The organism is Erythrobacter crassostreae (assembly GCF_019204045.1).
GTDB classification, from domain to species: Bacteria; Pseudomonadota; Alphaproteobacteria; order Sphingomonadales; family Sphingomonadaceae; genus Erythrobacter; species Erythrobacter crassostreae.
On record NZ_JAGSPC010000001.1, the window covers coordinates 789,157 to 845,738 of the forward strand.

Consider the following 56,582-nt stretch of genomic DNA (forward strand, 5'->3'; position numbering starts at 1 on the left):
GGCCATGTCGATGAAGACGGCTTCCTGTTCCTGACAGACCGAAAAAGCCACATGATCATTTCAGGCGGAGTGAATATCTATCCGCAGGAGATCGAGAACCTGCTCGTAACGCATGACAAGGTGATGGACGCTGCTGTGATTGGTGCGCCCTGCCCCGATCTGGGCGAGAAGGTCGTCGCTGTAGTGCAGCCGCTCGATATGGGTGATGCGGGCGAGGCTCTCGAAGCGGAACTGCGTGAATTCCTTGCTCCGCAACTGGCGCGGATCAAGATGCCTAAGCTGTTCGATTTTCGGCCTGATTTGCCGCGTGAAGCCAACGGCAAACTGTATAAGCGTGAACTGCGCGACGAATACGAAGCCGAGGGCGCAAGCTGATGGCAAGCGTCCCGACACTTAATGCCGAAGATGGCCGCGCAGTCATTGATCCTGCCAGCTACGCGGATTGGGATAATTTGCTCGACCGGTTCGATACCATCAGGTCTCAGTCTCCCGTCGTCCGAGTGGCGGGCGTAGACGACGTCCATCGCCCGTTCTGGCTGGTGACCGGATATGACGAAGTGATGCAGGTCTCAAAAGACAATGCGACGTACCTCAACAATCCGCAGACGGTGGTCTTCTCGCTGAACGAGGGCATTGCTTTTGCCAAAGCGATGACCGGCGGCAGCGAACACATGGTTGCCAGCCTCGTCACATTCGATGCGCCGATCCACATGAAATATCGCAAGCTGACCCAGGAATGGTTCATGCCCAAGAACCTCAGGACGATTGAAGGCGAAATTCGCGCCATTGCGGAGCGCACTGTTGACCGGATGCTCGCCGCTGGACCAGACATTGACTTCGTAAAGCAGGTTTCCGGGCCTTATCCTCTGCATGTAGTGATGCAGATTCTGGGCGTGCCGGAGGAAGACGAACCGCGCATGCTGATGCTGACCCAGCAGATGTTTGGCGGACAGGACGAGGATCTCAACCAGTCTGGCATGGCGGCGATGACGCCGGAACAGATCACGCAACTTGTCGCGGGCGCTGTGAAGGATTTTGAGGCCTATTTCGCAGGTATTACCGCCGAAAAGCGCGTCAATCCGACGTCAGATGTCGCCAGCACTATTGCCAATTCTGTCGTGGACGGTTCCCCGCTGAATGATCGCGATATGATGGGCTATTACATCATTTTGGCCGCTGCGGGGCATGACACTACTTCCGCGTCTACCGCAGGTGCGATGATGGCACTGGCGCATGATCCGGAGCAATTCGCGCGGGTTAAAGCGGACCGTTCTTTGCTGGCAGGTATCGTTGAAGAGGCGATCCGTTGGACCTCTCCCGTGCAGCATTTCATGCGCACCGTCGCAAAGGATACGCAGCTCGGCGGGCAAGAGCTGAAGCAGGGCGACTGGCTAATGATCAACTATGTTGCGGCCAATCACGATCCGTCGCAGTTTGAGGATCCACGGCGGTTCGATGCGGCGCGTTCGCCCAATCGACATCTCGCGTTTGGAGCGGGCGCGCATCAGTGCCTGGGCCTGCATCTCGCGCGTTTGGAAATGCGGATATTGTTCGAAGCACTGCTGGACCGTATCGAGAGGGTTGAACCTGCCGGAGAGGCGCATCGTTCAAAGAGCACTTTCGTCGGCGGACTTAAATCGCTTCCCCTGCGAATAACGTCAGCATAAGCTTTGCATTTGGGGACGATTCGCAACAATACAAGTAGTATCGTGCAACAATTGTTCGTCATACGTATTTATCGAACGCAAAGTTCGATTTTTGTATCATTTTTGCGAAACATGTGTTAATGCTCTGTTCATGGGAAAAATCAGGAAACAGTTCGTTGCAGTCTTTGCGGCTCCTTGGTTTTGGGCGGGTGCTTTGCGGGTGAAATCCAATGATCCTGCTTGAACCGCACAACTTGCCATTTGCGGCTTCGTTAATCGCGTTGTTCATCATCGCGGCGTTGCAGATTATCGGCGTGGGCGACCTTTTCGAGGGTGCTGACGATATCGAAATTGAAATCGACGCCGATGTGGCTGACGGATTGGAGGCAAGCGGCTTTCTCGATGGAGTGTCGAGCGTGCTCGGCCTCGGCCGGGTGCCATTCCTGATCTGGCTATCCAGCCTGTTGTTCGTATTCACGACAACTGGCGTTTTCGGGCAATGGATTATTTCGAGCCTTACGGGCTCGCCATTGTCCGCAGGCTTCGCTGGGCTTCTGGCTGCAGGAGCGGCGCTACCGCTCAACGGTCTGGCCGTGAGGCCGATCGAGAAAGCGCTGCCGAAGGACGAGACAACAGCTGTGGGGCTGCAAAGCCTCGTCCGGCGCGATGCGGTGATCCAGACGGGTACTGCCCGATCAGATTCACCGGCACGCGCGCAAGTCAAAGATGCTTTCGGGCATCCCCATTTTGTCATGGTCGAACCGCATGATCCACAAGCGGAATTGATCGAGGGCGAGACGGTGCTTCTGGTGCGCCGCGAAGGAGAACTCTTCTTCGGCGTGCGCTACGAAAGCCCGCTTCTACAGCCCTGAATTGTTTGAACTATTGGAGGGAATATGGATCTTTTAACACTCGCAATGATTGTCGGCGGCGGAATCGCGCTGCTCATCATCATCTTTATCATGCTGACGACGCTGTATCGCCGCGCCTCGAAGGAGATCGCGTTTGTGCGGACCGGTGTGGGCGGTGAAAAAGTCGTGATGAATGGCGGCGCATTGGTGCTGCCGGTCTTTCATGAGACGATGCCGGTCAACATGAACACGCTGGTCCTGCCAGTGGTCCGCCGCGATACAGAAGCGTTGATTACGCTCGACCGCCTTCGGATCGACGTGAAGGCAGAATTCTACGTTCGCGTTCGTCCCGATGCAGGTGCCATCGCCATGGCCGCGCAGACGCTGGGTCAGCGCACAATGCAGCCGGAAATGCTGAAAGACCTCGTCGAGGGTAAATTTGTCGACGCGCTGCGGTCTGTTGCAGCGGGCATGAGCATGAACGAGCTGCACGAACAGCGCGCAGACTTCGTGCAAAAGGTGCAGCAAGTGTCCTCAAACGACCTTGCGATGAACGGTCTTGAACTTGAGTCGGTATCGCTGACCGGCCTTGACCAAACCAGCATCGAGCACTTCAACGCCAACAACGCGTTTGACGCCGAAGGCCTTACAATTCTGACCGAGCAGATCGAAGCGCGTAAAAAACTGCGTAACGATATCGAGCAAGACACGCGTGTTCAGATGGAGACGAAGAACCTCGAGGCTGATCAGCGATCCTTCGAGATCGGGCGTGACACTGAATACGCTCGCCTCGGCCAAGAGCGCGAAGTGGAAATCCGCCGCGCATCACAAACCTCGGAAATTGCACGCGAACAGGCCGAGCGTCAGCGCGAAGCCGATGCGGCGCGAATTGAAGCAAAGAAGCAAGTTGATGCACAGCAGATTGAGGCAGACCGCCTTGTTGAAGAAGCCCGGATTGATCAGGTCCGCGCGCTCGAAATTGCGCGGCAGGAACAGCAGATTGCGGTTCAGAACAAGTCTCGCGAGGAAAGCCAAGCCAAGGCTGAGGCCGATGCGGCCCGTGCCAAAGCCGTTACTGCTGAAGAGCAAGTTGTGACTTCGCGGGAAAGCGAGATCGCTGAACGTCAGAAGAAGATCGAACTGATCGAAGCTGCGAAACAGGCGGAGCGTGATGCGATCGGCATCAAAGTCGAGGCTGAAGCGGAGAAAGACGCCGCAACCAACCGCGCGGAAGCTGCTCGAATGGAAGCCAAAGGTGATGCAGACGCAGAAATTCTGCGCGCCGAGGCAGATCGTGTCCGTTTCGAAGTCGAAGCGGCCGGTCAGGAAGCCATCAACGAGGCTGCGAATATCCTTTCGATGGATCAGATCAGCCTGCAGACGAAGCTTGCCCTGCTGAAAGTGCTGCCTGAGGTTATCCGTGAAAGCGCCAAGCCGATGGAAGCAATCGACTCGATCAAGATCGTGCAGGTCGACGGCCTTACCAATGGCGGCGGCTCATCGGGTGGCGGTTCAACCGGAGGTGCCGGCGGCGGCTCGGGAAACCTAGCCACTGACGCCGTGTCAGCGGCCCTGGCTTACCGCGCTCAGGCGCCAGTGTTGGACGGGCTTATGAAAGAGCTTGGCCTCAACGGGTCCTCGCTCAGCACGTTGGTTGAAGCGGCTGCCGAAGATCCGGAATCGGATGCAGCGAAAGCGTTGTCGGGACTAAGCCCGGACATCAGCTTTGAAGACGATGGTGCAGGCGAAGAGCCTGAGTCAGACGAACCCGCCGAATAAGCGGCCTAGCCAAAACAAAGCCCCGGGGATGCACGCTGCATCCTCGGGGCTTTGTTTGCATCGCGCGAGGCCTTATTTCAGCAAACGCTCCGCCATTGCGCGAACCTCTGCGCCCATATCGTCGCGCTGCAGCGCCAGCGCGAGCGTGGCCTCGACAAAGCCCAGCTTGCTTCCGCAATCATACCGGTTGCCGTCAAACGTCACGGCGTGGAATGCCTGATCGCCTATCATCTTGGCCATCGCATCGGTCAGCTGAATCTCGCCGCCTGCGCCCTTGCCTTGTGTTTCGAGAGTGCGCATGACTTCGGGTTGGAGGATGTAGCGACCCGACACGATCTTGTTTGACGGTGCCTCCGCCACAGGCGGTTTCTCGACGAGACCTGTTACTTCGGTCAGAGCTCCGTTTTCCGCCCCCGGCTTGATCACACCGTAGCTGGAGACTTCCTCCATCGGCACCTCCAACACGCTGATCAAATTGCCGCCGACCTGATTATAGGCGTCGACCATCTGCTTCATGCAGCCGGTGCCGCCTTGTTTTCCGATCATCAATTCATCGGGAAGGAAGATCGCGAATGGTTCGTCGCCAACGATTGCCCTTGCGCACCAGATTGCGTGGCCGAGGCCCATCGGAACCTGCTGCCGCACCGTGATGATATCACCCGGCGTCGCGCGGGTCGCATCCAGCACGGTCATGTCTTTGCCGCGCTCGCTCATCGTGTCTTCAAGCTCGTATGCGACATCGAAGTGCTCAACGATGGCGGTTTTGCCGCGCCCCGTGACGAAGATCATCTGCTCGATCCCCGCTTCGCGCGCTTCGTCCACCGCATATTGGATCAGCGGGCGGTCGACGATGGGCAGCAGTTCTTTCGGGATCGCCTTGGTCGCGGGAAGGAAACGCGTGCCGAGGCCCGCGACAGGGAATACAGCTTTTCTGATAGGTTTTGGATTGGTCATACTGGTCCGATTACGGTCTAGGTTAAGCCCTAGTCAACTGGTGGGCGGGCATTGCAAGGATATGACGCGCTTCATGCATTTGCGTGAACGGGCAAAAACATTAAAGGGGTTCGCCATGGACAAACTCATTATTCGTGGCGGCAACCGCCTTTCGGGCACTATTCCGATTTCCGGCGCAAAAAATGCGGCGCTGACATTGATCCCATGCGCGATCCTGACGGAGGAGCCGCTAACGCTGCGCAATCTGCCACGTCTGGCGGATATTGACGGGTTTCAGCATCTGATGAACCAGTTCGGGATCACAACGGCGGTTCAGGGGACAAGGCCGGAAGATTTCGGCCGCGTTATGACGCTAGAGGGCACGCGGATAACGTCCAGCGTCGCGCCGTATGATTTGGTGCGAAAAATGCGCGCGTCGATCCTTGTGCTTGGCCCGATGCTGGCGCGGATGGGCGAGGCGACCGTTTCGATGCCGGGCGGCTGCGCAATCGGCAACCGTCCGATTGATCTTCACCTTAAAGCGCTGGAAGCCTTCGGAGCCGAGATTGAACTGACCCAAGGTTATGTCAAAGCGATGGCACCCGATGGCGGTTTGCCGGGCGGTGATTTTGATTTTCCTGTTGTCTCTGTCGGCGCCACCGAAAACGCGTTGATGGCGGCGGTGCTTGCCAATGGCACGAGCCGTTTGACCGGTGCAGCGCGGGAGCCGGAAATTGTCGATCTTTGCAATCTGCTGGCCGCGATGGGTGCGGAGATCGAAGGGATCGGATCATCCGACCTCACGATCCACGGGGTAAAGCGTTTGAACGGCGCGACCTATAAGGTCATGCCCGACCGGATCGAAGCGGGTTCCTATGCCTGTGCGGCGGCGATCACGGGCGGCGATGTCCGTCTCGAAGGGGCGAGCGCGCATGATATGAGCTCAACGCTCACCGCGATGCGAGAGATCGGCCTTGAGATTGAGGAAGACGCGAAAGGCGTGCGCGTTGCAGCGAACAAGCCGCTTCAGCCCACCAATCTGACCACAGCGCCATTCCCCGGCCTCGCCACCGATATGCAGGCGCAATTGATGAGCCTGCTGTGCAAGGCAGAGGGCACCAGCGTGCTCAAGGAAACGATCTTTGAAAACCGTTTCATGCACGTGCCGGAATTGACCCGGATGGGCGCGGATATCGAAACCGAAGGCCGCACCGCAATCGTTAAAGGCCCCGTCGATCTGACCGGCGCCGAAGTCATGGCGACCGACCTGCGCGCTTCGATGAGCCTGATTATAGCGGCGCTCGCGTCAGAAGGTGAAACGCAGGTGCGCCGCATCTATCACCTTGATCGCGGATACGAGCGGCTGGAGGAAAAACTGCAGTTGGTGGGGGCAGACATCGAACGCGTGGGCGACGATTAAGGTTTTTCCCTACTAACCAACCACACCCGAATAGCGCTTGCTAAGCCTGGCGGGGTTTCCGCCTGAATGCGCTCCGCGTCGATCCGGGCCACGATGGCGTTAATCGGGACGTCTTGTTCCTCGGCCACCGCACGCAGCATGTCCCAGAATAGAGGTTCAAGTGAGATGCTGGTCTTGTGACCGGCAATCTCGACCGATCGTTTTACGGGTGGGTGATAGAGCGGTGTCGTCATTTCGGTTGCTGTTAGCAGCTGTAGGACACACATGACATATCAGGCCGGGTGTCATGTGTGCCCTACACAGCAGACCCATGATTTTCTTGGGGAAAGCTGTGTAGGACACAGGTGACAACTGTCCAACTCAAACGCGGATCGACGATTTCAAAGAACAGACAGTGCCATAGCCGGTTGCGCCGAAGTAGGAAAACGAGGGCGGGCAGCGCGGGACTTGCCCGCAAATACAAATTATTCGGGGTGGCGGCGAAAGCCTGTGAAGCTACCGTGGAAAGATGGATCCCGAGCCAGAAATCCTATCCGACAAGGAAAAGCAGACGCTGCGGCTAATCGTGCGCGGTCACGATGCAAAATCGGCAGCGCGTGCGCTCGAATTGTCGGTGCATACGATCAATGAACGCTTGAGGGCTGCACGCCGAAAGCTGGGCGTTACGAGCAGCCGTGAAGCCGCGAGAGTCTTGTTTGAAAGCGAGACGGAGACATACGAAAAATCTGGATACAAGCCTTTTGGGGATGCCGATTTGCAGGCACCAACCGATGATCCTTCCACCTTAGAAAAGGCCCGAAGACCGGCCTATTGGATTGGAGCAACGATCATCATGTCTATTCTCGCTATCGCTATCGCAATTGCAGTCACCATCGCCGGAACCGCGCCTCAAGACCGGCCGACTGGCGAACGAGCCTCGGCAATCGAACAGGCCCAGCTTGAACTGATAGAGGAAGCGGCGCGGGATTGGCTGCGACTAGTCGATGCAAGCGATTGGCAGGGTAGCTTTGATGCGGCCGGTCAGTCGTTCCAGGAACCCAACACTGTCGCGACATGGCGCAGCGCATCCGAGCAAGCCCGCGTGCCGTTAGGCGCGATGGTAAAGCGGGATGCGACTATAACCGAATTCGTCAACGCGCCGCCGCATGGCTATTACATCGCGAAATTCCGCACGACGTTTGAAAAACGCGAGGACGCTGTCGAAGCGGTTACGCTTGAGCTTGAAAATGGCGGATGGAAAGTTGTCGGCTACGTTATCGATTGATCGCAATGCCTGACCTAACGTGGGGCCTGACCCGGCGCGGGCTTACTTGTAATGCTCGCGCCGGTCTGAAAAATCGCGCACACGTTTGCGCCATGTCCGGTAGCTGCCTGGTTTGATGTTTTCACGCATCAACACTTTGACCTGCTTTTCAGCGAGGCCAAACTGCGCTTCTATCTCGGCAAAGGCGATATGGTCGCTAAGCGCCATCTCTATGACCGCGCTGATTTCGGCTTCGCTGAGTTCTTGTGTCGACATAACTGGAGAAACTCGAATGCGCCGGTTTTGTTCCAGCCGGTTTACGCGGCGCGGGCCTTGCCAAAGCTCGAAGTGTTCGGCGTTTGGAACGGAGCATCAAGCGGCTGTAGCGCAAGCGCAGCGCCTGCCAATTCCTCGATGGAAAGCGGATGCTGGAATTTCATTCCGAACCGGTTGTCTTTTTCCCAAAGGATCGAGCCGAGCGCTTGCGGGAAGTCACCAAAGGAAAAACCAACCAGACGGTGCATCTGGTGATTGGCGCTGCTTTCAAACTGCGCGCCGCCGCGTGACAGATTGATAAGCTGCACATCTTTGCTCTCGCTGCCGTCAACAATCACCGCGCGTGCGGCAATTTTCAATCGAATCGGTCGGGCGTCGAATGTTCCGGTGCCAGCGGCAAAATCGTCAAGCTGCACTTCGCCGGCGAAGCGGTATCCGGCGCGGCGTTTACCGGTCCAGACCCGCTCAATCGGGAATGTCAGTAGGTTTTCCAGCTGGAGGAGCAGGCGCGGTTCAGGCGGGGGTGCGTGCAAAAACCCCAATCCTATATCCATGGCCGAACAATCGTCCATCAGACACAGATATTCGCCGCTTTGGCCCACAATCTTCGCAGGGCGATCGCCAAGGTTGACGCGTTCCGGTTGGACGCGGGCTCTCGTGCGCCGCCCCATTTCGGACGGTGATAGACTTTGCTTTGTGGCCATCGAAACTTCCCCCACCAAAATTATGGATAAGGCAAGTTAACCAATTGTGCTTAACGAATGACTAAAATGCGGGACCGAATGGCCTCAATACATGTGTTGGCCGCCGTTGATGCTCATAGTTGAGCCGGTCACGAAGCCCGCCTCTTCCGAACAAAGGAAGCTTACGCCGCGCGCGATCTCGCCCGCTTGCCCCAAACGGCCGACCGGGATTCCGGCGACAATCTTGTCCAGCACACCTTGGGGAACGGCTGCAACCATATCGGTGTCGATATAGCCCGGCGCGATAGCGTTGACGGTAATGTTAGCCCGCGCGCCTTCCTGCGCGAGCGCTTTGGTAAAACCGTGGATGCCCGATTTCGCAGCGGCATAGTTTACCTGACCGTACTGCCCCGCTTGCCCGTTGATCGAACCGATATTGACGATCCGGCCCCATCCGCGCTCTCGCATACCGGGGAAGCAGGCTTTCGACATGTTGAAACACCCGCCCAGATTGATGCGCATCACCTCGTGCCAGTCATCATAGCTCATCTTATGCAGGGTACCGTCGCGTGTGATACCGGCATTGTTGACCACTGCCTCAACCGGGCCGACTTCGGCCGCGATTTGCTCGCATCCCGCAAGTGTTGCTTCGTGATCGCCAACATCGAATTTGTAAGTCGGCACGCCTGTTTCATCGGTGAACTGTTTCGCGGCATCATCGTTGCCGCCATAGTTGGCGACGACGTTGAACCCGTCGTCTTTCAACTGCTCGCAAATCGCACGGCCAATCCCGCGCGTTCCTCCGGTGACTATGGCTACACGATTCATGGCAAGTCCTTTCGATGGAATAGATCGATGAAGAGCCTAGCCTTGACGTTACGTAAGGCAAAGAAAAACCCCGCCGAAGCGGGGTCTTGAATACGAATGTTCGGGTTATGCCGTCAGATCAGAACTTGATCTGCGTTCCGACATAGACGGCCTGACTGTCTTGAACCGAGTTGGTCAGCGGGTCGAGGCGCTCGCGTTCTTGCGAATAGCGGACACCGGCGGTTACATCGAGATTAGGCGAAAGGCTGAAGCTGCCGCCAACATCAACTTGCGCTTCGCGTGCGTCGAGCGTGTTGGTTGAACGACCGGCAATCGCTTTGTCTTCCAATTCGATCCGTGGTTGCAAACGGCTAGGCTTCTTGACCGCACGTGGGCCCGCAGGTTCAAATTCGGTCAGATCAGGAACGCTGAGGTTTTGAACATTCTTGGGCAGTTCGATCTGGCGGGCAAAGCTTTGATAGCCGCGCGCCGTTCCCAGATTGAATTTGCTCGATTGCAGCGAGGCGATGGATTTGCCTGCACCCGGTGCGGCTTCGATAGCCGAGCGGACGGAAACCGCATTGGCGGTCTCTTCGTCGATGCGCACTGCAACGGTCACGGTGTTATTGCGCAGAACCGGATTGGATCCTGCAGGTGTAAAGCGGATGCCTTTGGCGCGGGCTTTATCCGCGACCCGGGCCGCAAGATCGGGATCGATCGACGCCGGCGTGAAAATTCCGAAACTGCTGTCAGCACCTGCGACACCCGCCGGGCTGAAGCCGACAACCGCGAGGCCAGCAGATGGCAGTGCAAGCATCAGCGCGCCGGCCACACCAAGCAATGGCAGCTTGCGCTGCTTTCCTGCCTTGATGTTTATACCGCGTGCCATGGCTTAAATTCTGCCCCTGTTTCCGTGTTGGCTTCCGCAAAATGGAAGCCGGATGATTCTCTTACCACTCTAATATACGCATCAGTTGCCTGAACGGTTACTGAGTCGACTCGGAGAAATCCTTACAACACTGCCAAGACTGAATTATGGCGGGCAGCGGCGCAATCTTTTCCACATCATGTCATGCAATTCTGGGCCAAGTGTTGCGCTGTGCACACAGAATCGCAGGGCACCCGGCGCAATTCAGCGCTCCTTAAGGCCGCAAGTGGCTTTGCAGATGACAGACTTGAAGACGGTTTGTGCAGTATTCTTAGCTGCACAAAGCTTGCCGCACGCGGTGCGCTGGTTATAGAGCCGTAGAGATTAGACATAGGGATTTGCCTTCAGTGACACGCGCCAAACTCGCATTCTCGAAAACGACCCGTATCGCATTGGTTTGCGGTGCGCTTGCCACTCTAGCTGCTTGCGGCGGGCGTGATCGCCCTACGACCGAGCTGCAGTCGTCTCAGATCAACACAATCGGTGTGAACGCATTTCTGTGGCGCGCAGCGATTGAAACTGTCGGCTTTGCGCCTTTGGCTGCGGCGGACAGTTCAGGCGGCGTGATCGCAACCGATTGGTATGCCAATCCGAGCAACCCGAATGAGCGGGTTAAATTGACCGTGACTATCCTTGATCAGGATTTGCGTGCGGACGCTCTTCGCGTCTCGGCCAGCCGTCAGGTTTCACAAGGCGGATCCTGGGTCGAAGCACCCGTTCAGGCTGCGACTGTGCAAAAGCTGGAAGACATTATCCTGACCAAAGCGCGCGATCTTCGCCGTAAGGCTCTCGCTTCCTGATCCAATTCGCGTTAGCGGGTTTCGCATGACTGATAATCGTTTCGATCCGTCCTCTGCCGACGGGCGCTGGCAGCGCGCGTGGGATGACGCGGGCACTTTCAACGCTGATTCCAATAGCGAAAAGCCAAAGAGCTACATCCTAGAGATGTTTCCCTATCCATCGGGGCGCATCCATATGGGGCACGTACGCAATTACACGATGGGCGATGTGCTGGCGCGCTACAAAAAGATGCGCGGCTGCGAAGTGCTCCACCCGATGGGGTGGGACGCGTTCGGCATGCCAGCGGAAAACGCGGCAATGGAAAAGAAAGTCCATCCCGGCGCCTGGACCCGCTCCAATATCGAAGGGATGAAAGCGCAGCTTAAACGGATCGGCTTTGCGCTCGATTGGACCCGTGAATTTGCAACCTGCGATCCGGAATATTACGGCCACGAACAATCGCTGTTCATCGACATGTACGCCGCCGGTCTGGTGTACCGGAAATCGTCCGAAGTGAATTGGGATCCGGTCGATATGACCGTGCTCGCCAATGAACAGGTGATCGATGGCAAGGGCTGGCGCAGCGGCGCCGAGGTAGAAAAACGCAAGCTGGACCAGTGGTTCCTCAAGATCACCGATTTTGCCGAAGACCTGCTGTCGGGTTTGGGTGAGCTGAAGGACTGGCCCGAAAAGGTCCGCTTGATGCAGGAAAACTGGATCGGCAAATCGTCCGGTCTGGAATTCTCGTTCGACCTGTCGAATGGCGAGAAACTGCCTGTTTACACGACGCGTCCCGACACCATTTTCGGTGCGAGTTTTTGCGCGATTGCGGCGGATCATCCGATTGCTCAGGCAGTTGCCGCTGACAATGCCGAAGTGGTAGCCTTCATTGAGGAATGCAAGCGCGGCGGGACGACTGCGGCGGAGCTGGAGACGGCTGAAAAGCTTGGCTTTGATACCGGCATTACGGCGAAGCACCCGTTCACGGGTGAGGCGATGCCTGTCTTCATCGCGAACTTTGTGTTGATGGATTACGGCACAGGCGCGGTTATGGGCGTGCCGGGCCATGACCAACGCGATTTTGAGTTCGCGACCAAATACAAACAGCCGATCGCGCGCGTTGTTGCCAGCGATGTGTCGCAGGCTGGCGCTCCTATGGGGGATGAAGCCGAAGGCGGTGATGGCGTCATCGTTAATTCGGACTTCCTCAACGGGATGAGCGTTGAGGACGCCAAGGCTGAAGTTATCACTCGCGCCGAGACGGGCGGCTGGGGCGAAGGAACCACCGTATGGCGGTTGCGCGATTGGGGCATTTCGCGCCAGCGTTACTGGGGCACCCCGATCCCGTTCATCCACTGTGATGCTTGCGGCGTGGTTCCGGTGCCCAAGGATCAACTTCCGGTGACTTTGCCGGATGATGTTGACTTCGAAACGCCGGGCAACCCGCTGGAACGGCACGCGACGTGGAAGCATGTCGATTGCCCCGAGTGCGGCCGAAGCGCTTGCCGTGAGACGGACACGCTCGACACGTTCACGAACTCATCGTGGTATTTCCTGCGCTTTGCCAGCCAGCCCGCGGACAAGCCATTCGACGCGGAAGAGATCGCCAAATGGTTGCCCGTTCAGCATTATATCGGCGGGGTCGAGCATGCGATCCTGCACTTGCTCTACGCCCGTTTCTGGACGCGCGCGCTCAGCTCTATCGGAAAGCTTGATGTGAAAGAGCCATTCGCTGCGCTGTTTACGCAAGGCATGGTGACGCACGAGACATACAGCCTGGGTGATGGCAGTTGGCTCTCTCCCGATGAAGTCCGCAAGGACGGTCAGGATTGGGTCGCTATCGAGAACGGCGCTCCGGTTGAGGCAGGCCGCGTCGTCAAAATGTCGAAGTCGAAAAAGAACGTCGTCGATCCCGATAATATCATCGACGAATACGGCGCAGATGCGGTGCGCTGGTTTATGCTGTCCGACAGCCCGCCAGAACGCGATCTGCCATGGTCGGCGAGCGGTATCGAAGGCTGTGCCCGCTTCGTTCAACGCCTCTGGCGTTTGTTCGACAGCTATGATGCAAATGCGACCGGCGAAGACAAAGCCCTCGCTCGCAAGGCGCACCAAGCCATCGTAGCCGTGGCAGACGACATCGAGGCGCTCGGTTTCAACAAGGCCGTGGCGCGTATCTACGAACTGACCGGAGCGGCGGAGAAAGCGCAGCCCAGCGAAAGTAAGAATTTCGCGATCCGCGCTGTGCTGCACCTCGTTAGCCCGATGATGCCGCACTTGGCCGAAGAGGCCTATGCAAAGCTGGGCCATGACACTCTGATCGCGGATGCCGCGTGGCCGGATCATGACCCCGCCATGCTGGTCGAGGACGAAGTGACCATCGCGATCCAGCACATGGGCAAGCTGCGCGATACAATCACCGCTCCTAAGGGCGCGGCGAAAGACGACCTCGAAGCGCTTGCGCTCGCCAGCGAGAAGGTCCAGCGTTCAATCGATGGCGCGGATATTCGCAAGGTGATCGTGGTGCCCGATAGATTGGTGAACATCGTTACATGATGCGCGGCGCGCTTCTTTTGCTGGCGACACTGGCGCTTTCTGCGTGCGGGCTGCAACCGCTTTACAGCGGCGGCGGTAATGCGGGTGTGGCTCAGGGGCTTGCGGCGGTTGATGTGCCGGCCATTCCCGGACGCGGCGGCTGGCTGGTTCGCAACGCTTTGAACGAACGGCTCGGTGCGGCGGGTAACGCCTCTCCCGCTTACCGCCTCGATGTACGGCTTGATGATGCTCTCGAAGCGCTTGGCGTACTCAACGATGACACGATCAGCCGGGAACGGCGTATTCTGCGTGCGCGGTACCAATTGGTTGATCTGGCGACCGGCGAAATCCTGCTGGATGCGACTGCTGGGTCGGATGCGGGGATCGATGTGGTTTCCAGCGAATACGCCACCATCGCCGCCGAACAGCGCGCTTTGGAAAATCTCGCCAAAGAGGTTGCCGATCGCATGACGACAGAGATCGCGCTCACTCTGAGAGAGCGGGCACGGACGGCCGACGCGCAGTGAGCCTGCGATGAAGGCCACACAAAAGGATTTTGCCCGCGGCCTCCCGCGAGGCGCCGATACGGCGAGCATCTTTTTCTTCTGCGGCCCTGACGAAGCGGGAGCATCGGCGGCTGCAAGCAAGATCATCGAAACCCTTCCCGACGCCGGAGAGCGCGTGGATATTGCGGGCGCGGATTTGCGCCGTGATCCTGCGATGCTTGGCGATGAGGCCCGCACGGAATCCCTGTTTGGCGACAAGCGGCATCTTCTGGTTCGGGCGACCGGCGATGAAGCGCATGACGCCCTCAAGGCTTTGATCGAGACGAGCGAGGCCGGGGCAGGAGATGCCGCGCCGATCTTTATCGTTGCAACCTCTGCGACCGATAAATCTCGCACGGCAAAGCTGCTTGAAAAGCGGGCCGATGCGCTGGTCGCGATGTTCTATCCACCTGACTTGATGACTGTGGCGGTATCGGTGCGCGGAATGGCTGACGCTGCCGGTCTGCGCCTGGGCGGCGATCTTGCAGAGCGAATTGCACGCGCGGCGGGTCTGGATGTGCGGCTCGCACAATCCGAGGTGACCAAGCTGGCGCTGTACTGCGATGCCGATCCGCAGTCGCCCAAATCCGCTTCGGTCGAGGACTATGGAGAAATTGGTGCAGCGACCGAAGAGGACGGATTTCAACCTGTCGTCAATGCAGTGATGGGCGGAGAATTGAACAAGTTATCCGATGAAGTGCGGCGAATGCGCGAACTTGGCCTAAACCCGGTTGGTCTGCTCCTTGCGCTGGAGCGGCGGGCTGCGCAGCTCGCCCAGATTACCGCCAAACTCGGACCGCGCGGGTCGTTTGACAATTTGGGCAAGGGCGAGAAGGCTCAGCTCGGGATATTCTGGAAAGAAGAGCGCGATATCCGGCACCAGCTTTCACGCTGGCACCGTAAAAAGCTCGACCGGCTTATCCCGCGGCTTGTAAATCTGCACCGCGCGCTGCTTTCAAACAGTCAATCGGCTGAGCTTTTACTGTCTCAAGATCTGGCAGAGATCGCTCGCTTCGCGACGAAGCGATAGAATCCCCCGCCAATACGTTCTCTATATTCGTAAAACACGACTAAATTCATGTAAGGCGTGCATAAGGGAAAACACGTAAATGCGTGGCCCCGCAGGAAACGTGTCGCATGAACAGAATTTCAGGCCCTCTGCTAAAGTCTGGTCAACCGGATAAGGTCGATCGTGTTGTGGCCCCTTCGCTCGAGCGGAGACGGCTGCGTGCCTATGCGTTGATCCTGCTTGTTGATGCAGTTCTTATCAATCTCAGCTTCGCAATCGCCGCTCTCGCCTATGAAGGAATTTGGTGGGAGCCGCGCAGCATGCTTGCAGCGCAAACTTTGCTGCCGCTCTATTTTACCATTGCGATGTACAATTCGACCTATGGGCAGAAAGCGCTGGACGATTGGGTTTTTGCGGTTCGGCAGGCGCTCACGGCATTGTTGGTTTCAGCTGCGCTGCTCAACTTTGTCGGCTTTTATACCAAGTCTAATGCAGAGTTTTCGCGCGTTGCAGTGACGCTTGGTTTGATCGGTGCAGCCTTTGCGATTGCCGCGTCACGGCGCGTTGTGCCGCGATTGATCGAGCGGTTTTGGGGCGGAAGGGTCCGCAACCGGCTCGTGATCAACGATGGCGGTCCGGAATTTGCCCTGCCTCTTTCCCTGACTGTGGACGCAAAGGATTATGATCTCGATCCAGCGGGCGATGATCCGTTCATGCGTGAACGGCTTGGAAAGCTGCTGCGCAATCAGGACAGGGTTGTTGTCAGCTGCCCGCCCGAACGCAGGATGGAATGGGCCGTGCTGCTCAAATCATCAGGTGTCTACGGCGAAATTGTTAGCGAGACTGCCCATGAATTGGGCGCTTTGGGTGTCAACCGGTTCAAAGATCAGGATGCGACTTCGCTGATTGTTTCAACCGGTCCGCTTGGCCTTCGTGGACGCATCGCGAAACGCGTTTTTGATATTTTCGCGGCGATATTCGGCCTGATCATCCTTTCGCCGCTGCTGTTGTATGTCGCGCTTCGGATTAAACTCGAAGATGCCGGATCGATCCTGTTTGTGCAGGAGCGAGTGGGCCGCGGAAACCAACCTTTTCACATGCTTAAATTCCGCTCCATGCGCATGGGCCAACTTGATCCCGATGGCGAAGTATCGACTGCGCGCGAGGATGACCGGATAACACGGGTCGGGGCTTTTATTCGCCGCACCAGTATTGATGAGCTGCCGCAGTTGATCAATGTCCTGCGCGGAGAAATGTCGATTGTCGGTCCGCGTCCGCATGCGCTTGGCAGCCGTGCGAACAACAAATTTTTCTGGGAGGTGGACGGTCAGTATTGGCAGCGCCACTCGCTCAAACCCGGCCTTACCGGCCTGGCGCAGGTTCGCGGTCATCGCGGCGCAACCGAGCAGGAAAAGGATCTGACGGACCGGCTTCAGTCTGATCTTGAATATATCGCACGGTGGTCAATCCAGCGTGATCTGCAGATTGTCTATCGGACTCTGTGGGTCCTGCGTCACAAGAACGCTTACTAGACTTTACTCTTCGTCGGAGCTTTGCGGGACGGAGAACGATCCAGTTACCCTGCCGCCGCTGTTTCCGCTTTCGTCGCTGCTCGATCCTCCAGATGGGTTGCCGTCCACGCTGGAGATTCCAGTACGCAAGTCAATCACCAGCCGACCGCCTCTCAATGTGTCGGTTCCGCGGTTCAGCCTGACATCGCCCGCCATCGTAATGATCCTGCGGTTGAAATCGTAGATCGCTACGCCGCCGCTTGCGCGTTCATTCCCGCGTGTCACTGTGACACCGCCGGTTGCCGTGATCCGCTGGATATCAAGCGAACCAGTGTCCGTGAAATTGACCAGCATGCGGTTGGACCTGACAGTCAAACCAGCCTGCGTAACGGTTACACCGCCCGAAAGCGCGACGCGGTTCTGCCGGTCCTGCAATTCGATACTGCCAGCATTGTAGTTCACCGGCGCATTGGTGTTATGCGAAGCGATGCCCTGAGCCTGCAGGCCGATCCCGCCAGCCACCGCCAGTGTCAGAGCAAAGCTGCCCGCCATCCAGCCAAAGGCAACCTTGCCCAAATGCGGCTTTGCGTGAGATTTTGCTGAAGTGTTCGTCATGTCTGCGTGTCCGTTCATGGCATTCTCAACTTGCCGGGGATCATAGTGAGGCGGGCGTTGCCCTCAAGCGAGACCGTGCGTGCTTCCAGATCTGCGCGCATCGAATTGGCCGAAAAGCTGCCCGCAGGCACTTGGCCTTCGACCCCGTCATCACCGCCGATGGTCTGGTCTTTCAGGTTGATTGAAACGCCGCGCGCGCTCATCGAATATCCATCCGCCGCGTTCAGTTCGACTGCTCCGTCTACGGCGACAATTTCGGTGTTCAGATCATAGGTGCCGCCCGGTGCGGTCAACCGCGCCGGGCCATCGCTGAGCAGCAATTGCGCCACCAGATCATCCATTCGCACCAATCCTTCAGCGCTGGACCGCTGAACGGCATCACCTGCCGTAACTGAAAACGGGCGGCCATCATCATCGCGCCCGCGATACATCGCATTGTCCACGCTAAGCCGTTCATCGATAACGGAAACTTCGTTCCGGTCGAGCAGAAAGCTAACCTCGCCGCGCGGCGATAGCGGTGTGATAATCATCAGCGCGGCCATGATCCCCACACCGACCGGCAATGCTCGTGCCAGAAACCCGACCAGCTTGTCATGCGAACCGCCAGGCGCGGCGAAGTGCTGCCGCTTGTTGCGCAGTTCCTTGGCTTCGCTGGTTTCGATGCGGCGCTTCATGACCATGATGGCTGTGTAGACTGACCTAAATTACGCGTGGCTGAAAATGTCGTGCTCGGCCCATCCCGCCATATCGAGGCGGGCGCGGGTCGGCAGGAAATCGAAACATGCCTGCGCCATCTCCATCCGGCCTTCGCGTTCGAGGCGGATGATGAGCTCGTCACGCATGCGGTGAAGGAAACGCACATCGGAGGCCGCATAGTCGCGCTGCGCCTCGCTGAGCACGGGGCCGCCCCAGTCAGAACTTTGCTGTTGCTTGGAAATACTCTCGCCCAGCAATTCATCGACCAAGTTCTTTAGCCCGTGGCGGTCAGTGTACGTGCGCACCAGTTTGCTGGCGATCTTGGTGCAAAATACCGGCCCCGCTTCGACGCCCAGATAATACTCGATCGCAGCCAGATCGAACCGGCCAAAGTGATAGAGTTTTGTCCGCTTCTGATCGGCCAGAATGCGCGACAAATTGGGCGCTTCGTAATCGCTGCCGGGTGAAAAGCGCACAAGGTGCTCGTCGCCCGATCCGTCGCTGATCTGGACAACGCACAGACGGTCACGGTGCGTGATCAGCCCCATCGTCTCTGTATCAACGGCAAGGTCCGATGTGCCTTCGAGCACGCCATCGGGAAGGTCTTCTTCGTGGAAATGAACAGTCATAGGGCGATGCCCTACGCCACAAGGAGGATGAGGGAAAGAGGCGAGTGGCGAGCGAGGGTTGCATGGCGGCTGTGCGGGTGTAGCCTCCTGTGTGAAATGACGAGCGATGCAATCCCCGAAAGCTGGCGCGATGCGCTGGAACCGGCCTTGGCCACGCCAGAGGCGCGCAAGCTGGGCGGTTGGCTGCGCGCCGAGGAAGAGGCGGGTAAGGTGATCTATCCGCCGCGCGGGGAAAGGCTGACCGCGCTGGCCCTGACACCGTTGGATCAGGTGCGCGTCGTGATCCTGGGTCAAGACCCATATCATGGACTGGGGCAAGCGCATGGGTTGGCATTTTCGGTGCAGCACGGCGTGAAAGTGCCGCCGTCGCTGGTGAATATGTACAAAGAGCTTGAGAGCGATCTTGGTGTTGCTCCGCCTGCACATGGCAATCTGACACGCTGGGCCGAGCAAGGCGTGCTGTTGCTCAACAACACGTTGACGGTCGAGGCCGCGCAGGCTGGCAGTCATGCGGGGCGTGGTTGGGATGCGATCACTGACGCAGCAGTGGCTGCTGTAGCGGAGCGGGGCGAGCCGACCGTGTTTATTCTGTGGGGCAGCCACGCGGCCAAGAAAGCGGGCCGGATCAGCGCGCTGGGCCGCGGCGACCATCACCTTCTGCTTAAGGCTCCGCATCCCAGCCCGCTATCGTCTTATCGTGGGTTCTTCGGATCAAAGCCTTACAGTCAGGCCAATGCTTTTCTGGAGGAGCGCGGAAGGTCGGCGATCGACTGGCGCATTGAATGACCGAAGAGGAAGCCAAAGCGGCGTTGATTGCCCGACAAACCGAGCTGACCGAGGAAGACCGGATCAGTGACGAGGCCCGCGCGCCTGTTACTTTGCAACAGGATAGTGTCGGGCGGCTTTCACGTATGGACGCGATGCAGCAGCAGGCAATGGCGCAAGCACAAGAGCGCCGCCGCGCTCAGGAACGCGTGCGGATCAAAGCGGCGCTGGAGCGCATTGACGAAGGTGAATGGGGATATTGTCTGATATGCGGCGAGGAGATTGCCGAAAAGCGGCTGCAGTATGACCCGAGCATCGCGACCTGTGTGGGGTGTGCGATCGGCGGTTAAGGCTCTTCTGTTTGCTCTGAAGGCGCCGGCATTTTCCGGAGCTCAAGCGGCCATTCGCCGCCCGATAGCTTGATCACGCCATCTTCCAGATACCCGGTCACACCCGAGAAATCGGCTACGCCCAGATCGTTGCTTTCAAATTCAAACACCGCAGTCTCGCCCGGCTTCCAGCCGAGTTCGCGCAACGAGTGGGTTTCTGATTTGATGTTGTAACTGCTCAGGCGGAAGGTGATAGTTTCCGGTTCATCACACTTGGCAAATGGCAGTTCCTCTCCCTCATGGAGCTCTTCGTTGGCATAGCGCTCTTTGGAAGGCCAACCATCTCTGTAAACCTGGCCAAAAACCTGTTCCCCGTTTTTGCATTCGGCGCTGAGCGAAGCGTATTGGAACGGCTTTCCATTCGATGCCCGGACAACTTTAACCCACGGCCCGTCTTCATTCTTTTCGGTGCCCTTCCAGCGGAACTCCGCCGGAACCGGTTTGGGATCGCTGGTCAGGAAAATACGGTCCCCGTCTTGCATCCAGGTGCCTTGCGCGCGCAAGTCCAATCCGCCAACGGAGAGGCCCCAACGGAACGTACCGTCGGCCGCGATTTCCATGCCCATGGCTGTCTCGAAAGAATTGCCATTATAGCGGCCCACGAATTCGGAATCGCTGGCTACATCGGCCGTGTCAGGCTCTACCTGGTCGGAATTCGGCTGACCGTTGGCTGCTAATGCCAACGCAGCAAGGATCAAGGCGCCGTAACGCATCAAAACTGTGTCGTCAGCCGAGCGCCAACCGTCACGCCGGTATCGCGAAACGCGATCGCGCTGTCGACGACCTGCACATTCGCGGTGAGGCCAAAGCCCTTGGCGAATTCATAGGTGTAGAACGCCTCGACGCCCTTTTCGTCTTCGATGCCGAGCCGGAACGCGATGTCATCGACCAACTCGTCGGTCAGCGAATACTGGAAATAGGCAAGGCCGAAACGGTCTTGAGGTCGGAATCGCGGGTTGCCCGAAATGCCGAAATAGCCCGAATAATCGAGGAAGGTCGGATCGCCGGTCGATGCCTGAAAGCGTGCAAGCACACCCCAGCCTTTGCCGCGAGCCTCGGGATACATTTTGAGGAACTGATACGCCGAAAGCTGGATCGCCAGCTCTCCGCTTTCATTGCCGAATGTGCCGAATGGTTGCGGTGGCGGAGTCAGCGCGCGAGGGAGAATATCAACGGCGAAACTATCCCGTGTCGAGCCAACGACCGCGAAGTTCACGACACCCGGTAATTTGTTGATTGTCGTGCGAACCGCCGCCGAGGCGAGGAAACCTACGCCGCTTTCAAACTTGGTCTCAAATCCGGTACGCTGATACTGGCTGTCCGGATCAAACACCCAAAGGCGGTAGATCATTTTGCCTTTGGGCACTTGCAGCGCAACGCCGGTCAGCGTGTTGGGCACAACTGCGGTCGGAGGAAGAGCGAGGCCGAGGTTCTGGAACCCGAAATGCCCGTCACTCGCCACAATCGGCAGCTTACCGGATATGTCGAGCACATTGATCTTACCCGCCTCCAGAGTCGTGCCATCTTTCCATTTGTATTCAATGCTGGCCGACAGATCGAAATCGCCTGCGCCTTCGGGACGGAACAGTGCCGTGTTGCCCGGGATCAGGCCGATTTCACCGTTGGAGGTCTCACCCCATGTGTATTCGGGACGGATCTTGATCTTGAGATTGTCGCTGCCGCCGTAATAGCTGCCGCGCACTTCGAGATAGCCGTCGATACGACCAGCATAGCGTGCGAGGTTTCGCGCGTCGCCTGCGACCGGCACATCGACAAATTGCGAGGCCACTATGCGCAGATCAACCGGTTTTGGAGGCGGCGGTGCGGGCAGCGCCTGCGGAGGAGGAGCCGGAGTGCCAGCGTCTTGCGAGAGAACGGGGCCCTCAACAATGCTGTCGGCTTCTTCCGCAGCGCCGCTGGAAGCCAGTTCGAATGTTTCGGCTGAAAATTCTGTGCCGGCGGGCGTTTCGGCCAACGCCGGAGGGGCAAGCGTCAGCGCCAATGCGCTCGTTACGCCACCGGCGAATCCATGCACATTTGTGCGCACGCTCTTTGAAAGCTTCACGACTCCGAACCCTCTCTAAGTGGCGGCATTTCTTGATTTGCCGAAGCCGCCTTTTCTACGTTTAACTTGAACCATTCGCGCGGGCCGCGGTCAAGCAAAGACAAATTGGGCGTTTAACTTCGGTGAATCATGCAGTTAGTACCCACCTCAATCGGGTTCGCAGCCTTAAGATGGTGTAAAGATGCCGCAGAAATCGGGCGTAATGCGATGGTTTGTGGGATCAGCGCGGTAGTTCGCTTACGCCCATCAGCGCTTCATCGACGCTGCGAGCACATTGGCGGCCTTCGCGGATGGCCCATACGACGAGGCTTTGCCCGCGCCGCATATCGCCGCACGCAAAGACGCCGGGAACGCTGGTGATATAGTCATCTTCGTTCGCGTCAACATTGCCGCGTCCGGTCAGCTCAACGCCAGCCTGTTCAAGCAAGCCGGCCTTTTTCGGACCGACAAAGCCCATGGCGAGCAGGATCAAATCGGCTTCGATGGTGAAGGCGCTGCCTTCCACTTCCTGCATCTGCCCGTCTTTCCACTCGACCCGTGCGCATTCGAGGCCGGTGACTTTCTCGCCGTCTCCGACAACACGTTTCGTCAGAACAGCCCAGTCGCGGTCTACGCCTTCTTCATGGCTGGAGGAGGTGCGCAGTTTCAGCGGCCAATCGGGCCATGTCAGCGCCTTGTCTTCTTTCTCAGGTGGCTTTGGCATGATCTCAAGCTGCGTGACGCTTTTTGCGCCTTGGCGATTGGATGTGCCGACACAGTCGCTGCCGGTGTCGCCCCCGCCGATCACAACGACGTTCTTGCCGGTGGCGAGCAAGCTACCGCGAGGCGCAGCGCGCACTTCATCATCGCCTGCATTGCGCTTGTTTTGCTGGGTCAGGAATTCCATCGCAAGCCGCACGCCATCCATTTCTGCTCCGGGAATGGCGAGTGGGCGAGCATCTTCGCTGCCGCCCGACAGCACGACCGCGTCGAAGTTTTCTTGCAAGCTCTTAAACGACACATCGACGCCGACTTCTTTCGATGTTTTGAAGGTCACGCCTTCGGCTTCCATCTGGATGCAGCGGCGGCTGATCAGATGCTTTTCCATTTTGAAATCGGGAATACCGTAACGCAGTAATCCGCCTACGCGGTCGCTCTTTTCAAACAAAGTGACGCTGTGACCGGCGCGCGCGAGTTGCTGCGCGCAGGCCATGCCTGCGGGACCGGAACCGACGACGGCGACGGATTTGCCGGTCTTTTGGGCGGGCACCTGCGGTGTAACCCAGCCTTCGTCCCATCCGCGGTCAATAATCGCTGCTTCGATGCTTTTGATCGTGACGGGTTGATCGACGATGTTGAGCGTGCAGCTTGCCTCGCACGGGGCCGGGCAAATGCGGCCTGTAAACTCCGGGAAATTGTTGGTCGAATGGAGAACGTCGAGCGCATTCTTCCAATCGTTCTCATAGACCAGATGGTTCCAGTCCGGGATCATATTGTTCACCGGGCAGCCGTTGTGACAATACGGAATGCCGCAATCCATGCAGCGCGAAGCCTGCGAAGAAAGCGTTGCATCGTCCGGCTGGACGACGAATTCGCGATAATTGTTCAGGCGCTCTTCCGGATCGAGATAATCCCGTTCGCGCCGATCCAGTTCGAGAAATCCGGTGTCTTTGCCCATTACTCTAACCCTTATTCCGCCGCGACCGAGGCGGCTTCGGCGCGTTCGGCTTCGAGAGCCAGAAGCGCATTTTTGTAATCTCGCGGCATCACTTTGACGAAGCGCCTGATTGAGTTGTCCCAATCGGACAACAGATCGCCAGCGATTGCGCTGCCGGTGTGCAATTGATGACGCTCGATTAAGATACGCAGCCGCTCTGCATCGTGACGCAGCATGTCGCCCATTCCGTAATCATGCACGGAACTTGGTCGCTGTGCCGGGCGGCCTGTGCCATCCTCTGCATCCGTTTCACCGGAGATCGTCTCGAGATCGACCTGCGCGTGGTTTGCCAGCTCGCTGAACTTGCCATCGGGGTCGTAGACATAGGCAACGCCGCCGCTCATGCCGGCTGCAAAGTTGCGGCCTGTCTCGCCCAGCACGACAACAACGCCGCCTGTCATGTATTCGCAGGCGTGATCGCCCGCGCCTTCGACGACAGCGATCGCGCCGGAATTGCGTACAGCAAAACGTTCGCCGGCGACGCCGCTAAAATAGGCCTCGCCCGCAATCGCGCCGTAAAGCACGGTGTTGCCGACGATGATGTTCTCACCCGCATTGCGCGGTGCGCTTTCCGGTTGACGAACGATCAGGCGGCCTCCGGAGAGACCTTTGCCGACATAGTCATTGGCATCGCCGACCAGATCGAGCGTGACACCGTGCGCAACCCACGCGCCAAAGCTCTGTCCGGCAACGCCTGTCAGATTGATGCGGATCGTGTCGACCGGCAGACCTTCGTGGCCATGCGCCTTGGCAATTTCGCCAGAGAGCATCGCGCCCGCTGTGCGGTTCACATTGCGGATTTCGTAATCGAGCTGCACCGGCGTTTTGCCGGTGATGGCGTCCTGCGCATCGGCGATGAAGGTGTTGTCGAGCGCCGCGCCGAGACCGTGATCCTGCGTTTCGGTGTTGTGCAGCGGCGCGCCTTCGGGAAGGTCGACGGTGTGGAGCAGACGCGACAAATTGATGCCGCGCGCTTTCCAATGGCGGTGCATGCGCGTCATGTCGAGCCGGTCAACCCGGCCAACCATTTCTTCAAGAGTGCGGAAGCCCAATTCGGCCATGATCCCGCGCAATTCTTCCGCGACAAAGAACATGTAATTGACCACGTGCTCCGGCTGACCGGTGAAACGTTTGCGCAATTCGGGGTCTTGCGTCGCGACGCCGACAGGGCAGGTGTTGAGGTGGCACTTGCGCATCATAATACAGCCCGCTGCGATCAAAGGCGCGGTGGCAAAGCCAAATTCGTCCGCGCCTAGCAAGGCGCCAATCGCAACGTCGCGGCCCGTGCGCAGCCCGCCATCAACTTGGACCGCGATGCGACTGCGCAGATCGTTGAGCAGCAATGTCTGCTGCGTTTCGGCAAGGCCGATTTCCCACGGGCTGCCAGCATGCGTCAGAGAGGTAAGCGGCGATGCACCGGTGCCTCCATCATAGCCGGAGATGGTAACGTGATCGGCGCGCGCTTTGGAAACACCTGCGGCCACGGTTCCAACGCCCACTTCGGACACGAGTTTGACTGAGATACGCGCATCGGTGTTCACGTTTTTGAGGTCGTGAATCAGCTGCGCGAGGTCTTCAATCGAGTAAATATCATGGTGCGGCGGCGGCGAAATCAGGCCCACGCCCGGTGTCGAATGGCGCACCGCGCCGATCCGCTTGTCGACCTTATGACCGGGCAGCTGGCCACCTTCGCCGGGCTTTGCGCCCTGCGCCATTTTGATCTGGATATCGTCGGCATTGACGAGATATTCGGTCGTCACGCCAAACCGGCCCGATGCGACCTGTTTGATCCGGCTGCGCATCGAATCGCCGTTTTCCAGCGGAGTGAAACGGAACGGTTCTTCGCCGCCCTCACCTGTGTTGGAACGCCCTCCAATGCGGTTCATGGCAAGAGCCATGGTCGAGTGCGCTTCGTGGCTGATCGAACCGAGGCTCATCGCGCCGGTGCTAAACCGTTTGACGATTTCGCTGGCCGGTTCGACTTCATCGATCGGGATGGCCTCGTCAGCGTTCTTGAATTCGAGCAGTCCGCGAATGGTCAGCAATCGTTCGGACTGCTCGTTCACGCTCTTGGCGAACTCTTCGTAATTCTTTGCATCGTTGCCGCGCACAGCATGCTGCAGTTGTGCGACGTTTTGCGGCGTCCAGGCGTGCTCTTCGCCGCGCAGGCGGTATTGATAGATACCGCCGACATCGAGCATGCCTTTATAGAGCGGGTTGTCGCCATATGCCTGTGCATGGCGGCGCACGCTTTCCTCGGCCACTTCGTCCAGACCGACGCCTTCGATGGTGGTCGATGTGCCGGTGAAGTAGCTTTCGACGAACGCGCTGGAGAGGCCAACCGCGTCGAAAATCTGCGCACCGCAATAGGATTGATAGGTCGAAATGCCCATCTTGGACATCACCTTGCGGATGCCCTTGCCGATGGCTTTGATGTAATTCTGCTCGACCTCTTCGCGGCTGACATCTTCATGTTTGCGTGCGCGGATATCCTCGAGCGTTTCAAACGCGACATACGGGTTGATCGCTTCCGCGCCGTACCCTGCGAGTACGCAGAAATGGTGCACTTCGCGCGCTTCGCCGGTTTCCACGACGAGGCCGGTCTGCATCCGTAAACCCTGCCGCACAAGGTGGTGATGCACCGCTGCCGTCGCCAGCAAAGCGGGCATCGGAATGCGGCCTTCGTCCTGTGCGCGGTCTGACAGGACAAGGATGTTCTGGTCTTGCAGCACAGCCTCGGTCGCGGCCCAGCACATTTCGCGGATCGCCAGCTCAATGCCTTCGACGCCTTGTCCGGCGTCGAACGTCATATCGATGGTGGAGCAACGGAACGCGCCATCGACGACCGATTCAACCGAGCGAATTTTCGCTAAATCTTCATTCGTCAGGATCGGCTGCTTCACTTCAAGCCGCTTGTGCGTACCCGCATCATGGCCGAGCAGGTTCGGGCGCGGGCCGATCATCGACAGCAGGCTCATCACCAGCTCCTCACGGATCGGATCAATCGGTGGGTTGGTGACCTGCGCAAAGTTCTGTTTGAAATAGTCGTAAAGCAGCCGCGCTTTGTCAGACAAAACCGCGATGGGCGTGTCTGTGCCCATCGACCCGATCGGATCGTCGCCTTTGATCGCCATCGGCTCAAGGAAACGCGAGATGTCTTCCTGCGTGTAGCCGAACGCTTGCTGGCGTTGCAGCAGGGTGGTCGAATGCTCGGGGACTTCGGACAGTTCCGGCTCGATATCGGTGATATCTTCCAGCCGCACCTGCGCCTGTTCCAGCCACTCAGCAAAAGGCGCGCGGTTGGATAGATCGGCTTTCAGCTCGGCATCTTCGATGATGCGGCCTTGCTCAAGATCGATCAGCAGCATCTTGCCCGGTTGCAGGCGCCATTTGCGCACAATGTCTTCTTCGGCGAATGGCAAAACACCGCTTTCCGAAGCGAGGCAGACAATGTCGTCCTTGGTCACGCAGAAGCGCGCCGGGCGCAGGCCGTTGCGATCAAGCGTCGCGCCGATTTGGCGGCCATCGGTAAAGCAAACGGCGGCAGGGCCGTCCCACGGCTCCATCAAGGCGGCGTGATATTCGTAAAACGCGCGGCGTTCCGGTTCCATCAGATCATTGCCGTTCCACGCTTCGGGGATCAGCATCATCATTGCATGGGCAAGGCTATACCCGCCTGCGATCAGCAGTTCGAGTGCGTTGTCGAGGCACGCCGTGTCGGATTGGCCATGCGGGATGATTGGCCACATCTTATCGAGATCCGGCCCAAGCAGGTCGCTTTCCATCGTGCGGCGGCGGGCGTTCATCCAGTTCACATTGCCACGAACCGTGTTGATTTCACCGTTATGCGCGATGAAGCGGAATGGGTGGGCCAGCCGCCAGCTTGGGAACGTGTTGGTCGAGAAGCGCTGATGCACGAGGCCAAATGCGGAAACACACTCGGAATCGTTCAGATCATCATAAAAACTGCCAACCTGCGTTGCGAGCAGCAGACCTTTGTAAACGATGGTGCGCGTTGAAAAGCTCGGCATATACGCATCAGTCAGGCCCGGCAGGCCGTGCTTGTCAGCAAGCTTTGCGAGCGGATTGAGCGTTTGTTTGCGCAGCGCGAGCAGCTTACGCTCGAACGCGTCTTGGTCGGCGCAGCTTTCGCCGCGCGCGATCACGGCCATCTGGATCACCGGCATCGATGCGATAACAGCATCGCCCAAGCCTGCCTGATTGGTCGGGACATCGCGCCAACCGATAAAGTGCTGACCTTCTTTGACGGCGAGATTCTCGAATCGCTCAGCGACAAATTCACGTGCCGCATCGTCCTGCGGCATGAAACACATCGCAACCGCATAATCGCCCGGCTGCGGCAGACTGTGGCCGTTTTCCGTAGCCCAGCGCCGGATCAGCGCGTCCGGAATCTGCATCAACAGACCAGCGCCATCGCCCAAAAGCGGATCAGCGCCCACGGCGCCGCGGTGGTCGAGTTTCTCAAGAATTTCAAGAGATTGCTCGACAATGGAATGGCTGCGCTCACCCTTGATATGGGCGACCATGCCTACTCCACAGGCGTCATGTTCATTGGCGGGGTCATAGAGACCCTGGGAGGTGGGCTGTCCCATGGAAAGGTTCCGTTCTGTCAGATGCCACGGTCAAAGACCCTCAAGTGGTCGATGCAGCGGCAGAATGTCGAGCGCGCACGATCAAGGACCAAAGCGAGCTTCGTTTCACATCCCTATTGCAGACGGAATCGGATTTTTGCAACCGCGAAGAGCGAAGTTTTGTTACGCATACCTAAGCATGAGCTTGTCGTTTCATGCGCAACTAAATCGTATTTACGCGAGTTTGATGCTGGATACGCTACCGCCAGCAGCCATTTATGCTGCGCCGCGCAAATCCTGAAGCTTGGCCAGGGCATCCCGCAAATCGCGCGTCGTATCGCGCAGCGCATCGGCGTTTGCATCGGTCAGCTCAAGATCGGCATCAAAACCGTCTTCGGTGAACAGTGTCAGCGCTTTTAGAGCCGAGGCGAGAGATGCATCTTTGTCCGGCGAACGAAGGGATCCGGGGCGTTTGCGCTCTGCATCCTGATGATCGTGCAACGCGGCTGCAAAGCGCTCGACCATGTGGACAAGGCTCAGCTCCTCAACGGGTGCCTGACGGAGTTTTTCCAACGCGGTTTTGGCCGATGGCGCGATTTGCGCAGCCAGAGGAGCTTCAATCGAAGGTTCGACCGTTCGTTCGACATCGGGATCGACCCAAGCGCTCCAATCATCGACTTCAGGAAGGTTGTCGTTGTCTTCAATCTCGTCAGAGACTTCTTCAACCCAGACACCGTCTCGACCCGAAATTTCGCCGAATTCTGCCAGAGCCAGTTCGCGGGGTTTTTCGAGTTCTTCTTTGAATTCTGCTTCAGAAATTTGGTCAGAATCGAGGTCGAGAGCCTCTTCCATCAGCTCAAGCGGCTCGGCTCCTGTTTCGAAGTCGTGATCGATTTCAGCAGCAGAGAATGGCTCCACATCAATCGGCGCATCGAGGCTGTCGCTGCCGAGTTCTGCGGTTGGGTCGATTGGTTCAAGACCTTCGACCAAAGTCGAATCGTCCCACTCCGCCTCGGCCGGGCCAAATTCGCGTCGCTTGAATGCGATTGCACCGGCGGCGGCGATGCCGCCAACGATCAACGCAGCGAGTGCCGCAAAGACATAGGTCGCAGCGTTGCCAAGACCGGACAAGCCGGTCGCCATCGCCATGCGCAGAACAGTCGAAGTAGGCAGGACAATCACGCAAAGAGCACCCAAAAGCGCGCCCCATGCCCCGATCAGCGGGACAAAGCCGCGCAGGATCGCGATGGACGGTTTTTTGGCACGCGTTTCAGCTGGCGTGTCGGGTGTTTCCACCGCGTCTTCGCCCGCCTCCTTGGAGGATCTGAAATTGGCAATGCGTTGTCGAATAGCCCGCATGTCGCCCCTATGCCCGTAATCTGGTTTGCTGCTCGGCAGGCGTAGTCCTGCTTTCGCGGTTTCCTTCGCTTACCAAGACTTGGTAAACGGAGAGATAACGTTCCACATTGCGCGCCCAATCATGGCGGGTTCGCACATGCTCCTCGCCGCGATCACGGATCGCGTCCCATTCCTCGCGGGAGGCGAGCATTTCGGAGAGTGTCTCTGCGCATGCGGCGGAGTCATCTGGCGCGAAGAGGTATCCAGTCTCGCCGTGAGAAATCAGCTCGCGGTGTCCTCCTACATTGGATGCGGAGACAATCCGGCGCTGGGCCATCGCCTCCAGCGGCTTGAGAGGGGTTACGAGATCGGTGAGCCGCGATGCTTTACGCGGATAGGCAAGCACGTCGATCAGAGAATAATACCGCTCAACCTCGGAATGCGGAACGCGGCCCGTGAAAATGACAGAATCGGGATCGTCTAGGGCCGCTGCTGCTGCGCGCCATTCGCTATCCATCGCGCCGGCACCTACCAGCAGCAATTTTGCGCCCGGGTGATCGCGGTGCAGGATCGGCATGGCTTTGATCAGATCATCGACGCCTTCATAGTCATAGAAACTGCCAACATAACCGATCACCGGCGTCTCAGGCGCGATGCCAAGCTTGCTGGCGAGAGCATTTTCGCGCGGCAATGGCTCACCAAACATCGACAGGTCGACACCGTTGGGCATGACGCCGATCTTGCCCGGAGCGATACCGCGATTGATCAAATCATCGCGCAGACCCTGACAGATTGTGAAGACCGCATCGGCACGTTTGACGATTTGCGTCTCAAGCGAACGGGTCAGGCGGTATTTGGCCGAACCTTCACTGCCGGTTTTGTTGCCAACGGCTGCGTCTTCCCAGAACGCGCGGATTTCATAAACCAGCGGAATGCCCAGTGCCTCTGCCGCGCGGTGCGCGCCGCCGCCGTTAAGCGCGGGGGAATGGGCATGAATGATGTCAGGGCGCCACTCTTTCGCAACCTTCTGTATCGAAGCCGAAAGCGCCGCCATTTCCCGGAATTCACTCACAAGCATCGGGCCGCTTGGCACGCCTGGCGTGCGATGAAATGTCAAACCATCGACAATTTCTACTTCGTCATCAGTCGGCGCCTCAAGCTGATGCCGCTGCGCCGTAATACCTCGCACTTCCAGCCCCGCCGCCTGCTGCGCTTTCAGGATGGCGCGCGTCCGAAAGGTGTAGCCGCTATGCAGCGGGAGCGAATGGTCGAGGACGTGAAGTATCCGGGTCATGGCGCGCTTTTGGCACATTGTGCTTAACGGACCGTCAACCGCGTTCATGTAGGGCGCTTATCAAGAATGCAGGCAGTGTGCCCGCATCGCATCCGGAAAGAACCCGTAAAGCGCATGATCGATTACATCGCCCTTTCGATTGGACACGGCCTGTTAGCATTTGCTTTCTGGCACATGTTCATGCGTGCAGGGGTGGATGTTGATCCGTTGATCGCAGAGATCCAGGATGCCGAAAAGGCCAACCGCCAGAACACCTCAATCGCAGGCCGGAACGCCCAACGGCGATCACAAGCCGATGATGAGGGCGTCGCCCTCTAATGCTTGATCTCGTCTTCCTCGCATTTATTTTTTACGTCTTGCTGCTCGGTATCAGGCGCCCGTTTCTGTGGGTGCTGCTCTATGTCTATATCGACATTATCGCGCCTCAGCGGATCGGCTATTCGATCATTACCGATCTTCAAATTTCGCTCATCGCGTTCGGTGCGGCGTTCGGCGGCTGGTTGGTGCTTGATAACAAAGATGGACTGCGTTTCACCCTCAGGCAGGGACTTATCCTTGCGCTGCTGCTTTACTGCTGGTGGACGACGGGCAATGCCGACTACCCCGATAGTGCCGTGACCAAATGGGATTGGGTCTGGAAAGCTCTGCTTTTCGCGCTCTTCCTGCCTTTCACGATCACCAACCGCGCCCGGATCGAAGGTCTCGCTCTGGTTCTGATGTTGTCCATTGCAACAATTGTGATCGGCACTGGCATGAAGACCGTTCTTGGCGGCGGCGGGTATGAGAACCTGAAATTCTTCGTGAATGATAATAGCGGCATCTATGAAAGCTCTACGCTCGCGACGGTCTCGATTGCGCTCGTTCCGCTGATTGCGTGGTTCACACGCTACGGCACGATTTTCCGCCCACACTGGCTGGTGACCTCGTTTGCAGTCGCACTGATCTTTGCCTGTTTGATGGTGCCGATCGGTACAGAGGCAAGGACCGGATTGGTTTGTATTGCAGTCCTAGCGGTCTTGATGCTGCGCTATGTCAAACACCGCATTCTATTCATGGCAGCTGGTGCGGCACTTGGCATGGCTGCCCTGCCGTTCCTGCCGCAGAGTTATTATGAACGCATGGCCACCATTGCTCAACCAGGCGGTGATGAAAGCGCCTCCACCCGTATGGCTGTTTGGCGCTGGACGATTGATTACGCCTCTCGCAATCCGACGGGCGGCGGGTTTGATGCCTATCGCGGCAACAAGTTCACTTATGAAATGCCCGTCACCGAAGAGGACGGCAGCACCAAAACCATTGAATACCGCGAGGTAACCGATGAAGGCCGCGCCTATCACTCGGCAATTTTCGAATTGCTGGGCGAGCAAGGCTATCCTGGCCTAACGATCTGGCTGCTCTTGCAAGGCCTCGGGGTCTGGCAGATGGAGAAAGTCCGGCGTCGTTGGAGAGGCAAGGAAGCCGAAGACGAAGCGTGGATTGCGCCGATGGCATCATGCCTGCAAATGGCGAGCATGATCTATATCGTTGGCGCTTTGTTTCAGGGCATCGCCTATCAACCGGTGATGCTGATGATCATCGGCATTCAGATCGGCCTTGTGAACTACACCAAACGGATCGAATCGGCGCGTTTAGCATTGGCGCGCTCTGAACGCAGATTGCCTGCCCAAGAGCATGTATTCGACTCGATTGACGTTGACGTAAACGGCGGGCGCGCTGGCGATGCCGTAACGGCATAATTGCCTCCATTGCACTCGGCTTTCCCGCCTGCCATGTAGACCCTCGAATTTGCGCCGGAGAAGCGGGTAATCCGCGGATGGCGCTCACACAGAGGAGAGCGATATGACCCCGCAGGAATTGGCCGGAAAAGTCGGCGAAACAATCGGCACAAGCGAATGGGCCGAAATGAGCCAGGAACGCATCAACCAGTTTGCCGATGCAACCGGTGATCACCAGTTCATCCATATCAACGAAGAAGCCGCTAAGATGACGCCGTTCGGCGGCACCATCGCGCACGGTTTCCTCACCCTGTCGATGATCCCGTATCTGTCCGCCAACAGCGACATGCCGAAAATGGACGGCGTGAAGATGGGCGTGAACTATGGTGGCAACAAAACCCGCTTCATCGCGCCGGTCCGTTCGGGCAAACGCATCCGCGGCCACTGGAAGCTGACCGAAATGGTCGAAAAGCGCCCTGGCCAGTGGCAGCAGACATCCGAAATCACAATCGAGATCGAAGGCGAAGACAAGCCTGCCCTGATCTGTGAGTGGATCACACTGCTGTTTGTCTGATCTGGTGCCCGGCAATCTGTTCTGGCTAGGCTTTGTCTTGGGCGCGTTGGCGCTTGCACTGTTTGGCCGGAACCTGCCTTTCCCACCCCTTGCCCACATGATTTGGGGCGTGATGGGAACCACTCTTTACCTCGTGAGAGTCAAAGTATCGGGTCGGCAAGTCAGCATAAACGTCGGTATGTTTGTTGCCGGATCGCTGATCGTCCTCTCGCTGTTTGTCTTTCTTGTCAGTTCTAAAATCAGCTCACTTTAAGGAAAACCCCATGTCACGTGATGCAGTAATCGTCTCCACCGCCCGTACGCCGATTGGCCGGGCTTATAAGGGCGGCTTTAACGCCACCCCTGGTGCCACCCTTGGTGCCGCTTCTTTCGCCCCTGCTGTTGAGCGCGCCGGTATCGACGCCGCCGAAATTGACGATGTTGTGTGGGGCGCTGTCCTCACTCAGGGCACGCAGGCTGGTAACATTGGCCGCCAGGTTGCTCTTCGCGGCGGCGCACCGGTTTCCGTTGGCGCGCAGACGATTGATCGTCAGTGTTCTTCGGGCCTTATGGCTATCAGCACGGCAGCCAAGCAGATCATCGTCGACAATATGGACGTTGTCGTTGGCGGCGGTCAGGACTCGATTTCGATGGTGCAAACCCCAGAGATGCGGGTTCAGATGGATCCGTCGCTGCTCGCCATGCACAAGAACGTTTACATGCCGATGCTGCAAACCGCTGAGACGGTAGCAGAGCGTTACAACATCAGCCGCGACGCGCAGGACGAATACGCTCTGCAATCGCAAATGCGCACCGCAGCCGGTCAGGAAGCTGGCAAGTTTGATGACGAGATCGTTCCTGTCACCACCACCATGATGGTCAAAGACAAGGCAACCGGCGAAGTCAGCCAGGTTGAGCACACGCTGACCAAAGACGAAGGCAACCGCCCGTCGACCACGCTTGAAGGTCTACAAGGTCTTCAGCCGGTAATGGGTCCGGGTAAAGTTATCACCGCTGGCAACGCATCGCAGCTGTCCGATGGTTCATCGGCTTCGGTTCTGATGGAAGCCAAACTGGCCGAGCAAAAAGGTCTTCAGCCGCTGGGCCGCTATGTCGGTATGGCGGTTGCGGGCACAGAGCCTGATGAAATGGGCATCGGTCCTGTCTACGCGATCCCGAAACTTCTCAAGCAGACCGGCCTGAAAATGGACGACATCGGTCTGTGGGAACTGAACGAAGCGTTCGCTGTGCAGGTTCTGTATTGCCGCGACAAGCTGGGCATCGATAACGACATCCTTAACGTCAATGGCGGATCAATTTCGATCGGTCACCCATACGGCATGACCGGCGCACGCTGCACTGGCCACGCCTTGATCGAAGGCAAACGCCGCGGTGCGAAATACGTGGTTGTGACCATGTGTGTTGGCGGCGGCATGGGCGCAGCGGGACTGTTCGAAGTCTTCTAAGCGGCCCACATTCCGAAACAAGAAAGGCGGCGCAGGGTCAAACCTGCGCCGCCTTTTCTTTGTTCAGCTTTCGCCTGTGAGGCGTTTAGTCGCCTTCGGTCAGGCCCATCTTTGCATCGGCTGCGGCAAGAACGCTGTTCTCTTTTTTGTCGCTGCCATACCCTTTGACGATAGCGGCCTGCATTGGTTGTTTTGTGCTGGTCTGTTTCTTGCCCGGTGAAAGCATACTGCCAAAAAATTCCATCACTTTGGTGACGTTGCTTTTCTCGACTTTCGCGATGCGGACCTGTGCATCGGGCTCAACCATATGAAACTCTTTGCCGCGGACCAGAACCGCGCGGCCTGCCTTGCTGGTGCGGACGATATCGCCAGTCTGCAATTGCGTACCTTCGGCGCCGTAGATCGCTTTGGAATCGCGAATGACGGAGACTTGGCCATCGGTCTCGGAGATTACCCAGACCGTATCGTTGGCCAGTGCAGCCGTACCGGTGAAGAGCGCCGCTGCGACGACAACGCTTTTTGACAGTTTCAACATTCTCAGTTCCCCTTGGCACCAATCCTGATTGCCACCGGAGATAGCCCAAGCATCCAAGCGTCCAATTAATCCGGTTGGTTAAAGTGAGGTTTAAGCGGTGCCTTTTTCTTTGAGTGTTTTTGGGTCTAGATAGAACTCATGGGAATTATGGAAATCATCGGGATCGCGGGGAGCGTCAGTCTGCTCTCGGGGTGGCGGCTTTATCTGTGCGTGTTTGCAACCGGACTTGCGATGCGGCTGGATGCGCTGCCGGTGCCGGAGCATTTGGCGAGCCTCGGCGTGCTCGAAAATCCATGGGTGATGGGCATTGCGGCGCTGGGCGCGCTTGCGGAGTTCTTTGCCGACAAGGTGATGTGGCTCGATAGTATCTGGGACACAGTCCATACGCTGGTACGCCCGATTGGCGGCGCGCTGCTGGCGCTGGCGATTGTCGATCCGTCCGACCCCGCGATGCAAGTGATCGCATTCATGCTGGGCGGCGGCGCTAGCTTTCTGGCGCATGGCGGAAAAGCATCGGCGCGCGCCGTGGTCAATACTTCGCCCGAACCGGTCAGCAATGCGGTCGTCTCCACCGGAGAGGATATCGCGACCGTAGGCTTGCTATGGCTGGCTTACGAATATCCGATGGTTGCAGGCGGGATTGCCGTGGTTCTGTTTGTGCTGATGATCCTGCTGCTGCTGTGGGCAAGGCGGATTATCAAGCGGGTGTTTTTCAGGACGCCGAAGGTCTGAGGGTGAAGCGCGAACGATCAATCGAAATTATAGTCGTCGCTTCCGCCGTTACTGCATGCTCGAATGGCAGCTGCTAGATAGTTGGAATCTACATCCCACCATTTCTCAATTCGTTTCAGCGGCCTCAACAGCGAACGGTCTGCGACATACCCAGCAGCTTTGATATCAACGAGGCCGATTGTCTTCGCGGAAAGTCGCCGTCTAACGAGCTTACATGCTTCGGGATGCTGCCTTCTAGCCAATCCTAGTGTCGCCTCAGCGGATACATCTCTGTGAGGATCAAGCGCATTGCTGAGCAGCCTTGCCGTTATCGCCCTCGAACTATGGACCGAAAGCGCAATACGAAAGGTTGCCCAATCCCTGTTCGTTGGATCAGCATCAGTCATCAATTCCAGCAAGCGATTTAACTCGAATGGTGTGTAGTGGGGTCGCGTCTCGGTTAGTCGCTGTAGAAAGTAATTTTGCGGTTTATATCTCGTGTCCATTGGTTTTCACTGACATGTCGATGCAGTGTCCGCAAATGGGCCGTCAGCGGACGCCCGTGTAACCCGTGCAAATCAACTATGCGCTGCCACAAATTCCTCAACCACAGGCGCGACCTTAGTCCGCCAGCGGCTGCCGTTGAAGATGCCGTAATGACCCGCGCCTTCGGCCATGTAGTAGCGCTTCTTCTCTTCCGGCAGGCTAGGGGTCAATTTCAGCGCGGCGCGTGTTTGGCCTAGGCCAGAGATATCGTCGCGTTCGCCTTCAATTGCGAGCAGCGCGGTGTCCGTCAGCTGCGCGAGGTCTACCACTTCGCCCCTATGCTCAAACGTGCCGTTGGGGATTGAGTGTTTCTGGAACACTTCCTCGACCGTTTGCAGGTAAAATTCCGCCGTCATGTCGCAGACCGCGCGATATTCGTCGTAGAAATCCTTGGTCGTTTGCGCGCTGGCATCATCGCCCGCTGTTAGGTGTTTGAACATCTCGTAATGGCTCATCATATGGCTTTGCAGGTTCATGCTCATAAAGGCATTGAGCTGCATAAAGCCGGGATAGACCTTACGCCCCGCACCCCGATATTGCTTTGGCACGGTCGTGATGACGCTGCGGCGGAACCATTCAATCGGGCGTTTCATCGCGTGATCGTTTACCGAAGTCGGGCTTTCGCGCGTATCAATCGGCCCGCCCATCATCGTTAGGGTCGCAGGGGCAGCAGGCGATTTGTGCTGGTTAAGCAGCGCGGTCGCGGCGAAGGCCGGAACCGAGGGCTGGCAAACCGCGAGCATATGCGGACGCGTGCCAGGATTTTGCTCCTCAATATAGCCGAGGAAATCCATCAGATAATCGATGTAGGTGTCGAGGTCGAAATCGCCCTCATGGACCGGTACAGTTGCTGCGTCGGCCCAATCGGTGATGTAAACCTCATAACTCTGGAGCATCCGCTCCACCGTGCCGCGCAGCAGCGTGGCGTAGTGACCGCTCATTGGCGCAACGATCAGCATTTTCGGGCGCATCGTCTCTTTGGCATCATCCACCCCGTCAAGGCGGAAGCGTTTGAGATCGCCGAATGGGCGATTGACGACGGTTGCCTCAATCACAGGGTAGAGGGTGCCATCCGATTCAATTTCCGTGATGCCAAATGCGGGCTTACCATAGCTCGCCGTTGCATGCGCGAGCACGTCAAGCGCATTGGCAGCAATCGGCATCGCGCCCATTTTCGCAAACGGGTTGGCGGAGTTGGAGAGGACAGACGCGCTGATCGCCGCCATCGAGCTGACGGAATTCATCCAGCTGCGCTGAATTTCATAGGCGTGATAGAGCATGTGTGTTTCCGTCCGTATGGCCAATTGCGGTGCTAACCGGCGCAAATTTGTGTGATCCCCTCCGTAGTAGATGGGCGCTTCGGGCCTATTGTGCAATGCACAATAACCGTTCGGTCAGCAATGAACGGGGGGCTGTGTGCTTTTTGCACGTGAAATTTGTGCGGTGTGTGACTAAATCATGCCGTATATGGACGCGCAAACTTCTCCAGCCTCTGGCCCAGATACCGACATCGAAGAGACGGAAACGGCCGAAACACCGCGCAAAGCTCGCTCGCTCGCGCCGCTTCGGATGGTTTATCGTGAAGCTGCAAAGTATCCGACTCAGGTCGTATTTGCGCTGCTTGCTCTGTTGGTCACGGCAGGCGCGACGCTTGCGATACCGGCAGCGTTGCAGTTCATTGTCGATCGCGGCTTCGGCGCAGAAAGTGGGGCGGAAGGCGAGATCGGGCAATGGTTTCGGCTGTTGCTGGTGATTGTTTTCATCATCGCGCTTGGCACAGCCGCGCGATTCTATTTCGTTAGCTGGATTGGCGAGCGGGTGGTCGCTGATATCCGCCGCAAGGTGCATCGCAACCTCATGCGGCTTTCGCCTTCGTTCTACGAAGAAAACAGCCCCAAAGAAATTTCGAGCCGGATGACATCTGATACAACGATCATTGAAACTGTCGTTGGCACGACCGTTTCGGTTGCGCTGCGCAACATTTTCCTTGGAATTGGCGGTACGATTTACCTGTTCTGGCTGTTGCCGGGCCTTACCATCTGGCTAGCGGTCGGCATTCCGGCGGTTATTCTGCCAATCGTTATTTTCGGTCGCCGTATTCGCAGCCTGTCACGTGATAATCAGGATCGCGTGGCTGATGTCGGCGCGATGGTGACAGAGGTGCTTGGCGCGATGAAGATCGTCCAGAGTTTTGGCCAACAAGACCGGGAGTCCGACCGTTTCGGCGGCGCTGTCGAGAGGACTTTCGACACCGCGCGCAAGCGGATCGTGTTGCGGTCGCTCATGACATCCCTCATCATTCTCGCGATTTTTGGATCAATCGTTCTGATTCTTTGGCGCGGCGCGGAAAGCGTTGCTGCAGGCGACATCACAGGCGGTACGATCCTGTCATTCGTTGTCGGCGCGATGATCGTTGCGGGCGCGTTTGGCGCTTTGACCGAGGTTTACGGCGAGCTTTTGCGCGGAGCCGGTGCGGCGAGCCGACTTGCAGAATTATTAGAGGCAAAACCCGAAATCGCAGCGCCAGCGCGGCCGGAGCAATTGCCAGACCCTGCGCGCGGCAGCTTGTCATTCCGCAATGTCACATTCCGGTACCCAGCCCGGCCCGAAACGCCTGCGCTGAAAGATTTCACGCTCGAAATTGAACCGGGCGAAACGGTGGCGATTGTTGGCCCGTCGGGTGCGGGTAAATCCACAATTTTCCAGCTGGTCGAACGGTTTTACGATCCGCAGCTTGGTACCATTCGCCTAGACGGTGTGCCACTGACCAAGGCGGACCCTGCCGACATCCGTGATCGGCTGGCGCTGGTTCCGCAGGACGGCGTGCTGTTCAGCGCAGATGCGCGCGACAATCTGCGCTATGGCAAATGGGATGCGAGCGACGAGGACATTTGGGAAGCAGCCCGCGCTGCCAATGCCGAGAAATTCTTATCCGACTTGCCAGATGGCCTCGACACATACTTGGGCGAAGGCGGCACGCAGCTATCGGGCGGCCAACAACAGCGCGTCGCGATTGCCCGCGCTTTGCTGCGCGATGCGCCCATTCTGTTGCTGGATGAGGCCACCAGCGCGCTTGATGCCGAGAGCGAGCAGCTCGTTCAGCAAGCTCTTGATGCTCTGATGACAGACCGCACGACACTTGTGATCGCACACCGACTCGCCACCGTTCGTAAAGCGGACCGGATCATTGTGCTCGAAGATGGCGAGATTGTTGAGCAAGGCAATCATGCCGAATTGTCCGTGGCTGGCGGGCTCTATGCCCGTCTCGCAAAGCTGCAATTCGCCGCCAATCAGGCCGCATAGACGCGGCTCTTTTCGACCAAGCGCCCAACAAGGGCGACCAGCGGCAACCTTGCGGGGCGCCGTGCGTTAAACCAGTATCGACGCAATTCGAACCAAGACATACGGGGACTGCAATTATGATCCGCACGACCAAGCTTCTGCTTGCTGGCACGGCAGCTCTTGCCCTGACCGGCACGGCGTTCGCCAATGAACATGCACAAACACATACACAGGGCACAGGTGAAGACATCCATCTGCTCGAAGAATCTGAGGTATCAGATGCTGGCTCTGAAACGAGCACGCCGACGATGGATTTCGGAAGCTGGGGCGTTGGCACCAGCCTAATCGATGACGCGGTTGATCCCGGCGATGACTTCAATGCCTTTGTGAATGGCAAATGGATCGCCGCAAACGAGATCCCAGCTGACCGGCAGCGTTTCGGCGCCTTTGATATGCTTCGTGAAGGATCAACGCGCGATGTTCGTGCATTGGTGCAAAAACTGGTCGATTCTGATCCTGCGCCGGGCACGCAGGCGCGCCGGATCGTTGATGCCTACAACGCCTATCTCGATGTCGACGCAATCGATGCCAGCGGACTGGCACCGGCGCAGCCATACATGGACAAGATTTTCGGTGCGACCGATCTTGAGGCGCTGACCAAGCTTTTTGGCAAGCCCGGTTATCCGTCGCTTGTGAGCGCGGGTGTCAGCATTGATGCTCGCAACCCGACGCAATACGCCGTTAGTATTGGTTTTGACGGTATGGGTCTGCCGGACCGCGATTATTATCTCGTTGATTCCGAGAACAATCTGGAAATCCGCGCGAAGTACAAAGAATATCTCGCCACAGTGTTTTCTGCGGCCGGTTATGCTGACCCGGCGAACGCTGCAGAGGCGGTTTACGCGTTTGAGCGTAAGGTCGCAGCAATTGAATGGGCGCGGCAGATTTTTCGCAAGCCAACGCTTACCTACAACGAATTGACGCCTCAGGACCTCACCGCTTTGGCGGGTGATTTCCCGATTGCGACGTTGCTGGAATCGGCCCAGCTTGCCGGTCAATCGCGCTATCTCGCCGCGCAACTGCCTCCAACCGACGAAGAGATCGAAGAGGCCGGCTTGACGCCTGAACAGATCGAAATGATCGGCGGCGGTCTGCCGGCAATGATGGAACTGCTTACCGAGACACCGCTTGCCACGCTTCAGGCGTATATGGCTAAAAGCTTTCTGTCATCAAACGCAGCGCTTCTTTCGAGCGATCTCGACGCGGCGAATTTCGACTTTTACGGCAAGACAATCAGCGGCCGTGAACAGCAACAGGAACGCTGGAAACGGGCTATTTCTTCGGTTGAGGGCTCGATCGGAGAGCAGCTTGGCGCGCTTTATGTCGAGCAGTATTTCCCGCCCGACAGCAAGGCGCGGATGGACGAGCTTGTTGCCAATCTGACGAAAGCGATGAGCGCAGCTCTGGACGAGAACGAGTGGATGACGCCTGCGACCATCGCCGAAGCGCGCAGCAAGCTCGAAGGGTTTGTGCCGATGATCGGTTATCCGGACGAGTTCAAAACCTATGACGGTCTTGAAATCTCTGCCACTGATCCGCTCGCCAACCGTATGGCCACGGCAAACTGGAATAATGCGGATATGCTTTCGCGTCTCGGCACGGATGTCGATCCGACCGAGTGGGGCATGTTCCCGCAGACAGTGAACGCTTACTATTCGCCGCTCACCAACCGGATCGTGTTCCCGGCCGCGATCCTGCAGCCGCCATTCTTCAATGGTAGTGCCGATCCTGCTGTAAACTACGGCGGTATCGGAGCGGTGATCGGTCACGAAATTGGGCACGGCTATGACGATCAGGGATCGCAATTCGATGCGACTGGCACCCTGCGCAATTGGTGGCAGGATGAAGACCGCGAAGGATTTGTGAAATTCACTGATCAGATGGGCGATTTCATCAAGTCGTATTGCCCCGTCGAAGGGTCTAATGGCCCTGAATGCTTGCGTCCTGGACAATCCATGGGTGAGACACTGGGCGACGTGGTCGGCCTGCAAATGGCCTACCGCGCCTATCGCATGTCTCTGGGCGGTGAAGAGGCACCGGTGATTGACGGCCTGACCGGCGATCAGCGCTTCTTCCTCGGATACGCTCAGATCTGGCGCGGAATGGAGCGTGAGGAATCGCTCCGCAATCGCGTGATGACAGCGAACCACCCTCCCGGCGAGTTCCGTCTCAACAACGCGGTGCGCCACAGCGACGCATGGTATAAAGCGTTCAATGTGACAGAAGGCGATGCGCTTTACCTTCCACCGGAAGAGCGCGTGCGTATTTGGTGATTTCGCCAGCCAGTTAATCGCAAACGAATTGACTTGGCCCGCGCTTCCTACAAGGAGCGTGGGCCATGACGTTTATACAGCTGCTTATCATCGCGGTGGTTCAGGGGATCACCGAGTTCCTGCCGATATCCTCGTCAGGTCATCTGATCCTGATCCCAACCTTCACCGACTTTTCCGACCAAGGTCCGCTGATCGATGTGGCCGTGCATGTCGGATCGCTGCTTGCGATTATTGTCTATTTCTTCAAAGATGTGCTTGTCCTCGCACGCGGTGGTTTCGCCAGCGTAGGGGTTGGTGCCAACGCGCCGAATGCACCATCTGAGCGGCGGCTGTTCTGGTGGATTGTGCTGGGTACGATCCCGGCGGTTGCGTTTGGTCTGTCAATTAAGATGGGTCTGTTCAACGGGATCGCGACCAGCGTTTTCGGGGTTGAGATTGTTGACGGAGACTTGATGGGATCGATCCGGTTTACCGATCTCATTGCCTTCAACCTGATCGTTTACGGCGTGCTGCTCGGCATTGCCGACTGGGTCGGGAAAGAGATCAAGCAGTTTGAAGATATGACGTGGCGCGACGGTTTGATCGTCGGCTTGGCTCAGGCGCTGGCGATTATTCCAGGAACCAGCCGCTCGGGCGTCACCATGACGGCAGCACGTTTCCTCGGGTACGAGCGAGTGGAGGCGGCGCGTTTTTCGTTCCTGCTTTCAATCCCGGCGGTTGCGGGCGCAGGAATCCTGATCGTGCCAGAGATTTTCGAGGCAGGTACTGCGCTTGCGTGGGATGCGCTGGTAGCGGGCGTTCTCACCTTCATCGCTGCGTTCCTGACGATGGCGTTCCTGATGAATTTCCTCAAGAAAGCATCGATGATGGTTTTCGTCATCTATCGGATCGCAATGGGCTGCGCGCTGCTCTACTTTTTCTAAGAAGCGAATGAATCTGCGCCTTGCCGGAACCCTTTCTGGGTCTTGCGGGTTATGCAAGTAAGACCCACCACCGACAGGATTTGAATACCAATGGCGCTACTCGTGTTGATCGTTTTAGGGGTAACCCTTGGCTGGTTGGCCTCGATCCTCGCGCGCAACGAAGCGCCGCGCGTGATTTTACGCCAGATCGGTATCAGCATGGTGGCGACGATCGCAGTCGGTCTGTTCGTGAATGACTGGTCATTCCTGGGCGGATTGTCGCTGATCGCGTTGGGCGCTGGCTTTGCGGGTGGTGTCGTCGCTCTGCTGATCTATCACTTCGCGGCGAGCGAGACCGTCGAGGCCTGACCTAAACGGTTCTGCGCCGCTCCCTCTGCCGCCGCGCAAATGGTATTCCTGCGTGCCGCGGTTCACCACATAATCGACATCGATCACCGCGCCGTTGGCATAGGTGAAGCCGGGCGCGAGGTTTTTATATAGCCGATCGAAATCGCGCTCGACGGTTTGGCGGAAGAGATCGTCAAAGCTTTCGATCACAAAATAAGTCGGCTGAAGATCGCTGATCACGTAATCGGTGCGCATGACACGGTCGACATTGAGCATGATGCGGTTGGGGCTCTCTGCTTCGACCGCGAATTTCGCCTCTGTTGGGCCTGAAAGAATTCCCGCGCCATAGGCTTTTATGCCATCGGATTCCTCAATCAGGCCGAACTCCACGGTATACCAGTAGAGCGCGCCGAGGGATTTCAGGCGGTTATAATGCATCGCCTTCCAACCAGCGCGGCCATATTCCTGCATGTAATCGGCATAGACCGGATCGGTGAGCATCGGGACATGGCCGAACACGTCGTGAAATACGTCTGGTTCCTGAATGTAGTCGAATGTCTCGCGGGTGCGGATGAAATTACCCGCGGGAAAACGGCGATTGGCCAGATGCCAGAAAAACACGTGATCGGGGATCAACATCGGGACTGGCACAACGCTCCATCCGGTCAGCTTGTCTAGCTCTTCGGACAGCGCGCCGAATTCTGGGATGCCACCTCGCGACAGGTCGAGTTTGTCGAGGCCTGCCATAAAGGCGCTCGCCGCGCGTCCCGGCAGCACTTCCATTTGCCGCGCGAACAGCTCGTTCCAGATCCCGTGATCATCCGAAGTGTAGTCGGTCTGCGCGGGTTCCAGCCAGTCATCGCCCAGATGGGCGGGCTTGACGAGCGGCGCGGTGAACACATCCGCCGGTAGGTCCGGCAGACGCGAAAAATCGGTGTCAGGATCAGCAAGTGTAGCCATAATGTGCCGTTTGATACTACCATCGCGTCAAGGCAACAACAAACCGAGAGACACCATGGGCCTAAAAGGCAAAGACTACCGCAAGCTGTTAGAACCCATGACCGAGGAACTGGTCGGCATGGCCCGCTGGGCGCGGACGACAGGTGCGCGGATTGTGGTTCTTTTCGAAGGCCGAGATACGGCGGGCAAAGGCGGAGCGATCCGCGCGGTGCGCGACAAGCTGAACCCGCGCCAGTGCCGCACGGTGGCTCTTTCCAAGCCAAGCGAGGACGAGCAGACGCAGTGGTATTTCCAGCGGTATATCGATCACCTACCCAGCGCGGGCGAGATCGTGCTGTTCGACCGCAGTTGGTACAACCGCGCCGGTGTCGAAAAGGTGATGGGCTACGCGACTGGCGCTCAGGTCGATGCCTTTCTTAAGCAAGCTCCGATCTTTGAAAAGCAGCTGACGGATGATGGTATCCTGCTTTTCAAATATTGGCTGACGACAGATCAGGACCGGCAGGAAGAGCGCCTTCGCGAAAGGCTGGAAGATCCGCTGAAACGGTGGAAGCTGTCGCCTGTCGATCTCGCCGCGCGCGATAAGTACGACGCGTATACCGAAGCACGCGAGGCGATGCTGAAAGCGACCAGCACAGACAATGCACCATGGACCTTGGTCAATTTCAACGATCAGAAACGCGGAAGACTAAGCCTGATCCGCGACTTGCTCGACCGCTTGCCAGATACTCATATCGAGCCGCCAGCGATTGATTTTCCTGATCTGCACCGCGAACCGAAATCGGAAAGCTATTCAGTGATGAAGCCGATCAGGGACTATCCGATCAAAAGCTAGATCGCAGCTTTCGCTTTGGTGATCTGACGGCCGTCTTGGGCAAATGCGCCGAGCTCAAAGCTGCCTTCGCTGCCGCGCATAACGAGGTGCAGCGGCTCGTCCGCAATGGCCGGTGACACGCCGCGAAACTCGAAAGCGCGCAGCGCATTTTCGCCCAGCATTGTGGCAGCCAATTGTAGCAGCAGGCTCGCCGTTAGCGGCCCATGCACCACAAGTCCGCGATACCGCTCAACATCGCGCGCATAGGGCGCGTCATAGTGGATGCGGTGCGTGTTGAAAGTGAGCGAGGAATAGCGAAACAGCAGGCGCGGATCGGGGTTCAGGACGCGGTGCGCCTCCCATTCGCTCGCATCTAAGACTTCCTCCCCTAGCTCAGGCGGAGCAAGCGGTGCGTCCGAGGAAGCGGCATCGCGGTAAACCAGCGTTTGCGTTTCAAGCACCGAAAGCGTGCCGTTGGCCCGCGTCTCATGCTCGACATTGACGAAGGCAAGCTTGCCGCTTCCACCCTCTTTCTCGCTGATCGAGGCAACGCGGCTGGTCCGACTGATCGCTGCGCCGACTGCAATTGGCGCGCGGAATTCTATTGTGCTTGAGGCCCACATGCGGCGCGGCATGGAAAACGGCGGCAGGAAACTCTCCGCGCTTTCATCGCGCGCAGGGTGCCCATCTTCGCCCAAGGCCGCCGTTGGCGCATCGGGTGTGCAGAGCGCAAAGTGGATACCCTGAGGCATGATCGCGGGTTCTGGCATCGCAAGGTCGAATGTCGCCAGCCACCGAGCCGCGCGTGCTGCGTCCAGCACGTCGCTCGATTGCTGCTCACGTCCGATCCAAGCGTCAAAGCTCACGTTGCGCGCTCAAACACCGCCGCGATGCCTTGGCCGCCGCCGATACACATTGTTTCGATGCCGTAGCGCGCTTCGCGGCGGTGCATTTCGGCGGCCATATCGGCAAGGATGCGCCCGCCTGTTGCGCCAATCGGATGTCCGAGCGAAATGCCCGATCCATTGACGTTGAGGATGTCGCGGCGGCTGTCATCTGCTGACCAGCCCCAGCCTTTCAACACGGCAAGAACTTGGGGTGCGAAAGCCTCATTCAGCTCGACTATATCAATGTCGTTCCAGGAGTATCCGCGCCGCTCGAACAGGCGTTCCACCGCCGGCACAGGGCCGATGCCCATGCGGGATGGATCGCAGCCAGCCGCAGCCCAACCGCCAAACCACAGCGATGGCTCAAGGCCCAGCTCTTCCAGCTTGTCTTCAGCCACGACAAGACAGGCCGCCGCCGCATCGTTTTGCTGACTGGCATTACCTGCTGTCACGATGGCATCGGGATCGCGCCTGCCATCAATTGGACGCAGACCCGCAAGCGATTCCACGGTCGCATCCGTTCGGTAGCCCTCGTCGTGATCAAAGGTAATCGGCTCTTTGCGGCGCTGGGGCACTTCGATTGGCACCAAATGTCCGTCAAATTTGCCCGCTTCCCAAGCGGCCGCCGCATTCTGATGCGAACGCACTGCAAAGGCATCGGCATCTTCGCGGCTGATGCCGTAGTCCTTGGCAAGGTTCTCCGCAGTTTCGATCATGCCGGTGATCACGCCAAAGCGTTCAATCGGCTGGCTCATCAAGCGTCCGCGTGAAAGGCGATCATGCAATGTGATGTCGCCCATGCGCGCCCCGCCGCGACCTTGCAGCGTGTAATGCTCGACATTGGACATGCTCTCGCACCCGCCCGCGACCACCACGTCGGCCATGCCGGTTTCCACCATCATCGCGGCATTGGCGACCGCCTGCAAACCCGATCCGCAGCGCCGATCCAGCTGATAGCCGGGCACTTCCAGTGGCAATCCCGCGGCCAGCCATGACCAGTGCCCGATGGCGGGCGCTTCGGCGTTTCCGTATCCTTGGCTGAACACCACATCATCAACGCGGGCGGGATCAATGCCGGAGCGTTCGACCAGCGCTTTCAGAATGATCGCGCCCAATTCTCCGGCGTTCAAGGTCGATAGACCGCCCAGAAATTTGCCCACGGGTGTGCGCAGCGGCGATACGATGGCGGCTCTTCTGGTCATCAACGGTCCTTATCACTTAATGCTACGGTGCCTGCATCCACCAGCTTGCCGATAGCGCCGCTCGATAGGCCAAGGCGCTCGGCCAAGATCTCTTCGGAATGCTGGCCAAGGTAGGGTGCCGGTGCAGGATTTCCGGCTTCCTGCGCGGGGATGTTCGCGAATGAGCGCGGCGCAGGATATTCAAAGCCGGAAGGGTTGGCAGGCGACGGGCCGAACATCGGATTGTCCGCGATGAGCACCGGATCATTCGCGGCCTCGTGAGCCGTGCGGTATTTCTCGAATGTGCAGCCGTGGGCCGCCATGAGCGATTGCAGCGCCTTGTAATCATGGCTGCCCGCGACGTTCTGGAAAATATCGAACAGCGCATGGCGGTGTTTAAAGCGCGGATCATCGCCATCCGAGAATGTGACGCCGACTTCCACCTCAAGCTTGCTGATCGGCAGCGCCACGCCGAATGCTTCGACTAGGCCCGCCCATTGTTTGGCAGTCAAGGCAGCGACCATAAAGCGCACGCCGTCCTTTGAACGGAAATCGCGTCCAAACGCGCCCCAGATGGCATTGCCGAGCCGCTCCCGGTCACTCCCGCGATAGAGCATTTCGGCCATCAATCCCGCATTGGCGGTGGTGCCAATCGCGACATCGCCCAATGGCACGCGGACTTCCGAACCCTCGCCCGTCGCATCGCGGTGGCGCAGCGCGGCGAGCATTGCGAAAGCGCAATAAGCGCCGGTGATGAAGTCCCAAGCGGGCAGAACCTGATTGACCGGCGGCGCGGTTCTCATGTCCCAGTCTTCAGGACCGGTCATCAATGGATAGCCTGATGCAGCGTTGACGGTGAAGTCCATCGCTTGCCGCCCGTCATGCCAACCCATGATGCGCACTGATGTCAGGTCTGGCGCGCCTTCCGGTTGTGCGGCTTTGATCGCGGCGTGGCTGAGGAAGCTCTTTTCAGGCAGGTTGGTGATGCACTGGCCAGTCTTTGCCGCCAACTCGACGCACAGCTCACGCCCTTCGCCGCTGCGCAAATCAAGCGCGACCGATTTTTTTGCCCGGTTGAGGTTTTCCCACGACAGCGATCGGCCTTCTTTGGTGAGCATGTAGCGATCGTAATCCAGCCCGCCTGCCTTGTGATCGACGCGGATCACCTCAGCGCCCATTTGCGCGCAATAGAGGCCTGCTGTGGGTGATGCGACGAAGCTAGAGACCTCGACAATCGAAAGGTTACTTAGGAGGTTATACATTCAGATTAGAAACCTGTTTTTGAAAGTGTGCTCGAACGGCTCGTTTACGAGCCGCAAGGGCGCCCGCCCGCCCGCAGCGATGCGACCTTCAGGTCGCGTGAGCGAGGATATCGCGCGCCGGATGGCGTGCGTAACATCAATTCTCTTTTTCCCATTCACGCAGCATATGCTTTGCGATCTGGAGTTGGAGAATCTGTGTGGTGCCTTCGTAAATCCGGTAGATACGCGCATCGCGGAAAAACCGTTCTGCGTCATATTCAGCCAAGTACCCTGCGCCGCCATAGATTTGCACGACGCGGTCTACGACGCGGCCACACATTTCGGAGGCAAACACTTTGAATGCAGCTGCTTTGGTGATGATATTCTCTCCGCGATCTGCACGCGCGGTGACATCGCGCATCATGCATTCAGCAGCGTAAATCTCGGTCTCGCTGTCGGCGAGCATCGCCTGGATCAGCTGAAAATTAGCAATTGGCTCGCCAAACGCCTTGCGTTCATTGGCGTAGCGGAGGGCCGAATCGAGCGCGCGGCGTGCATAGCCTGTGGCTGCAGCACCAACAGAGATACGGCCATTGTCGAGGCTCTGCATTGCGAAGCGGAAACCCTGACCCGTTTCCCCGCCGAGCAGCGCGTCGCCTGGAATCTTCACATCATCAAGCATGATGTCGGAGATATGACTGCCGGACTGGCCCATTTTCTTGTCAGGTGAGCCTGTTGACACACCAGGCGTACTCATCGGAACGAGAAACGCGCTGACATGTGCATTCTTAGGCAAGGCGTCTTTCTCTGTGCGGGCCATGATCAGCGCGACATCGGCATGCTGGGCGTTGGTGATGTACCTCTTGGTGCCGTTCAGTACCCATCCGTTCCCTTCAGGGTCAGGTGTCGCGGTGGTCTGCATCGCCGCACTGTCGCTGCCTGAACCCGGCTCGGTCAGGCCGAAACAGGCGATCTTGCCTTCGACCAGCTGCGGGTACCATTCGGCCCGCTGCGCCTCGGTTCCGCCGTTTTTGAGCGCGCTCGCAAACATCCCGACATTGATCGAAAAGATCGACCGGTATGCAGGCGCCGCATAGCTCATGGCGTTCACGACCCGCGCATACTGCGTAACGTTCAGTCCTGCGCCGCCATATTCTTCGGGAACAGAAATCCCGAACAGGCCCATATCGCGCATCTCATCAATGATTTCGGAAGGAACCGCATCATGCTCGATCAAGTCGCCTTCGGCTGGGATCAGCCGCTCATTGACGTAACGATCCAATTGCTCGGCGAATTGCTCGAATGTGTCTTCGTCCATTCCGGGATTAACGGCGGCATTCATTGCAGATGTGGTCCTCTCACTAAGCGGCGGGCTTGATGCCCGTTCTATTCTTCGCTGACACCCGATGCTTCGGCATTTTCGCCGTCAGCCGGGTCCATTGTGGCTGGCGCATCCGGATCGGGCACGACACCTTCCGGCAGGCGGCGTTCGTCCAGCATCTCTGCGGCCTCTTCGAGCGCGCGCGCTTCACCCTCGCTAACGGCGCCTGGCGCGGTGCCCCCTGAATTGTCGCAAGCTGAAAGAACGACACAGGCGGACGCGAGCAAAGCGCAGGTGCTGCGCCGCCAGCCCGGTGGCTGGCGGCAATGGCTAGGCGCAGCGTTCATCACTCGACGTCGAGATCGGCCGCGGCCGCGGCTGCTTCAGCAGCGAGAGCGGCTTCGGCAGCTTCCGCAGCTTCCGCAGCTTCTACAGCTTCAGCAACATTTTCGGCAGCATTGGCGGCTTCTTGCGCGGTGGCTGCGTCCACCGGCGGCGGACCTTCAACTTCTGCAACCTCGTTGCCCGCTGCATCCGCAACTGGCTCTTCGGTTACAGGCTCCAGCGCGGCCTCGGCAGGCATTTCGACCGATTCGACTTCAAGGTTGGATGATGCATCATCCGAATTGCCGCAGGCTGCCAGTGCAAGCGACGCCGTGCCAAGCATCGCGATTGTGGTGAGTTTCTTCATAGGGTTTCCTCCTCGAATATCCCGTAATCTGCGCCGATTGCTTTGCGCCCCGACGTTCAGGCATCGGTGTAGCCAAGGGGAGGGGGTAACGCCAAGCGCAAATCATGATCCGTATCGAGACAGGCCGACCTTGGTTAGCCAGCGATTAAGCAATGCGCACTATGTGGGCAGCATGACACAATCGCGCTCTTCCGCCGAAACGGCCTCGCTTTCCCGCCCATCTATTTGGGGCGGCTTTGCCATCGCAACCATGGCTGTGGCCGCGATTCCTCTCGCGGCGCTTATGGCTCAGGCACCAGCGGCCCCGGTTTCGGCCTTTACAGTGCTCGAATCCGGTCGCGGATATGAAAGCTTGCAGCAGGCAGTAAACGCGATTGGCGCGCAAAAGGGCATTATTGAAATTGCGCCCGGAACGTATCGTCAGTGCGCCGTGCAAACCGCAGGCGTCATCGCCTATGTGGCGCGCGATTATGGCACAGCGGTGCTCGACCGGACGGCTTGCGAAGGCAAAGCCGCGCTTGTTTTGCGCGGAGTGGGCGCCGAAGTGCGCGGCGTTACGTTCAACAATATCAGTGTGAGCGACGGCAACGGGGCTGGCATCCGGCTTGAAAAAGGGTCCCTTAACGTCGCGTTCGGACGCTTTTTGAACAGCCAACAGGGTATTCTGACAGCCAACAATCCGAACGGGCGGATTTTCATCACCCGTTCGACATTCAGCGGGCTTGGCACATGCGAAAATTCCGCGGGCTGTGCGCATTCGATCTACACCGGCGATTATGGCCAGCTAACCGTGCGCGAAAGCCGGTTTGAGCGCGGTCAGGGCGGGCACTATCTGAAAGCGCGCGCCAGCAACGTCGTGATCGAAAACAATTCGTTCGACGATGCCAATGGTCGCGGTACGAATTACATGATTGACTTGCCCGCGGGATCGACGGGCCGCATCACGCAAAACTGGTTTGTTCAGGGCCGGGATAAAGAGAACTATTCGGCTTTCATCGCGCTGGGCGCTGAACAGAATCTACACTCTTCAGACGGTCTGAGCGTTACGGATAACGAAGCCCGTTTTGTGCCCGGCCTGCGCCGCGCAAGCGCGTTTCTGGCCGATTGGACAGGATCGCGGGTTGTGATGTCAGGCAACCGGCTCGCGGACGGATTGACGCAATACGAAGAGCGTTAAGTCGGACAAGAGTTGCACGGTCAGCCTCTGGTGATATTGTATCATCATGAGCGCATTTTTTCGCAGTCTTGCAGCCTTTGTATTTGCCCTCTTGCTTTTGGGCCAACCAGCTCAAGCTGACAGCTGGCTGCCGCCCGAAACGCGGACCACCGAATCCGCCAATGGCGCATTTCGTTTCACCGTAGAACCCACGCCAATCCGCAGCAGCCTCGATTATTTCAGCCAGGAACTCGAAGCCGAGCAAGCAGGCGAAGAGGTTGACCGGCCGGCACCGATTGGTGTGTTGGAACGGCGCGGTGATGATGGAGTGTGGGAGCCTGTTTGGATGAGGCGGCTCGTAAACGCAGTCTCTCCCGTCACGGCAATTGTCGCGGACGATGGCCGCTTCGTTGTCACCTTTGACAATTGGTACAGCACCGGCTTCGGCGAAAATGTGATCGTGATCTACGGAGCCGATGGCACGTTGGTGCGGGCAATGCCGCTAATGGCGCTGCTGCCAGAGGACTATATCGACGCGCTGCCGCGAAGTGTTAGCTCGCTCAGCTGGAAGCGAGATGACCGGTTCGACGGTTCGCATCTGGTGGTCGACATTGTCATTCCCGGACCCGACTCCCGAGAACAGAACGCGGCGAGTGTTCCGTTCCGCATTGCTTTGACGGATGGCAGCATTGCGTTTCCGCCGGAGGCGCAGTGGCAGAATGCGCTCGAAAAAGCGCGCGCGGTTAACGAGGCGAGGCGCCGTGCGAAAGAAGCGCGACTAGCCTATTTGCGCGAGCCGTTAACCGCACCCGAGGGCTGCGAAAAACGCGCTTGGAATGCGTATCTTCGCGAAGCTCACCTGCGGCTCACTCCCGAAGATATTTATGAAGCTTCCGCATCGGTCAACATCATCGATCCGCCCGACCATCCGAGGCACGAAAAGGCTGTCGGATGGCTCACAGAACATCTGCTTGATGATTTCGGCACCGCTAACGAGCTCGCAGCGGTCTCGCCTTGCCAAAACGGTGTGCTGGCCGCTGCAATTGAGCAAGCGATGCAAAGCGCAGAGCCGGGTTCGCTGCCGAATACGATCCTTTATGTTGCATCAGATCGTGCGGAATTCGAACGCATAAGCGATCTTCTCGCGCCCAGCGGGTCGAAGGCGGTTTGGCTCGATCCCGATGGCGCCATTCCTCAACGCCCAGATCGTGTACCCGGCTCTCCTGAAGAACAAGCGGCACGAGAAGAATGGGAGCGGCGAATTCTGTCCGACGCGCAGGACATTTTGGAAGAAGTTGACGCTGCGGTGAATTAGCCAAAGGCGGGCGAGAATTTCACCTCACCGCACGGCAAACCACCATCGAGCAACAAACACTGGAAGAATTCGGGAGGAGCGCCTGCGTAAGTCAGCTGCGGTTCGTGCACAAAGCCGAAGCGCGGATAATAGACGTTGCTGCCCAGCAGCACGATGCCTTTTGCGCCCATCGCACGCATATCAGCGATACCGCGCTTGATCAGTGCGCCGCCGATGCCGCGCTGCTGTATTTCCGGCCATACCGAAACCGGACCAAGCCCGTACCAGTCCTTCGCATTGTCTCCGATTGTCACCGGTGAAAAGGCGATATGCCCCACGATCCGCTCCGCATCTTCTGCAACGAGCGACAGCGTCAAATCGCCGCTTACACGCAGTCGATCAATCAGATCAGGCTCGCTTCCATCTGAAAATGGCATGGGCTCGAACGCGACCGTCGTCATCTCGTGGATGGTTGCTTCATCGCCCGAAGCTTCGGGGCGGATTGTGATGGGAATTTTCGGGCCTCTCATGTCAGCAAATGCCCTGATCTGTCGCGTTTCGTGGCGAGGTATCGCTCGTTAAACGGGTTGTCGGGTAGCTGGTGCTTCACTCGTTCGGTGATGGAAATGCCCGCGCTAGCAAGTGCATCAACCTTTTTCGGATTGTTGGTCATCAGGCGGATCGTTGTCGCGCCGAGCAGCTTGAGCATTCGCGCAGCGGTCGCAAAATCGCGGGCTTCATCCGGCAGACCCAACCGCTGGTTCGCATCGACCGTGTCAAATCCGTCGTCTTGCAAACGGTAAGCGCGCAATTTGTTGATCAGACCAATCCCGCGCCCTTCCTGCCGCATATAAAGCAGCGCGCCCCAGCCGCCGTCGTTTTCGGCATGATCGGCCATAGCGTGCAAAGCAGCATCAAGCTGAGGCCCGCAATCGCATTTGAGGCTGCCCAAAATATCGCCGGTAAGGCATTCGGAATGGAGCCTGACGAGCGGTGCGCGGTCGCCGTTCTGCTTGCCAATGATCAGCGCAACATGCTCGCGTGTATCGGAGGATGATCGGAACGCCACAATCTCGGCTGTCTGGCTCGCCGTCACGGGCAATTTTGCGCGGGTCACGATCTTGAGCGCGCCGGACTTTGTGTAAGCGTCCAGATCGCTTGCGGCGATGGGCTGAGGCTCTCCGGCCTCAGCGGGATTGACCATAAAGGCTGGAAGGATGCCAGCGATCCGGGCGAGCTCCATCGCGGCAATCGCAACAGCTTCCCACTCGATGGGAGCCGCGCGGAAGGGTCCCTTCAATGGGTTGCGCAGGTCGAGTGCCGGATCGGCAATCGGAACTGCGGTCGCCAAAACAAACGATTCTCCTCCACGGATTAGAACTGGTGCGTGCGGAGCGGCTGCGTCGCGTTGATTGGCGAGTTTAAGCGTCGCCGCGCGGGCCGCCGAAATGAGCATCTGATCCGAGCTCGCGCCGCTTGCGATAGCTGTTTCAACTGGCAGCAAAACCGGCCCGCCATCAAACGCTAGCGGCCAGCCATGGCGCAGCGCATCGACCGCTTGCGCAGCGCGGCGTGACGGGGACGCTGCCTCGCTCAGAGATCAAACTCCGTGATGAGCGGGATGTGGTCGGATGGCTTTTCCCAGCTGCGTGCAGCTTCCAGAATGCGGTGACCGGTCGCCTGCTTGGCCAAGGCTTCACTTGCCCACATGTGATCAAGCCGCCGCCCGCGATCATTTTTGCTCCAGTCAGGTGACCGGTACGACCACCAGCTGAAATAGCGATCGGGATCGCGAATAAATTCGCGGCCCAAATCAACAAAGCCATGCGCGTCCTGAAAGCGTTTGAGCACTTCCACTTCGAGCGGAGTGTGGCTCACGACTTTCAGCAGTTGCTTGTGGCTCCAAACATCGCTTTCCAGAGGGGCGATGTTGAAATCGCCAACGATCAATGTCGGCCGATCAATATTCTCCGCCCAGCGTGTCATACGCTCAAGAAAGTCGAGTTTCTGACCGAATTTGGTGTTCTTCTCACGATCAGGGATATCGCCGCCTGCAGGCACATAGACGTTGTCGATCAGCATGTCTTTGCCGACAATCTCAACCCCGATATGGCGCGCCTCGCCGTTGGCCTGCCAATCATGCTTGGCAACTTCCTTGATGGGCACGCGGCTCACTGTGGCAACGCCGTGATAGCCTTTTTGCCCGCTCACAGCCTGATGCTCGTACCCCATGGCGGCGAATGCTTCACCAGGGAATTTGTCGTTCTCGCACTTGATCTCTTGCAAGCAAAGCACGTCGGGTGCCTCCTCGCGCAGATAGTGTTCGACAATCGGCAGGCGCAGGCGGACCGAGTTGATGTTCCAAGTGGCTACAGAAATCATCAGCCGCACTTAGGGGGCTGGGGAAAATCCGACAAGGTTTAGCTTTCCCGTCACAATGGATCGCGATAGCGTGATATTGAATTTGTTCTGGGGAACTTCATAATGATCCGCTCTCGCGCTTTTGCCGCAGCTCTGCTTGCGTCCAGCCTCTCGCTTGGTGCCTGCACCACAACCAACAATTACAACAATTACGCTGATGAGAACAAAACGTCTCGCAGCGCGGCGCCCGCTGAGGCTCCGGCCAAAGCCAAGAACGTTATCCTGTTCATCGGCGACGGGATGGGCATCTCGACCATCACGGCTGCACGCATCTATGAGGGCCAAAAGCGCGGTGAGACTGGCGAAGAAAACCTGCTCAGCTTTGAAAAGTTTGAGAATGTGGCGCTTGTCAAAACCTATAATGTTGATGCGCAGGTCCCCGATAGTGCGGGCACTGCGACGGCGATGCATTCCGGAATGAAGACGAATATAGGCATGCTGGGCGTTGGACCTGACACGGCGCGCGGCGATTGTGCCTCTGCTCTTGCGAACCCGCTGCCAATGCTCGGCGAAGAAGTGAAACAGCGCGGCCTAGCCCTTGGTATCGTTTCAACCGCCCGAATTACGCATGCCACGCCTGCCAGCGTTTACGCCCGCAGCCCTGATCGCAATTGGGAGGCCGATGCCGCCATTCCTGAAGAAGAGCGCGGCAAAGGATGCAGCGATATCGCAGCCCAACTGATCGCAGGGAATTGGGACGTCGCGCTCGGCGGCGGCTTGGGGGCGTTCTACGGAGAAGGCGCTGATGATACCGGCCGCCGAATTGATCGCGACGCAAACCTTCCGGCAGACTGGATGACTCGCACAGGCGGAACCTTTGTGCGAAGCGCGGGCGCGCTAAATGAGGCACCGATGGACAAGCCCGTATTCGGCCTCTTTTCTCCAAGTCACATGACTTACATGGCTGAGCGACTGGAAGGCAAAGGCGAAGGCGAGCCGACGCTGACCGATATGACATCGCAAGCAATCGCGCGGCTTAACGCTGATCCAGACGGCTATTATCTGATGGTCGAATCGGGCCGGATCGATCACGGCCACCATGCAGGCCGAGCCGGCTGGGCATTGGAAGAGACCGTCGAGTTTGCCCGCGCGATCCAATACGCCATCGACAACACCGATCCGGAAGAGACGCTGATTATGGTGACCGCGGATCACAGCCACGTATTCACAATCGCGGGATATCCTCGGCGCGGGAACGAT

General features: G+C 58.0%; 53 protein-coding genes (2 of these 53 only partly in view). 26 read left to right on the forward strand and 27 right to left on the reverse strand.

Annotated features, from left to right (window positions below; all coding sequences use genetic code 11):
• From KCG46_RS03960 to KCG46_RS03975, 4 genes are all read left to right on the forward strand, one after another.
• Nucleotides 1–375, forward strand: partial view of an acyl-CoA synthetase gene (locus tag KCG46_RS03960; RefSeq protein WP_218404015.1) — the 3' portion only. 1,164 nt of this gene lie to the left of the window's left edge; the window shows 375 of its 1,539 coding nt (coding positions 1,165–1,539); its start codon lies beyond the left edge, outside the window; its stop codon occupies nt 373–375.
• Complete coding sequence (locus tag KCG46_RS03965; RefSeq protein WP_218404016.1) at nt 375–1,667, forward strand: cytochrome P450; 1,293 nt, start codon at nt 375–377, stop codon at nt 1,665–1,667. The genes KCG46_RS03960 and KCG46_RS03965 overlap by 1 nt, the downstream gene beginning before the upstream one ends.
• A gap of 209 nt (nt 1,668–1,876) precedes the next feature.
• Complete coding sequence (locus KCG46_RS03970) at nt 1,877–2,518, forward strand: OB-fold-containig protein (protein WP_218404017.1); 642 nt, start codon at nt 1,877–1,879, stop codon at nt 2,516–2,518.
• A gap of 24 nt (nt 2,519–2,542) precedes the next feature.
• Nucleotides 2,543–4,276: a flotillin family protein gene (locus tag KCG46_RS03975; RefSeq protein WP_218404018.1), complete on the forward strand. Its 1,734-nt coding sequence runs from the start codon at nt 2,543–2,545 to the stop codon at nt 4,274–4,276.
• A gap of 72 nt (nt 4,277–4,348) precedes the next feature.
• Here the strand turns inward: KCG46_RS03975 and galU are convergent, their stop codons facing one another.
• A complete protein-coding gene (gene galU / locus KCG46_RS03980) occupies nt 4,349–5,230 on the reverse strand; it encodes a UTP--glucose-1-phosphate uridylyltransferase GalU (protein ID WP_218404019.1) in 882 nt (293 codons plus the stop codon).
• A 115-nt stretch (nt 5,231–5,345) separates the two neighbouring features.
• Here galU and murA point away from each other — a divergent pair, with 115 nt between their 5' ends.
• Nucleotides 5,346–6,629, forward strand: a complete 1,284-nt coding sequence (gene murA / locus KCG46_RS03985; protein WP_218404020.1) for a UDP-N-acetylglucosamine 1-carboxyvinyltransferase — start codon at nt 5,346–5,348, stop codon at nt 6,627–6,629.
• Here murA and KCG46_RS03990 read toward each other — a convergent pair.
• On the reverse strand, nt 6,626–6,862 hold the full coding sequence (locus tag KCG46_RS03990) for a ribbon-helix-helix domain-containing protein (protein ID WP_218404021.1): 237 nt from the start codon (nt 6,860–6,862) through the stop codon (nt 6,626–6,628). The two genes, murA and KCG46_RS03990, sit on opposite strands and share 4 nt — an antisense overlap.
• Before the next feature lie 275 nt (nt 6,863–7,137).
• On the opposite strand from KCG46_RS03990, the gene KCG46_RS03995 reads away from it, so the two are divergent.
• Complete coding sequence (locus KCG46_RS03995; RefSeq protein ID WP_218404022.1) at nt 7,138–7,893, forward strand: helix-turn-helix domain-containing protein; 756 nt, start codon at nt 7,138–7,140, stop codon at nt 7,891–7,893.
• 42 nt (nt 7,894–7,935) lie between these two features.
• On the opposite strand, the gene KCG46_RS04000 is transcribed toward KCG46_RS03995, so the two are convergent.
• The 4 genes from KCG46_RS04000 to KCG46_RS04015 form a co-directional block, all read right to left on the reverse strand.
• On the reverse strand, nt 7,936–8,148 hold the full coding sequence (locus KCG46_RS04000; RefSeq protein ID WP_218404023.1) for a TIGR03643 family protein: 213 nt from the start codon (nt 8,146–8,148) through the stop codon (nt 7,936–7,938).
• A 41-nt stretch (nt 8,149–8,189) separates the two neighbouring features.
• On the reverse strand, nt 8,190–8,852 hold the full coding sequence (locus KCG46_RS04005; RefSeq protein WP_218404024.1) for a PilZ domain-containing protein: 663 nt from the start codon (nt 8,850–8,852) through the stop codon (nt 8,190–8,192).
• Between the two features lie 84 nt (nt 8,853–8,936).
• Nucleotides 8,937–9,659 carry an acetoacetyl-CoA reductase gene (phbB, locus tag KCG46_RS04010; protein WP_218404025.1) on the reverse strand — a complete coding sequence of 241 codons (723 nt, stop codon included), beginning with the start codon at nt 9,657–9,659 and terminating at the stop codon, nt 8,937–8,939.
• A 118-nt stretch (nt 9,660–9,777) separates the two neighbouring features.
• Nucleotides 9,778–10,527, reverse strand: a complete 750-nt coding sequence (locus KCG46_RS04015) for a hypothetical protein (protein ID WP_218404026.1) — start codon at nt 10,525–10,527, stop codon at nt 9,778–9,780.
• Nucleotides 10,528–10,913: 386 nt separating this feature from the next.
• Here KCG46_RS04015 and KCG46_RS04020 point away from each other — a divergent pair, with 386 nt between their 5' ends.
• From KCG46_RS04020 to KCG46_RS04040, 5 genes are all read left to right on the forward strand, one after another.
• Nucleotides 10,914–11,366: a DUF3576 domain-containing protein gene (locus KCG46_RS04020; RefSeq protein WP_218404027.1), complete on the forward strand. Its 453-nt coding sequence runs from the start codon at nt 10,914–10,916 to the stop codon at nt 11,364–11,366.
• A gap of 25 nt (nt 11,367–11,391) precedes the next feature.
• Nucleotides 11,392–13,902, forward strand: a complete 2,511-nt coding sequence (gene leuS / locus KCG46_RS04025) for a leucine--tRNA ligase (RefSeq protein WP_218404028.1) — start codon at nt 11,392–11,394, stop codon at nt 13,900–13,902.
• Nucleotides 13,902–14,408: an LPS assembly lipoprotein LptE gene (lptE, locus tag KCG46_RS04030; protein WP_218405289.1), complete on the forward strand. Its 507-nt coding sequence runs from the start codon at nt 13,902–13,904 to the stop codon at nt 14,406–14,408. Before leuS ends, lptE begins: the two co-directional genes overlap by 1 nt.
• A gap of 7 nt (nt 14,409–14,415) precedes the next feature.
• A complete protein-coding gene (holA, locus tag KCG46_RS04035; RefSeq protein WP_218404029.1) occupies nt 14,416–15,456 on the forward strand; it encodes a DNA polymerase III subunit delta in 1,041 nt (346 codons plus the stop codon).
• Nucleotides 15,457–15,563: 107 nt separating this feature from the next.
• A complete protein-coding gene (locus KCG46_RS04040) occupies nt 15,564–16,967 on the forward strand; it encodes a sugar transferase (RefSeq protein WP_218404030.1) in 1,404 nt (467 codons plus the stop codon).
• A 3-nt stretch (nt 16,968–16,970) separates the two neighbouring features.
• Here the strand turns inward: KCG46_RS04040 and KCG46_RS04045 are convergent, their stop codons facing one another.
• The 3 genes from KCG46_RS04045 to KCG46_RS04055 are packed head-to-tail and all read right to left on the reverse strand — an operon-like array spanning nt 16,971 to nt 18,886.
• Entirely contained in the window at nt 16,971–17,561 is a 591-nt protein-coding gene (locus tag KCG46_RS04045) for an LptA/OstA family protein (protein ID WP_218404031.1), read from the reverse strand.
• A gap of 14 nt (nt 17,562–17,575) precedes the next feature.
• Entirely contained in the window at nt 17,576–18,241 is a 666-nt protein-coding gene (gene lptC, locus KCG46_RS04050) for an LPS export ABC transporter periplasmic protein LptC (protein WP_218404032.1), read from the reverse strand.
• A 24-nt stretch (nt 18,242–18,265) separates the two neighbouring features.
• Nucleotides 18,266–18,886 (reverse strand): ribonuclease D, encoded by a 621-nt coding sequence (locus tag KCG46_RS04055; protein ID WP_218404033.1) that lies wholly within the window; start codon nt 18,884–18,886, stop codon nt 18,266–18,268.
• Between the two features lie 96 nt (nt 18,887–18,982).
• On the opposite strand from KCG46_RS04055, the gene ung reads away from it, so the two are divergent.
• A complete protein-coding gene (gene ung / locus KCG46_RS04060) occupies nt 18,983–19,672 on the forward strand; it encodes a uracil-DNA glycosylase (RefSeq protein ID WP_218404034.1) in 690 nt (229 codons plus the stop codon).
• A complete protein-coding gene (locus tag KCG46_RS04065) occupies nt 19,669–20,001 on the forward strand; it encodes a TraR/DksA family transcriptional regulator (RefSeq protein WP_218404035.1) in 333 nt (110 codons plus the stop codon). The genes ung and KCG46_RS04065 overlap by 4 nt, the downstream gene beginning before the upstream one ends.
• Here the strand turns inward: KCG46_RS04065 and KCG46_RS04070 are convergent.
• The 6 genes from KCG46_RS04070 to KCG46_RS04095 form a co-directional block, all read right to left on the reverse strand.
• A complete protein-coding gene (locus KCG46_RS04070) occupies nt 19,998–20,753 on the reverse strand; it encodes a hypothetical protein (protein WP_218404036.1) in 756 nt (251 codons plus the stop codon). The two genes, KCG46_RS04065 and KCG46_RS04070, sit on opposite strands and share 4 nt — an antisense overlap.
• Complete coding sequence (locus KCG46_RS04075) at nt 20,753–22,105, reverse strand: carbohydrate porin (RefSeq protein ID WP_369410160.1); 1,353 nt, start codon at nt 22,103–22,105, stop codon at nt 20,753–20,755. The genes KCG46_RS04070 and KCG46_RS04075 overlap by 1 nt, the downstream gene beginning before the upstream one ends.
• 220 nt (nt 22,106–22,325) lie before the next feature.
• Nucleotides 22,326–23,762 (reverse strand): glutamate synthase subunit beta, encoded by a 1,437-nt coding sequence (locus tag KCG46_RS04080; protein ID WP_218404037.1) that lies wholly within the window; start codon nt 23,760–23,762, stop codon nt 22,326–22,328.
• A gap of 11 nt (nt 23,763–23,773) precedes the next feature.
• Nucleotides 23,774–28,414, reverse strand: coding sequence for a glutamate synthase large subunit (gltB, locus tag KCG46_RS04085; RefSeq protein ID WP_218404038.1), 4,641 nt, complete (start codon nt 28,412–28,414; stop codon nt 23,774–23,776).
• Between the two features lie 255 nt (nt 28,415–28,669).
• Nucleotides 28,670–29,752 carry a hypothetical protein gene (locus KCG46_RS04090; RefSeq protein WP_218404039.1) on the reverse strand — a complete coding sequence of 361 codons (1,083 nt, stop codon included), beginning with the start codon at nt 29,750–29,752 and terminating at the stop codon, nt 28,670–28,672.
• A 7-nt stretch (nt 29,753–29,759) separates the two neighbouring features.
• Nucleotides 29,760–31,025: a TIGR04063 family PEP-CTERM/XrtA system glycosyltransferase gene (locus KCG46_RS04095; RefSeq protein ID WP_218404040.1), complete on the reverse strand. Its 1,266-nt coding sequence runs from the start codon at nt 31,023–31,025 to the stop codon at nt 29,760–29,762.
• Between the two features lie 114 nt (nt 31,026–31,139).
• On the opposite strand from KCG46_RS04095, the gene KCG46_RS04100 reads away from it, so the two are divergent.
• The 5 genes from KCG46_RS04100 to KCG46_RS04120 all read left to right on the forward strand — a co-directional run bounded on the left by KCG46_RS04100 (nt 31,140) and on the right by KCG46_RS04120 (nt 34,759).
• The gene (locus KCG46_RS04100) at nt 31,140–31,343 is read left to right on the forward strand and encodes a hypothetical protein (protein WP_218404041.1); all 204 of its coding nucleotides are present in this window, start codon (nt 31,140–31,142) and stop codon (nt 31,341–31,343) included.
• Nucleotides 31,343–32,761: a putative O-glycosylation ligase, exosortase A system-associated gene (locus tag KCG46_RS04105; protein ID WP_218404042.1), complete on the forward strand. Its 1,419-nt coding sequence runs from the start codon at nt 31,343–31,345 to the stop codon at nt 32,759–32,761. The genes KCG46_RS04100 and KCG46_RS04105 overlap by 1 nt, the downstream gene beginning before the upstream one ends.
• Before the next feature lie 103 nt (nt 32,762–32,864).
• Nucleotides 32,865–33,314, forward strand: coding sequence for a MaoC family dehydratase (locus tag KCG46_RS04110; RefSeq protein WP_218404043.1), 450 nt, complete (start codon nt 32,865–32,867; stop codon nt 33,312–33,314).
• Nucleotides 33,307–33,567, forward strand: coding sequence for a hypothetical protein (locus KCG46_RS04115; protein ID WP_218404044.1), 261 nt, complete (start codon nt 33,307–33,309; stop codon nt 33,565–33,567). Before KCG46_RS04110 ends, KCG46_RS04115 begins: the two co-directional genes overlap by 8 nt.
• Before the next feature lie 10 nt (nt 33,568–33,577).
• Nucleotides 33,578–34,759, forward strand: a complete 1,182-nt coding sequence (locus tag KCG46_RS04120) for an acetyl-CoA C-acyltransferase (protein WP_218404045.1) — start codon at nt 33,578–33,580, stop codon at nt 34,757–34,759.
• A gap of 85 nt (nt 34,760–34,844) precedes the next feature.
• On the opposite strand, the gene KCG46_RS04125 is transcribed toward KCG46_RS04120, so the two are convergent.
• A complete protein-coding gene (locus KCG46_RS04125) occupies nt 34,845–35,294 on the reverse strand; it encodes a hypothetical protein (protein ID WP_218404046.1) in 450 nt (149 codons plus the stop codon).
• 138 nt (nt 35,295–35,432) lie between these two features.
• On the opposite strand from KCG46_RS04125, the gene KCG46_RS04130 reads away from it, so the two are divergent.
• Nucleotides 35,433–36,026 (forward strand): DUF4126 domain-containing protein, encoded by a 594-nt coding sequence (locus tag KCG46_RS04130; RefSeq protein ID WP_218404047.1) that lies wholly within the window; start codon nt 35,433–35,435, stop codon nt 36,024–36,026.
• A gap of 557 nt (nt 36,027–36,583) precedes the next feature.
• On the opposite strand, the gene KCG46_RS04135 is transcribed toward KCG46_RS04130, so the two are convergent.
• Entirely contained in the window at nt 36,584–37,831 is a 1,248-nt protein-coding gene (locus KCG46_RS04135) for a polyhydroxyalkanoate depolymerase (protein WP_218404048.1), read from the reverse strand.
• A 187-nt stretch (nt 37,832–38,018) separates the two neighbouring features.
• Between KCG46_RS04135 and KCG46_RS04140 the strand changes: the two genes are divergently transcribed.
• From KCG46_RS04140 to KCG46_RS04150, 3 genes are all read left to right on the forward strand, one after another.
• Nucleotides 38,019–39,854, forward strand: a complete 1,836-nt coding sequence (locus KCG46_RS04140) for an ABC transporter transmembrane domain-containing protein (protein ID WP_218405291.1) — start codon at nt 38,019–38,021, stop codon at nt 39,852–39,854.
• A gap of 116 nt (nt 39,855–39,970) precedes the next feature.
• Nucleotides 39,971–42,166, forward strand: a complete 2,196-nt coding sequence (locus KCG46_RS04145; protein WP_218404049.1) for a M13 family metallopeptidase — start codon at nt 39,971–39,973, stop codon at nt 42,164–42,166.
• A gap of 65 nt (nt 42,167–42,231) precedes the next feature.
• On the forward strand, nt 42,232–43,089 hold the full coding sequence (locus KCG46_RS04150) for an undecaprenyl-diphosphate phosphatase (protein WP_218404050.1): 858 nt from the start codon (nt 42,232–42,234) through the stop codon (nt 43,087–43,089).
• A 240-nt stretch (nt 43,090–43,329) separates the two neighbouring features.
• Here the strand turns inward: KCG46_RS04150 and phhA are convergent, their stop codons facing one another.
• Complete coding sequence (phhA, locus tag KCG46_RS04155) at nt 43,330–44,376, reverse strand: phenylalanine 4-monooxygenase (protein ID WP_218404051.1); 1,047 nt, start codon at nt 44,374–44,376, stop codon at nt 43,330–43,332.
• Nucleotides 44,377–44,431: 55 nt separating this feature from the next.
• Here phhA and ppk2 point away from each other — a divergent pair, with 55 nt between their 5' ends.
• Nucleotides 44,432–45,211: a polyphosphate kinase 2 gene (gene ppk2, locus KCG46_RS04160; protein WP_218404052.1), complete on the forward strand. Its 780-nt coding sequence runs from the start codon at nt 44,432–44,434 to the stop codon at nt 45,209–45,211.
• Here the strand turns inward: ppk2 and KCG46_RS04165 are convergent.
• From KCG46_RS04165 to KCG46_RS04190, 6 genes are all read right to left on the reverse strand, one after another.
• Nucleotides 45,208–46,056 carry an HTD2 family dehydratase gene (locus KCG46_RS04165; protein WP_369410161.1) on the reverse strand — a complete coding sequence of 283 codons (849 nt, stop codon included), beginning with the start codon at nt 46,054–46,056 and terminating at the stop codon, nt 45,208–45,210. The genes ppk2 and KCG46_RS04165 overlap by 4 nt on opposite strands.
• On the reverse strand, nt 46,053–47,279 hold the full coding sequence (locus KCG46_RS04170; protein WP_218404053.1) for an acetyl-CoA C-acetyltransferase: 1,227 nt from the start codon (nt 47,277–47,279) through the stop codon (nt 46,053–46,055). Before KCG46_RS04170 ends, KCG46_RS04165 begins: the two co-directional genes overlap by 4 nt.
• Complete coding sequence (locus tag KCG46_RS04175) at nt 47,279–48,520, reverse strand: CoA transferase (protein WP_218404054.1); 1,242 nt, start codon at nt 48,518–48,520, stop codon at nt 47,279–47,281. The genes KCG46_RS04170 and KCG46_RS04175 overlap by 1 nt, the downstream gene beginning before the upstream one ends.
• A 136-nt stretch (nt 48,521–48,656) precedes the next feature.
• A complete protein-coding gene (locus KCG46_RS04180) occupies nt 48,657–49,841 on the reverse strand; it encodes an acyl-CoA dehydrogenase family protein (protein WP_255551755.1) in 1,185 nt (394 codons plus the stop codon).
• Between the two features lie 44 nt (nt 49,842–49,885).
• Nucleotides 49,886–50,167 carry a hypothetical protein gene (locus tag KCG46_RS04185; protein ID WP_218404055.1) on the reverse strand — a complete coding sequence of 94 codons (282 nt, stop codon included), beginning with the start codon at nt 50,165–50,167 and terminating at the stop codon, nt 49,886–49,888.
• Complete coding sequence (locus KCG46_RS04190) at nt 50,167–50,511, reverse strand: hypothetical protein (protein WP_218404056.1); 345 nt, start codon at nt 50,509–50,511, stop codon at nt 50,167–50,169. The genes KCG46_RS04185 and KCG46_RS04190 overlap by 1 nt, the downstream gene beginning before the upstream one ends.
• Nucleotides 50,512–50,683: 172 nt before the next feature.
• On the opposite strand from KCG46_RS04190, the gene KCG46_RS04195 reads away from it, so the two are divergent.
• Together KCG46_RS04195 and KCG46_RS04200 are read left to right on the forward strand one after the other, a co-directional pair.
• A complete protein-coding gene (locus tag KCG46_RS04195; protein WP_218404057.1) occupies nt 50,684–51,688 on the forward strand; it encodes a right-handed parallel beta-helix repeat-containing protein in 1,005 nt (334 codons plus the stop codon).
• Nucleotides 51,689–51,734: 46 nt separating this feature from the next.
• The gene (locus KCG46_RS04200) at nt 51,735–52,982 is read left to right on the forward strand and encodes a hypothetical protein (RefSeq protein WP_218404058.1); all 1,248 of its coding nucleotides are present in this window, start codon (nt 51,735–51,737) and stop codon (nt 52,980–52,982) included.
• Here KCG46_RS04200 and KCG46_RS04205 read toward each other — a convergent pair.
• The 3 genes from KCG46_RS04205 to xth all read right to left on the reverse strand — a co-directional run bounded on the left by KCG46_RS04205 (nt 52,979) and on the right by xth (nt 55,343).
• A complete protein-coding gene (locus KCG46_RS04205) occupies nt 52,979–53,491 on the reverse strand; it encodes a GNAT family N-acetyltransferase (RefSeq protein ID WP_218404059.1) in 513 nt (170 codons plus the stop codon). The two genes, KCG46_RS04200 and KCG46_RS04205, sit on opposite strands and share 4 nt — an antisense overlap.
• Complete coding sequence (gene ribA / locus KCG46_RS04210) at nt 53,488–54,417, reverse strand: GTP cyclohydrolase II (protein ID WP_255551756.1); 930 nt, start codon at nt 54,415–54,417, stop codon at nt 53,488–53,490. The genes KCG46_RS04205 and ribA overlap by 4 nt, the downstream gene beginning before the upstream one ends.
• A gap of 137 nt (nt 54,418–54,554) precedes the next feature.
• Nucleotides 54,555–55,343, reverse strand: coding sequence for an exodeoxyribonuclease III (gene xth, locus KCG46_RS04215; protein ID WP_218404060.1), 789 nt, complete (start codon nt 55,341–55,343; stop codon nt 54,555–54,557).
• Between the two features lie 102 nt (nt 55,344–55,445).
• Here xth and KCG46_RS04220 point away from each other — a divergent pair, with 102 nt between their 5' ends.
• Nucleotides 55,446–56,582 carry the 5' portion of an alkaline phosphatase gene (locus KCG46_RS04220; protein WP_218404061.1) on the forward strand. The gene runs 306 nt beyond the window's last position, so 1,137 of the gene's 1,443 nt are visible here — the first part of the coding sequence; the start codon lies at nt 55,446–55,448; its stop codon lies off the right edge, out of view.

Excerpts from the sequence above, each read along its gene's own strand:
- KCG46_RS04090 (WP_218404039.1), bottom strand. The coding sequence starts at position 29,752 with ATGCGGGCTATTCGACAACGCATTGCCAATTTCAGATCCTCCAAGGAG.
- KCG46_RS04105 (WP_218404042.1), top strand. The coding sequence starts at position 31,343 with ATGCTTGATCTCGTCTTCCTCGCATTTATTTTTTACGTCTTGCTGCTC.
- KCG46_RS04205 (WP_218404059.1), bottom strand. The coding sequence starts at position 53,491 with ATGAGAGGCCCGAAAATTCCCATCACAATCCGCCCCGAAGCTTCGGGC.
- galU (WP_218404019.1), bottom strand. The coding sequence starts at position 5,230 with ATGACCAATCCAAAACCTATCAGAAAAGCTGTATTCCCTGTCGCGGGC.
- ppk2 (WP_218404052.1), top strand. The coding sequence starts at position 44,432 with ATGGGCCTAAAAGGCAAAGACTACCGCAAGCTGTTAGAACCCATGACC.
- KCG46_RS04140 (WP_218405291.1), top strand. The coding sequence starts at position 38,019 with ATGGACGCGCAAACTTCTCCAGCCTCTGGCCCAGATACCGACATCGAA.
- KCG46_RS04080 (WP_218404037.1), bottom strand. The coding sequence starts at position 23,762 with ATGGGCAAAGACACCGGATTTCTCGAACTGGATCGGCGCGAACGGGAT.
- KCG46_RS04110 (WP_218404043.1), top strand. The coding sequence starts at position 32,865 with ATGACCCCGCAGGAATTGGCCGGAAAAGTCGGCGAAACAATCGGCACA.
- KCG46_RS04095 (WP_218404040.1), bottom strand. The coding sequence starts at position 31,025 with ATGACCCGGATACTTCACGTCCTCGACCATTCGCTCCCGCTGCATAGC.
- KCG46_RS04070 (WP_218404036.1), bottom strand. The coding sequence starts at position 20,753 with ATGCGTTACGGCGCCTTGATCCTTGCTGCGTTGGCATTAGCAGCCAAC.
- leuS (WP_218404028.1), top strand. The coding sequence starts at position 11,392 with ATGACTGATAATCGTTTCGATCCGTCCTCTGCCGACGGGCGCTGGCAG.
- KCG46_RS04100 (WP_218404041.1), top strand. The coding sequence starts at position 31,140 with ATGATCGATTACATCGCCCTTTCGATTGGACACGGCCTGTTAGCATTT.
- KCG46_RS04120 (WP_218404045.1), top strand. The coding sequence starts at position 33,578 with ATGTCACGTGATGCAGTAATCGTCTCCACCGCCCGTACGCCGATTGGC.
- holA (WP_218404029.1), top strand. The coding sequence starts at position 14,416 with ATGAAGGCCACACAAAAGGATTTTGCCCGCGGCCTCCCGCGAGGCGCC.
- KCG46_RS03965 (WP_218404016.1), top strand. The coding sequence starts at position 375 with ATGGCAAGCGTCCCGACACTTAATGCCGAAGATGGCCGCGCAGTCATT.
- KCG46_RS03995 (WP_218404022.1), top strand. The coding sequence starts at position 7,138 with ATGGATCCCGAGCCAGAAATCCTATCCGACAAGGAAAAGCAGACGCTG.
- KCG46_RS04135 (WP_218404048.1), bottom strand. The coding sequence starts at position 37,831 with ATGCTCTATCACGCCTATGAAATTCAGCGCAGCTGGATGAATTCCGTC.
- KCG46_RS04185 (WP_218404055.1), bottom strand. The coding sequence starts at position 50,167 with ATGAACGCTGCGCCTAGCCATTGCCGCCAGCCACCGGGCTGGCGGCGC.
- KCG46_RS04015 (WP_218404026.1), bottom strand. The coding sequence starts at position 10,527 with ATGGCACGCGGTATAAACATCAAGGCAGGAAAGCAGCGCAAGCTGCCA.
- KCG46_RS04005 (WP_218404024.1), bottom strand. The coding sequence starts at position 8,852 with ATGGCCACAAAGCAAAGTCTATCACCGTCCGAAATGGGGCGGCGCACG.
- KCG46_RS04175 (WP_218404054.1), bottom strand. The coding sequence starts at position 48,520 with ATGTATAACCTCCTAAGTAACCTTTCGATTGTCGAGGTCTCTAGCTTC.
- KCG46_RS04195 (WP_218404057.1), top strand. The coding sequence starts at position 50,684 with ATGACACAATCGCGCTCTTCCGCCGAAACGGCCTCGCTTTCCCGCCCA.
- KCG46_RS04055 (WP_218404033.1), bottom strand. The coding sequence starts at position 18,886 with ATGACTGTTCATTTCCACGAAGAAGACCTTCCCGATGGCGTGCTCGAA.
- KCG46_RS04150 (WP_218404050.1), top strand. The coding sequence starts at position 42,232 with ATGACGTTTATACAGCTGCTTATCATCGCGGTGGTTCAGGGGATCACC.
- lptE (WP_218405289.1), top strand. The coding sequence starts at position 13,902 with ATGCGCGGCGCGCTTCTTTTGCTGGCGACACTGGCGCTTTCTGCGTGC.
- KCG46_RS04170 (WP_218404053.1), bottom strand. The coding sequence starts at position 47,279 with ATGACCAGAAGAGCCGCCATCGTATCGCCGCTGCGCACACCCGTGGGC.
- KCG46_RS04125 (WP_218404046.1), bottom strand. The coding sequence starts at position 35,294 with ATGTTGAAACTGTCAAAAAGCGTTGTCGTCGCAGCGGCGCTCTTCACC.
- xth (WP_218404060.1), bottom strand. The coding sequence starts at position 55,343 with ATGATTTCTGTAGCCACTTGGAACATCAACTCGGTCCGCCTGCGCCTG.
- phhA (WP_218404051.1), bottom strand. The coding sequence starts at position 44,376 with ATGGCTACACTTGCTGATCCTGACACCGATTTTTCGCGTCTGCCGGAC.
- KCG46_RS03970 (WP_218404017.1), top strand. The coding sequence starts at position 1,877 with ATGATCCTGCTTGAACCGCACAACTTGCCATTTGCGGCTTCGTTAATC.
- KCG46_RS04200 (WP_218404058.1), top strand. The coding sequence starts at position 51,735 with ATGAGCGCATTTTTTCGCAGTCTTGCAGCCTTTGTATTTGCCCTCTTG.
- KCG46_RS04065 (WP_218404035.1), top strand. The coding sequence starts at position 19,669 with ATGACCGAAGAGGAAGCCAAAGCGGCGTTGATTGCCCGACAAACCGAG.
- KCG46_RS03990 (WP_218404021.1), bottom strand. The coding sequence starts at position 6,862 with ATGACGACACCGCTCTATCACCCACCCGTAAAACGATCGGTCGAGATT.
- KCG46_RS04145 (WP_218404049.1), top strand. The coding sequence starts at position 39,971 with ATGATCCGCACGACCAAGCTTCTGCTTGCTGGCACGGCAGCTCTTGCC.
- gltB (WP_218404038.1), bottom strand. The coding sequence starts at position 28,414 with ATGGGACAGCCCACCTCCCAGGGTCTCTATGACCCCGCCAATGAACAT.
- murA (WP_218404020.1), top strand. The coding sequence starts at position 5,346 with ATGGACAAACTCATTATTCGTGGCGGCAACCGCCTTTCGGGCACTATT.
- KCG46_RS04190 (WP_218404056.1), bottom strand. The coding sequence starts at position 50,511 with ATGAAGAAACTCACCACAATCGCGATGCTTGGCACGGCGTCGCTTGCA.
- ribA (WP_255551756.1), bottom strand. The coding sequence starts at position 54,417 with ATGCTCATTTCGGCGGCCCGCGCGGCGACGCTTAAACTCGCCAATCAA.
- KCG46_RS04130 (WP_218404047.1), top strand. The coding sequence starts at position 35,433 with ATGGGAATTATGGAAATCATCGGGATCGCGGGGAGCGTCAGTCTGCTC.
- lptC (WP_218404032.1), bottom strand. The coding sequence starts at position 18,241 with ATGGTCATGAAGCGCCGCATCGAAACCAGCGAAGCCAAGGAACTGCGC.
- phbB (WP_218404025.1), bottom strand. The coding sequence starts at position 9,659 with ATGAATCGTGTAGCCATAGTCACCGGAGGAACGCGCGGGATTGGCCGT.
- ung (WP_218404034.1), top strand. The coding sequence starts at position 18,983 with ATGACGAGCGATGCAATCCCCGAAAGCTGGCGCGATGCGCTGGAACCG.
- KCG46_RS04040 (WP_218404030.1), top strand. The coding sequence starts at position 15,564 with ATGAACAGAATTTCAGGCCCTCTGCTAAAGTCTGGTCAACCGGATAAG.
- KCG46_RS04180 (WP_255551755.1), bottom strand. The coding sequence starts at position 49,841 with ATGAATGCCGCCGTTAATCCCGGAATGGACGAAGACACATTCGAGCAA.
- KCG46_RS04045 (WP_218404031.1), bottom strand. The coding sequence starts at position 17,561 with ATGACGAACACTTCAGCAAAATCTCACGCAAAGCCGCATTTGGGCAAG.
- KCG46_RS04000 (WP_218404023.1), bottom strand. The coding sequence starts at position 8,148 with ATGTCGACACAAGAACTCAGCGAAGCCGAAATCAGCGCGGTCATAGAG.
- KCG46_RS03975 (WP_218404018.1), top strand. The coding sequence starts at position 2,543 with ATGGATCTTTTAACACTCGCAATGATTGTCGGCGGCGGAATCGCGCTG.